This window comes from bacterium (assembly GCA_041649255.1).
GTDB lineage: Bacteria > Hydrothermota > UBA3073 > JACQXS01 > JAQTXJ01 > JAQTXJ01.
Genome location: JBAZNK010000012.1, coordinates 1 through 57,671, shown reverse-complemented (window position 1 = coordinate 57,671; position 57,671 = coordinate 1). Strand labels below are relative to the sequence as shown.

Here is a 57,671-nt window from a genome sequence, read left to right as displayed (position 1 = left end):
AATTATCCGGCAAGCCGGAATTTAAAGTGTTGAACGGAGTCCAGGTAGTCCCGTCAAACTTTGCAAGCCCGTTAGCGGTGCCAACCCATTTTACGCCAGTCGTCCCGTCTATCCCAATAGAATAAACCTCATCGTCAGGCAAACCCGAATTGCCCATATGATAAAGGGTCCAATTCGTACCGTCAAACTTCACAAGACCATTTTCATAAGTACCTATCCAGATAGTACTTCCCTCTATCCCAAGAGTATAAATACGGTTATCAGGCAAGTCGGAATTTGATTCGTTATACACCGTCCAGTTCGTCCCGTTAAACTTTGCAAGACCTCCTCCATAAGTGCCAATCCATTTATCGCTTCCATCTATCTTGATAGAAAAAACAATGTTATGAGGCAAACCGGAATTTGAGGTGTTGAAGGTAGTCCAGGTGGTGCCGTCAAACTTCAAAAGTCCACCATCGGTACCAATCCAAATATTACTTCCTTCTATCGCAAGAGTCCTGGCTTCGTAACCGGAAAACACTGTCCAGCTTGTCCCGTCAAACTTCAAAAGATCATCCTCAGTTCCAACCCATATATTACTTCCTTGTATCCCAAGGGCATAAACGCTATCGCAAAGCAAAACTGAATTTGAGGTGTTATAAAGAGTCCAGTTAGTTCCGTCAAACTTTGCAAGACCTCCATAATAAGTACCTATCCAGACATTGCTTCCTTCTATCGCAAGTGCGCGAATAGTGTTATCCGGCAGCCCCGAATTTGCGTGATTATAAAATATCATATCCCCGGTAGTTTCGTTCATTTTTATGAGTCCACCACCACAGGTGCCAATCCATAATTCATTCCCGTTATCGGCAACAGCCGTGATATATTGTCCGCCGTAAGTGTAATTAGCCCATCCTGCATGCTGTCCATAAATATTACACGTAATCACACTAAAACCAAAAATCGCAAAAAAAATATTCTTTCTCATCTTTCCTCCTCCGGTTTTTCCCCTTTCTTGCTGTATACTTTCTACTGCCTACTTCTTTCAACTTCTCTCCCTTTATGTATGTTAACTCACAACATATTTATCGCGAAAATGACAAAAGTCAAGGACAAAATAACCTTCAAACTATTTATCAGGACGGTTGAAAATTTTTCCATTCTCTGTTTGTTTTTAATTCTGTAGCTTTCTATTTTCTGCGAAAATCCTTATCTGTCTTTCGTGTCTTTCTATATTTCTTTTCTATTTTCGTGGTTATTTGTTTTCTGTTACAATAAATTACTATCAACCTCTACTAATTACAATTCTTACTGTCTGTTTTTCGTGTTTTAGTGTTTAGTTGGACTTTAGTTATGACGAAAGCAGAGCTTTAGTCCAACTTATCCAGCTCAGCTGGACTTTAGTAGCAGATTAGTTATTTTTTTAAAAAACTATTGACAAAAATATAATATGGATACATAAACATTATACTATGTGGTGGATACTAAGCGCTCTTATCTGTGCAGAAGCTCCTAACTTCAGCATACCCTCTATTGAGGGCAAAACTGTCGTATTGGACTCCCTTGTGCAAAACGGATACGTCGTTATGGATTTCTGGGGCACATGGTGCAAACCGTGTATAAAAAGTCTTGATACTTTTAATAAGCTACAAGATGAGTTCAAAAACGTAACTTTTCTCAGTATAAATCAAAATCCTGCTTATAGCCGGAACGAAGTGAAAACAGTAGTAAAACTCCATAAATGGAAGTTTTTAACTCTTTGTGATGAAAATAAAAAAGTCGCGGAAGCTTTGCAGATCAAAGCAATCCCACACGCTTTCATAATCGGCCCCGGCAGGAAAATAGTTTATGACCACGTAGGATATAAAAAAGGAGACGAACAATTAATCCGCAAGAAATTAATAGAATTGTTAAAGTCCTGTCCTATGGATAGTACCGTTACTCCAGTATCTTCGGAAACAAAATAACACCGTGAACTTTCTTTTAATTCTCAGTCTTTTTACCCAAACCCCTGAAGTAAGCAGTAAATTTTCAAACGACCTGAGTGTTTGGGGTTGGAAAAAAGAAACCGTAGATACCACAACCAAAATTGACACTGCTTCAATAGAAAATACTCTCTCTCTCAGCGCGCAGTGGAATTATTTTAATGGATTCTTTGAAACATTGTATCTGGACAGAAAAATCTACGTAAAAAAACGTATCTCTTTTGAAGCTCCAAGTGTCTCTTTCCTGCTTGGTGATTTTTATCAAACTTACGGCAATGGACTTATGCTTGGTATGACAGCCATTGAATCCAAAGGTTTTGAACGAAGAATTAACGGTGCAATGGCATCTACAAAACTTGGATGCGTTACCGTTTCGGAAATATATGGAACCCCATGGATAATAGATAGAGCTAACCAGAAATATGGCATAACGAACGATACATTAGATAAATTAGGTGGAGTAAATCTATCCGTTCCAATCTCAAAAATTCAAACTATTTTTAATATTCGGGGAATAGGACTAATAAAATCATTATGGGCAGGTGGTCCTCAAAGTTATATGACTTTAATCGGAGGAGAAGTAAAATTAAATACCAGCTGGTGTGAATTCAATGCAGAAGGGTTGAGAAAAACAAATTCGGATACACTTGATACTTTAGGCTACGGGGGACACTTAAATACAAAAATCTATTTAGGCTCTTGTATTGTGGGAATGCAAGGTTTGTACTATGAACAACTTAACACTTATAAATATGCTTCTTTGCCCACTCTAAATAAAAACGAGTATTCAATAAACGAAGGCAAAGACGAATGGGGATATAAATTCAGCTTACAAAAAGCTTTTGATGAACTTATTGCTAATGCTTACTTTTCAAATACCCTTACCCGATTGGAAAAAGCCCCTATAACCGACAAAAGGAGAGGTCTGCTTGAAGGCTCTGCAGATGTAGAATTTAAAGATATAAACGCTTCTTTCAGGATGGCTGACTTTGATTCGGCAATTGATATTCACTATAAAAATAAACAAGAAATAGAAGGCGAGCTTATCGGGGAAATTAAAATGTTTAAAGCAGAGGTCTCCTTATTAAAGGTAACCGGAACTTCATTGGAAAACTCAACGGTAGATTTTTATGACACAGGATTCGGATTAGATTTCTTTATAAACGAACAATTTGCTCTTTACTCAACTTATACTGTACGTTCTAAAGAAGCACCCGAGGAATTAAAATCCCCGGGAAAACTATGGTACGGTATAGGATTAAAAATCAACGTCGTGGATAAAGTCCTCGGCGAAATATGGTATGGCAACGAAAAAGGCGGGCTTGTCTGCTCCGGGGGAAGTTGTAGATGGGTAGAACCTTATGAAGGCTTGAAAGCAAAAATAAGCATCAACTTCTAATCTCTCTCTGTTCTTTTTTACCCTCTAACTTTTTTATAATCCTGTTAATCCTGTCTAAATTTTTTGTTCTCTGTGCCCTCTGTTCTCTATTTCTCCTCCCCGCGGAAATCCTCATCTGTTGATCCTATTTTTTCTTTCCTTTTATTTTCCTGTTTACTTGGAGTTTGTCCCATCAGGGACATTACTCCAAGTTACCCAACTTTGCTGGGAAATCTGCGATGATCTGCGTCCAAAATTCTTTCTGCTTTTTATCTCTTCAAGTCTCTTTCAATCCCTGTTAAATTCTTTTTGCTATTCGTTTTTCGTGCTCTTTCATACTTTCATACTTTCGTGGTTCTCTGTTTTTCTGTTGCTGTTTTACCCCGTTAACACTTTCCCCATTTAAAATCCGGATGTCGTTTCTCGAACTCAGCCGCAGATTTTTTCGTTACTTTATGCCAGGGCACTCCAAGTTTTGCGCCGACAATCCCCGCCAGGGCACACCTGCACAAAGTAGGGTCGACTTTTTTCAGTAACTCGTCAAACACTTCGTACGGGTCTCTTGATAGAAACTCATCCGTCGTATTAATGCCTATCTTATGTAACTTCTCCATTGTCGTTTTCCCGATATTGGGTAAAGATGTTAATGATTTTAATTCCTTTTTCATAACTTATCTCCTTGTTTTCTGCGATAATCTTTCTTTTTATAATCTAAATATGGCATACCTGCGTACCCAAAATTCTGTTGTCTGTTTTTCGTGTTTTTTCTTTGTGTTTTAGTGTTTTCGTGGCTAATCTTTCCGTTCTCTGTTTATCACTAACTCAACTAACTATACTGACTCAACTAACTTAACTCCATTTTCTCTGCCCCGCAGGTTATTTAGGAAAAAGGCCTCAACCGTTTTTGGATTTTCTTAATGCCTTCATTAAACTAACTGCGCCTATTATTCCTATTATCGCACCGATAACCGACAACATCCCCGAAATGTCATACTTCCAGTTCCAGTGTGAAGAAGGTTGTATCGCACCCGTCGTCCTAAGAAAATTAAACTGAAACGCCAACGCGCACCCGACAATAATTAAAACTGCACTTCTCTTTTTCATTTCCCCTCCATTTTAAATTGCCCGTCTTTACCACAAGTCGTTATTAGGATATTAGTATATTCGTTATTCGGAGATTTTCCTATTCACTATTTTTCGAATAACTAATAACGATTTTTCCGTCTTAAACTTTCTTGTTCTTCACCAGTTCCGCAAACTTCTCAAACGAACGGTTATACGTTCGTTCTTCGGCTTCAGGGAAAAAACACGCAGGCAGTTCCCTCATCCCGAGATGATACTGTAAACAATCACAGCAAGTTCCTTTTCTGGAACATCCACCGTATGAACAATTACAGCTTTTTACATTTCTACTTTGTTTACATTCCATAATCACTCCTTTACGACTTTGATAGATAAAATTCTATCCATCCTGAAAGTTCTTCTCTGTTCTCTCAAGAAACAATGGGCAACAAGATACGTATAATCCTTGTGCGGGGCAATTTCTATTGGTTTTATCGTCCGAACGGTATGTTTTCCCTCTTCCGACATATACCTGATTCTTAGCTTTCTGTCCCATTTTATCGCTTCTTCAACTTCCGGCGGCAATATTAATTCCCCATAAGTCGGAAACGTTACCGTTCCTCCGTTAAATTCCAGAAGCTGGTACAACGTATCCAGATTATATTTTCTTTTAAACTCTTTTAAAAATATATAAAAAATCTTCCGTGTCAATATTGCGTCTTCCATTGCCCTGTGGGAATGCACGGCATTTATGCCAAAATGCGAAGCAATATTACTCAAACTATTTGAAGGAAATTGAAAATACGTTCTTGCCAACGTTAACGTATCAATAACTATGTTTTTGGGGAACTTCATTCTTAACCCGTTCAATTGCGACCCGATAAAATTCAAATCAAAAGGTGCATTATGCGCTACAATTACGGAATTTTCTATGAACTTAAAAAACTTATCCGTGACTTCACTGAAAGCAGGCGCGTATTTAACCATATCGGAAGTGATATGGTTAACCATAAAAGCTCCGATAGAAATTGGAACATACGGATTTATAAGCGTATGGTAGGAATCGGAAGTTCTATTGCTGACGACTTTGAGTAATCCGATTTCGCATATCCTGTCGCCGTAATGTGGATGAAGCCCTGTAGTCTCAACATCGAGGAAAACGAACGGAACTTTATTTAACGGTAAGTCTTCGCTTAATCGCATCCCACAATATATCCGTTACGGGACGATATGTTACGGTATCCCGTAACTGCAACAATCCGGTCTATTTTTTTCTTTTCTTTTTCTTTTTTTCGTTACCACCGGAAAAAGAGCGCCATTTCTGTATGAAATCTTCCAGCCGTTCACTTACCAGCCAGTTTATAGTTCCCTTTTCATAACTGCCGGTTTTTTCCAGGTCACCTGCTTTAATCCCGGTTAATACTTCAACCCCTTCGTCAATACTCTTTATTGCATATATATGGAATTTACCCTGTTTTACTGCTTTAACAACCTCATCCAGCAACATAAGGTCTTTAACGTTCTGGTGCGGAATCATAACTCCCTGTTTCCCCGTGAAACCTCTGATTTTACATATCCCGTAAAAACCTTCTACCTTTTCAGTTACCCCGCCGATTGCCTGTATTTCGCCTTTTTGATTTACGGAACCCGTGACCGCGATATCCTGTCTTAGCGGTAATCCCGAGAGAGCCGAAATAAGCGCATATAATTCCGTAGAAGAAGCGGAATCTCCCTCTACCCCGCCGTATGACTGTTCAAAACAAAGACTGGCGCTTAAAATCAACGGTTTATCCTGGGCGTATTTTCCTCTCAGATAACCGGAAAGTATTAATACTCCTTTGTTATGAATTTTCCCGCTTAATTCTGCTTCCCGTTCTATGTTGATTATTCCCGCATCCCCGACTCCCACTTTTGCGGTAATTCTGGCGGGTTTTCCGAACGCATAATCTCCCGCATCGTATACCGACAAGCCATTAACCTGTCCGATTACGCTGCCGGAGATATCAATCATAATCGTACCGTCGGCCAACATTTCTTCTATTTTTTCTTCAATTAGTCGGCTGCGTTCAAACTTTTGATATACCGCTTTCTTAACATAATCTTCTGTAATTAAAGTTTTATTATCCCTTTTTGTCCAGTAATTGGCTTCGCAAAGTAAATCCGCTATATGATGAAACTGGGTAGAAAGTTTATCCTGTTTCCTCGCAAGACGCATACCGTATTCTATTATTTGCAGACAGGCAGCCCTGTCAAAATTAAGCAATTGTTCTTTCTCTACTATTTTCTTTATAAAATTGGCATATTCTTTTATTGTATCCTTTCTTACTTCCATACTCGAGTCAAAATCCGCACGTATTTTGAATATCTTTTTGAAATCTTCGTCGTATTCGTATAACAAATTATATAAATGGAAAGGTCCTACCATAACTACTTTTACGTCAATATCCACTGCTTCAGGTTTTAATCCGGAAACAGAAAACATATAAGAAGGATTATAATTCTGGACATCCAATTTACGATTTCTAAGTATTCGTTTTAAGTTTGTCCATACACCAGGCTCTATAAGAGTATCCATAGCATCTATTATCAGAAACCCGCCTTCTGCTTTCAAAATAGATCCCGCTTTCACGTCCATAAAATCCGCGCCCCATTCCCCGTAAGCATTTAATCTTGATTCTATGCCTCCAAATAAGTTACGGTAAGTCGGCGAAGTCTCAAAAATAACGGGTGCGCATTTTTTCCCGTAATTGTCGACAACCAAGTTAACATAGTATCTGCGGAACGTATCTTCTTCTTCTGATTTTTTCTGTTCTAAAAACTTTCCGATGTTATCTATGATATCTACTTTTATATCATCAAGATATTTGTTTAATTTTTCGTTCTTATGCTGGGCTTTTATTTCTTCTATCCTATGCTCTATAATAGGCAAAACATGTTCCAGTTCTAATTGTCTCATTCTGTCTTCAAGTGAAATTTCAATTTTTCTTATGGATTTTAGAGTCGCTTCCAATCTCCCGTTCAATCGTGTATAATCTTCTTCTATCTTTTTTATTTTATCCTTTTTACCTTCAAGCTTAAGTTTCTGGACGTCTGCCGGTTTTCCATCTATTAAAGGGACAAGACTTGGCCTTACATATTGGCCTGTCTGGACCTGCATTATCGTAAATCCTGCGCTTTCAGCTTCTTTTTCAAAAATTTCGCCGACTTCTTTTTCTTTCTTTTTGTATTCTTCTATTATTTCTTTTTTCTTTTTATCATATTCTTTACTCTCAAATACTGCAGGTATAGACTTTACGAGATACTGTATCAACCCATGCATCTCTTTTTTAAAAACTCTTCCTTCTCCTGCAGAAAAACTAATAAGGATGGGCTCGTCAGGATTCTTAAAATTATTTACGTAGCATTTATCTTTAGATATATTTTTTGTTCTCGGAGATTCTTTTATAAGTCTTTTAACCGTAGTTTTTCTTCCTGTTCCTATTTCACCGGTCACGAATATATTATAGCCGGAACTGTCTATATCCAAACCAACTCTCAACGCGTTTATTGCTCGAGTTTGTCCGATTATTTCAGGTCTCAATTTGATTTCAGCAGTGGTTTTGAAATCAAGAAACGATTCGTCACATATATATTTCAATTTACTTATAGGTAATTCTTCTTTTCGAATTGCTTTCTTTAACTTATACGCCATGTTCTTCCTCCTAATTAATATTCAATTAAACAATAATTAAAAAAGACATTACTCTATTACTAATTAAATGTCAATCCTTTTTACTTTTATCAAGGTTCAAAATATAAAAATATTATGGGGTCAACCTACCTGACGCAGACAGGAAAGATATTTAATTGCTCAACCGCAAACAACTACAAATTAGAATACTCTTGCCGTTTCAATAGGCTTACCGGGTTCAAACTTCAACACCATCAAGCTTCTTCTCGGGTCTTTATTTTCGGTAAAACTTATAATTCCGGTAGCGCCCGTAAGACCTATTTTGCCGATGTTTTCCTTAAATGCCTTTCTGGAACATTCTTTTGCCGTGACAAAAGTTTTTTCAACTATTCTCGTGGCATCAAATCCTAATGCCGAGAATGTCTGCGGTTCGTTTCCGTACTTATCCCAGAAACTATGCAAGAAATCCTGGACTTCTGCTAAACCATAATTGTAGAAGAAATGAGTTGAATAATAAATTGCGCCCTTTTTGTTCCCGACTAACTTCTGTAATTCCGGGGAATCCAGTCCATCTCCGCCCATAAAGGGCTGTTCTAATCCCATATTTCTTGCTTTCTTTATAAGAATTCCTGCATTGTTGTAGAACAACGGCACTACTATAAAATCCGGTTTCTGTTCTTTTACGACTTTAAGTGGGGCTTCAAAAGCCGTATCTCCCGGGGTAATCGTTGTTTTAAGGAGTATTTTCCCGCCCAATTTCGTAAATTCAGCTTCAAAACTTTCAGTCAATCCGATTGAATAAGGATCCCCTGCATCAAATATTATGCATGCGGTAGCAAATCTTAAATCCTCTTTTGCAAAAGTTGCAAGCGCTATTCCCTGCGCCATATCGGTGCAGGATATTCTCCACACCCATTGTCTATCTCTTGTAGCTTCAACGCCGGTAGCTGAAGGTGTTAAAACCGGTAACCCGACTTTATCCGCATACTCCGCAATGTTTATTACGTTTGTTGTCGTCAAAGGCCCTATTACTGCAACTACTCCGGCTTTATCTAACTTCTCAATCGCCACTTCTGCTGCATCGGGATCACCTTTATCGTCTTCCACTAACAATTCAACCTGACTGGAATTTATACCGCCTTTTTTGTTAATACCTTCTATTGCAAGCTGTATTCCCTTGAGACACATATCTCCGTATGAAGATATTGAACCTGAAAGCGGAACGATAACTCCTATTTTTATTGGTTTTTTAGCACACCCAAAAACAAATACTCCTAATACTGCTACTGCCACGAGACATACTCTTTTCATCTTCTCTCCTCCCTACTTTTTTATACTTTTTATAATTTCTATTACTTTCAAAAATGGATATCTTCGGATGATAGATACTACAAGCCTACCACATAAAGTTTTACAAACTCCATTAGTTAACACAGTTTTATTTATTCTAATACTCTTCTATAATAAACAACTATTCCCTTTAGTCAACTAATTTTTATATATACCGCTATTTTTACCCTACAACTTTTTGTATAATCATGCCTCGGGCAGATTAATCCTATCTGAATTTTCTATATTCTGTTCTCTGTTTTTCGTTTCTCTTATACTCTTATCAAGCCTTTGCTTGTCCGAAAGACAATTAGGGATTTCTTAGAAGCTCTCATCTTTTTATATTTAGAGCTTCTTGTCCAGCTTGCAGGGTATCCCGCAAAGCGGGGCTTTCAATCACTGTTGATAACTTGTTTTTCGTGTTTTAGTGGCAAGATCTGTTCACGCTTTTTTAAAAAATATTGACAAACTATTACTTCAAAAGTATTTTCTCCACATTATCTATTTATAACAGGAAGAGAATAAGAACTATTGAAGGAGGAAATGTAATTAAAATTGTTTATAGTATATATAAAACTTTTTAACAAGGGGGAAAGATGGCAAATTTAAGTATTCTGTTGATGTTGATAGGGCAAACATGGGCAAAAGCTTATGACGTATTTCATCTTGGGACATCTCACAACGATAGCGCTTACTCAATTGTTTACGATAATGTAGACGCTGCTTATATAACTGTCGGGCACACAACTCCGGGTATAATAGCAGCAAACGAAGTATTAGTCACAAAAGTAAAAGTCAGTGACGGCACTGTAATATGGACAAAAAACTATGCATTTTCTGGAGAATTCAGGAATATGGGACGCTCGATTATAGTTGACCACAGCGGAGACGGGTATTATGTTATCGCAGGCTACTGTAAACCCTCGCAAACAGGGAAAGTAAATCCTCTCATATTAAAAATAAAAGCAAACAACGGAGACCTGGTATGGGGAAATACTTATCCCACAACCTATGGCGTACAACATACGCTTCTTGATGCGTATGCATTTTCGATAGTAAAAGACGGCGGGGATTATTTAGTTGCCGGACATGTTGAGCCGGGACCTTGCGGAGGACTTTCCGACGCAATGGTATTGAGCGTAAATTCCATGACCGGTGTTATAAACTGGGCATGGGCTTACGGTAAAATTTTTATGGGAATGTTTCCATCAAGCGAATATGCATATTCCATTATTGAAGATTCTACCTCAACTCCCTGCAGTCTTTTTGTAGTTGCGGGAAAAAGATATCAACCAGAAGGACCAATATCCTCTATGCTTATATTCAAAGGCAAAAAATCGGACGGTTCCATTGACCCGGCAACAAAATTCATTTACGATTATATGGCAGCTCCCGTAGGACAGGGACGATACGACTGCGCATACAATGTAAAAAACAGCACTCCACCGGGATATATATTAACGGGAACCACGGATACAAACATCATCGTTTTAAAACTTGCTCCAAATTTACATCCGCTCTGGAACGGAAAATGCAGGACTTACCACATCGCCAACTCTTCCGAATCACGTTGTATTGAACCAACATCCGACGGGAATTACGTTTTCACGGGCGCAACGACTCCCGGAGTTACAGGAACGTATGACTTGCTTATTACTAAAATAACCCAGAACGGAGGAGTAATATGGGCCAATGCATTGGCCGGGTGCGGAACACATAATATGAATATGCCTGACTACGGCAAATATATCGTAGAAGGTCCCGCGGATATATATGCTGCCACAGGTTATACACAATGGCCAACAAACTGGACACCTACAAATACACTGATTACCAAAATTGATAAAAATGGCTTCATTACCTGCTCACAAGCAACGGATACTTGTTTCAAACCCGTTAACGTTGTTGTAGATTCTCCAACAGTTTCCATAGATAGTTCGTTTTTGGATTATGCGCTTGATTTGACTCCGTTACCTCTTATAGATACCAATATGACCGTTCGCGACACCGTGATTTGCTGGCATTCCATAGGAATTGAAGATAACGATTGCGCCTGCAGCAGGGCAATATACGAAATTTATAATATGCCAAATCCCTGCATATTCAAGACGACTATTCATTACAGTTTAAAATCGGACGGCAATGTAAAAGTGTCCGTATACGATTTAAGCGGAAGAACGGTAAAAGTTCTTTCCGACAATTGGGTTAAAAAGGGCAAACATAATATAATATGGGATGGCTTGAATGAAACAGGACAGAACGTTTCACCCGGAGTTTATTTGTATAAAATACAAACCGGGAAATACACCGAAACTCATAAACTGTTAAAAATAAAATAGACTTTCAGGGGCGAATCCGCTAAACGGATTCGCCCTGTTTGTTTTCTAAATAGATTCTTCTCCGCCTTAGGCGGATTCAGAATGACAAAATGCCGGGCAGATGAAAGTCCGCCTGAGGCAGATCGGGCAGAGAAGAGCATTTGCTTTCATTAATCGAAGTTTTAAGTAAAAATGAAAAACTTATTACATATTCACTGCGGAGGTTCATCTGCAGGAATGCTTAGAAAAAGCTCTCTAAAAGGTGACGTTATAGTTTGGTGTGATATTCTTTCAGACGGACCTACGCCATCCGGATTGTCCGATAAAGACTGGCTCGACATTCGCGCGAAACACATTTCTAAAACAACAGAACAAAAACTGCCGCTTAAAAAGGTTAGAGGATGGCTCTCAAAACAGGATAAATCTTTGGAAAGTTTTCGCAACTACAAAGAAGTCGTTTTATGGTTTGATGCCTGTTTGTTTGACCAGACAATCCTTATCCGTCAACTTGATTGGTTCTCAAAACAGAATAAAGGTAAAACAAAAATCAGTCTTATTTGTGTGGGCAAGTTTCCCGGGTTTAAAAAATTTGGAGGATTGGGACAGTTAGATTCTAAACAAATGGCTTCACTTTTTAAGACAAGACATCCCGTAACAAAAGAAGAATACGCTCTCGCTCAAAAAGCATGGTCTGCTTTTTGTTGGCCGACTCCGATAGCAATCCGGCAACTTATTGAAAAAGATACTTCTGCGCTGCCATTTCTTCGCGACGCTTTAATCCGTCATTTTGAGCAATTTCCGTCATTAAGAAATGGATTAAATAGACTTGAGAACAATGCGCTTGAAGCCGTCGCCAAAGGAAAGAATAAACTTTTCGACATTTTTATTTACGCATCACTAAAAGAAGAAAGGCCTTTCTGGGGGGATACTACTTTATGGGAATGTCTTCATAAATTGTCAAAAGCAAAACATCCTTTACTAAAAGTAACGGGCGGGGACTTGCCTTTATGGGATCCACCGAAAGATTTAAGGAAATGGAGAGTTTACATCACGGATACGGGAAAAGAAGTTTTAAGCGGGAAAAAAGACTTCGTAAAAATCAACGGCATTGACAAATGGCTCGGCGGTACCCACATCAATAAAAATAATATCTATAGATGGGACGAGAAAAATAAAAAACTAATTACTCCTACCACAAAGTCACACTAACCCCAGTCGTCCGCCTGAGGCGGAGATAAGTTGGAGTCCCGTTAGCAGGATAAACTCCGTAAAAAAGATGTGGTTCGACAAAAAATGAGGCAGAATAATTTTACTTATAAATATCTTTTCTATGACCAATTCTCAAGATTACAATATTTTCACCAACAACATCAAAAATTACTCTATAATCTCCTATCCTAAACCTATAACTTCCTATTTTCGTAGAAATTAACTTGCGCGCATATTTTAATGGCTCTTTTGAAAACCATTTTATCTTGTTGAGTAATTGAATTTGCAGTTGCTTATCTATAAGCTTTAAATCCCTAATAGCTCTGTGAGTAAAAACTACTTTATACATTTAAGTTCGGGGCTTACTTCTTTTTGATATTTCTTCAATAGATTTTATTCGTCCTGTCTTATAGTCTTCTCTTGCTTCTTCTATAGAGTTTATGTATTCTTTACTGTAAAGCGCGAGCATATCTTCCATTACGTCTTCCATAGCCTCTTTTACCGTCTTTTTAACCGTAGTAGACACCAGAGAGTTAAACTCATCAAGAGTTAAATCTTTTAAGGTCAACGTTTTTGCCATACTCCTCCTCCCTTTATCTAACGGGCACACATTATTGTCAATTCCCGATGATGTCAATAATTTTTTTTACATATCTGAAGTATTATATGGTAATTTCTATATTAACTATCCGTTACTATTTTCCGCTTTCGTAGTTTAGTACGACCTTCCCTGTATACCTTTAAGTTTAAGTTCGAAGTCCGCCGGGTTGGTAGCTGCCCGCATTGCAGTTTCCAGGGAAATCGATCCCTGTTTATAAAGCGCCATAACTGAAGCATCAAAAGATAACATACTATAATACATTTTCCCGTCTTCTATTGCGCCTTGTATAAATTTTGTTTTCGTCTGGTCAATAATGTACTCTTTTATCAAATCGGTAGCTACCATAACTTCACACGCCGGGACTCTTCCCTGTCCGTCCGCTTTTGGCAATAATCTTAAAGACATAACTCCGACAAGACTTGCGGCAAGGAGTATCCTTATGTGTTGGTGCTGGTGTGGAGGGAAAAAAGATATTATTCTGTTTATGGTTTCCATAGCATTCATAGTGTGCAGTGTTGAAACTACAAGATGACCGGTATCCGCGGCTTTTAAGGATATATCCACGGTTTCCACGTCTCTCATTTCTCCCACGAATATGACATCCGGGTCCTGCCTGAATATTTGCTTTAAGGCAGTCGCAAAGGATAAAGTGTCAATGCCGACTTCCCTCTGGGATATTATGGATTTCTTTTCTTCAAATATAAATTCTATGGGATCTTCCACCGTTATTATGTTTCTTGCTGCGTTCTGGTTGATATATTCAAGCATTGCCGCTATAGTTGTAGACTTTCCGCTTCCTACCGTTCCGGTGCATAGTATTAAGCCTCTTGGTTTCAAGCTCCATTCCTTTAATATCGTAGGGACATTTAATTCTTCCAGACCTTTTATTATCTGGGGAACGAACCTCATTGCGAGTGCGGGCGTTCCTTTTTCCCTGTAAAGATTAACCCTGAATCTTCCCATTTTTTCCGATGCAATGGCAAAATCCAATTCTTTTGTACTTTCAAAAGTTTTTGATTGGGCATCACTTAAAATCTGAGACAGGATATTATTCATCTCTTCTAACGTAACCGGGGGCAACTCAAGAGGAGTCAGTTTGCCGTCTTTCTTGAATATAGGGGGAGTTCCGACTTTCAAATGTATATCCGATATTTTTTCATTATAAGCATTTTCAAGTAATATCTTAAAATTCATTTTCGTTCCTCCTGCTTTTCTTACAAAAATATTATATATTATGAATGGTACTTAATTTAATGTTTGTCAATGAAAAAGAGACTCTAATCAAATAAAAAAGCGGAAAACGGAAAAAATTTCAGCCACAGAATGTCACAGAAGTACACGGATAACAGAGAACAAAAAAAGCTATCACAAAAACGCGAAAAACTAAGAAAAGAAAACGAAAAACAGAGAACGGGTTGAACCCGCAGATAAAGAAAGAGGGGTGAGAGTAAAGAGTTTAGAGTTAAAAATAGGGAGACCGAGTTAGAGTTTTAAGAATTTTTCGGTAACTACTTCCACGATTGTAGTCACGTCAAAAGGTTTTGAAATGTAATCGCTTGCGCCCGCTTTAAAGGCGTCTTCCATAACGCCCATCTGGGATAGTCCCGTAATCATAAATATAGGGATATGCCTGGTTTTACGAGTTCTTTTTAAGATTTTACATACCTGTATGCCGTCCGCATCAGGCATTTTTACGTCAAGCAGGATAAGGTCGGGAAGATTCGTTTTTGCCGCTTCTACACCGTCTGCCGCATTATGAGCAGTAAACACTTTAAATCCTTCCATCTGCAAATGAAACCGCAGAAGCGTGCATAGGTTGTATTCATCGTCTATTACGAGTATTTTTTGTAACGTATCTATGTCTCTCATTTTTCCCCTTTGGTAAAAACCGGTATAGTAAAGTAAAAGGTGCTACCTTCCCCGGGTTTACTTTCTACCCATATTTTTCCGTTATGTTTTTCCACCAAATCTTTAACAATAGATAAGCCAAGACCTGTCCCCGGAATTTTGTGCGACGAAGTTTCGATTCTGTAGAATTTTTCGAATATTTTTCCCCAGTATTTTTCTTCTATTCCATAACCCGTATCCCGGACAGAAAATTTGACACGCTCTTTTTTATTGCACAGTTCCGCTTTCACATCAATCTTTCCTCCTTTTTCCGTAAACTTAATTGCATTACTAATAAGATTGACAAGAATTTGGAACAAAGCATTTTTATCGGCTTTTACCGGTGGCAAAGAACCCGGAACTTTTATCTCAAAGAAAAGGTTTTTCCGTGAGATTTTACCGTAAATTTCCGATTTTACGGCTTCTAATTTTTTTAAAACGTCAACGGGTTCAAATTTAAGTTCCACCCTCCTAGATTCAATGCGGGAAAGGTCAAGCAAATCACTAATAAGCTGGTTTAACCTATTTGATTCCTGTTTGATTATGTTTAAAAACTTTTTACGTTCGGCTTCGGAAACTTTAACCATAAGAAGGGTATCAACAAAACCTTTTATAGAAGACAGGGGGGTTCTGATTTCATGGGATACGTTTGATACAAATTCATTTTTCATTCTTTCAGCTTCTTTTTCTTTTGTGATATCTCTCAGGACTATTACCGTTCCCAATCTTTTTCCTGCCCGGGTAAAGACGGAAGATATTCGTCCGTTCAAGATTTTTTCTGTGTTGGTTATCCTATCCGTAATTATAAGTTCTTCCGTATAATATTCATTTCCTGCTTCTAACTTTCGGGTTGCCAGGTCTAAAATTTTCACATCCTCTAAACAATCAAGTATATGTCGTCCTATTACCTGTTCTTTTTTGATACCCAATAACCCTTCGGATGCCGAATTCACTGTTAGAATATTGCCCTTGGAATCTATTACGAGTATACCATCAAATATACTTTCAGCTGTGGCGTAAAATTTATTCCGCTCTTCTTCAAGTTCTATAGTTCTTCTTTTTTCTTGTTTATCAATGTTAATTTTTTCTTTCTTAATTCTTTCAACGTTTTTTTTAATATCGTCAATCATCATATTTACACCTATTCCAAGCGCATCAATCTCGTCGTTTTTATCCGAGAGTTGAACTTGTTCAGAGTAAATCCCTTTTGCCACGTTCATAACAATCTCAATCATCTTATTAATACGAATTATTGTTTCGTCGGAGTCACAAACTCCGTTGTTACAGGTAATTTTCTTAAATGTGTCTGACGTTATTATTTTTTTAGCCATTCAAGCGCTTCCTCCCTTGTGTTGAAAAATTTCATACCTTTCTTTCTTGAATTTCCCATAAAGAAAGCCGCAATTACTTTTGCAACGGGATTCATTCCGATTATGGCAAATTTTCCGATGTCTTTACTTTCGCTCAGCGCATAAGTCAATTTTCTTGCTTCCATAGAAGGTTTCCCTGAATTCGTAAGGTCTACAAAAAATCTTACTTTCCCGTCAACCATATTTTCATTTTTATTTTGTTCAAAGAATTTATACAACGTATTTACTATTTCCGCAGAAAGGTCTCCGACAAGAGTCGCGTAAAGGATTTTATCTTCTCCGAAACATAATCTATTTTGCCCTGCCAATATTTCTTTTTCTTGTTTTTTCATTTTAGACGAATCATTCTTCTTTCAGCCATTCAATTGCATCTTCTTGTGTATTGAAAAAATTTATATTTTTCTTTTTGGAATTTCCCATAAAAAAAGATGCGATTACTTTTGCAACGGGATTAAATCCTACCAAAGCAATCTTACCGATATCGTTACTTAACCGGTGCATAAATTCTTTTGCTTCCGCAGAAGCTTTTCTTGCATTCGTAAGGTCTATAAACAGTCTTACCTTTCCGTCAACCATCATTTCGGTTTTATGGAGTTCGAAAAATTCGTACGTTAGTTTTGCCATTTCCGTAGTATACTCTCCAACAATAGTTGCGCAAAATATTTTATCTTCTCCAAAATGAATTCTGCTTTTTCCTAACCGCACTTCCATTTCCTGTTTTTTCATTTTTTGTATTACTCTTTTAACCATTCAATCGCGCTTTCTTTCGTGCTGAAAAACTTTACGTCTTTTTTTTGGGAGTTTCCCATAAAAAAAGCTGCAATTACTCTTGCGACCGGATTAAGTCCAATTATGGCAAACTTCCCAATATCTTTATTTAAGCTCAACATATAAGTCAATTTTCTTGCTTCCATAGAAGGTTTTCCCAAACTCGTGATATCTAAAAGTATTTTTACTTTTCCTTCAACCATCATTTTGCTTTTATTAAGATTAAAAAAGTCGTATAACAAGTTTAGTGTTTCTACCGTAAGTTCTCCAACAAAATCTGCATAGAGTATTTTATCTTCTCCGAAATATACTCTATTCTTCCCTGCCAAAATTTCTATTCCCTGTTTTTTCATTTTTTGTATTACTCTTTTAACCAAGCAATTGCTAATTCCTTTGTATCACAAAATCTCATATCTCCATTTTTAGCAGTCCCTTTAGCAAAAGAAGCTATTACTTTTGCGACCGGCGTTAGTCCAAAAATGGCAGTCTTCCCGACTTTTTTATTATTCTGGAATTCCGGGACAAGGTTCCTTGTTTTAACGGAAGGTTTTCCTGCTTTGTTTATATCTACCAGTACATTTACCTTTTTTTTAACCATACCCAGGAGTTTAGTAACTGTTTCAACCGTCATATCTACCTGTTTATTGGTAATTTCTCCGACAATAGTTATATATAATATATTGTCTTCGCCGAGAAAGAAAGTATGATTCCCTATTAATATTTTTCTTCTTTTTTTGTTCATTTCTTATTTGAATATAGTTTCAGGTTCTTTTTTACCGAAGCAAGCAATTCCTTTATTTGAAAGGGTTTAGCAATGTAGTCGTCAACCCCTGCCTCTTTCCCTTTTTCCTTATCCGAAAGTTGAACTCTTGCAGTGAGCATTATTACGGGACAAGATTTCCACAAAGGCTCGTTTTTTACCCGTCTGCATAATTCCAGTCCGTCCATTCCCGGCATCATCATATCGGTAATTATTAAGTCGATTTTATCTTTTTTCATTATATTTAACGCTTGTTTGCCATCTTTTGCGGACTTAACGAGGTACCCTTCGTCTTCCAGATTGAACTGCAACAGGGTAATCAGATGGGAATCATCATCCACGATTAATATTTTCTCTTTCATATTTATTTATCTATCGTTTCGGTGAATTTATTATCCGCAACAAATTTTGCTTTGTCAATGTTTATTAATTATTATTGGGTAAACAAAGAAAATCGTAAACAAAAAGACTACGATGAAAAGATGAAACACTAAGAAAAGAAAATGAAAAGCAGAGAACATATAATATTTAGCCACGGATAACAGAAAACGGAAAAACCAAAAGCCCATCACAAAAGCAGAAAAAACATAAAAACAATATCTCACGCAAAGGCGCAAAGAAAAGGAAATAAAAAATCAACCACAGGGGACACAAAGGGGAGAAGTAAAAAAAAGACAACAAGACAGATAAAAATAGAGAACACAGAAAATGAAGAGTGCACTACAGAGAACAGACTACCACCCCGCCTAATAAGCGGGGTAAACTCCAATCCGAAAAACAGAAAAATTTAACAGGGATTAAAAGAGAATTGCACGAGATTAACACGGAACAGAATACATAAGGATATTCGTAGGGAACAGGCATGCCTGTTTCCTACGTTATTGCTTTATAATTGTAATTTTTCTTTATTTCTGTAATTATATTAGATTCTTCTCCGCCTGAGGCGGATATCAAGCCCTCTGGGCTCAGCTGGGTTCTATTTTAACAAAATCATTTTCTCCGTTACACTATAATTCCCCGCTGTTAGTTTAACAAAATATATTCCTGTTTTCAGGTCTTTTGCATTCAGATTAATACTATAATTCCCTGCTTTTTTCTCTCCCTTAACTAGTGTTTTTAAACAACGGCCTGATAAATCGTAAATCGCAAGAGAAACATATCGAGGTTGGGAAACCTCTCCCACAAAATAAGTTATGACCGTTGATTTAGAGAATGGGTTCTTTAGGATTTGGAGCATAGCGACATCCCGCCCTGGCGGTGATTTGATATTTGATTTTTCTTCTGCTCCTATACCTCCTTCAAACCAAAGACAAGGAATCCCGTTTACTATTGACCATAATCTATAATATCCCATAAAATCCGATACTTGCGGATGCACAGTTGTACGGGAGGTATCCCAGTAAGAGCTTAAAGGCATAGTAATAATGTCTCCGCCGCCGTTACTCTGGAAGTTCCCGCCGCCAATGCGCACAAGAGAAATAATCGGATGATCCTGGTTTGATACGTGACAATGATTTCCGCCATCCGCTTCCGTTATGTCTCTGAAAAGCGAACCTTCTATATCCATAGTAGAAGATATACACGTTACAGGAGAGTAATTATATATTCTTGATTGCCATGGTGATTCGTATCCCAATCCAAAATCAAATCTTTCTATAGAGCCAAGAACGTTACCGCCGCTACTTCCTCCGATTGCATAAACAAAAGGCTTAATGCCCGGGACAAGGATAGTTGAAAAATAGCTTCTTCCCGAAGTAAGCGTGCCGGTATTTTTCCATTCGTGAGTTGCGGGGTCATACAATTCGCAGGATGTTAAGTCTCCGTTTCCACCGGAAACCATTACGAGTCCCGCATAAGTCATTGTAGCGCTGTGTAAATAACGCGCCTGATTTAGATTTGTTTCCGCTGTCCATTGTCCTGTAGTTGGATCATAAATTTCACAACTTGAGAGAGCAGTTCCGCTTCCATTTTTTCCGCCTATCACAAGCACTTTTCCGTTCTGTAATAAAACAGCGCTGTGCCAGCAGCGGGCAGTAGTCATATTCCCGACAGATGTCCATGTTCCTGCTGCGGGGTTCCACATTTCGCAAGTATTGGTTGGAGTTCCTGCGGAGGTTTCTCCACCGGTTACCATTACATTTCCGTTTAGCAACAAAACCGCCGAATGTCTTGCTCTTGCAGTTGTCATTGCTCCTGTAGTTATCCATATGCTACCATTAAATATTTCACAAGTGTTTGTATAAGCGGTGTTTTCTCCCCCGGTTACAAATATAGTTCCATCTTTTAATAAAGTAGAAGCATGGTCAAATCTTGGAGTGCTCATTGAGACATTATTTGTCCAGGTTTCCCGGGTTGCTCCGGATAAACTATAGATTTCGCAAGAACTCAATGCCGTTCCACCCGTGCCTTTTCCACCCGTAACAAAAACTTTACCGTCCGGATCAGCCGTCAAATTTGTAGTATGGTGTGTTCTTGGGGTATTTAATGAACCCGTATATACGGTAGTATCAAATCGATAGCTAAGCAATTCGCAGGAAGCCAATGCCGTTCCGGCGCTATCTTCTCCGCCAACGATAAGAACATTTGACGAACAATTAGCAGCATATTTTCTTGGCAGTAATGTTGCGGTAGCCGCGCAGCGAGGTTCATTCAATTGTGCTTTAGTCGTCCATCCTGCATTTTCCGCAGGGTCATAAATTTCGGTTCTTACGTCGCCACCTTGATTATATTCGCCACAAGCTAAAACTTTACCCGTAGGTAGAATTGTAGCAGAAAAATGCCATCTATCTACTGTCATAGGGTCTGTATTTGTCCACATCCCGGTCAACGGGTCATAAAGTTCACAACTATTTAACCCGCTTCCTCCCATTAACAATGCTTTGCCATTTGGGAGTAAAGCCAATGCCGGTATTAATCTCGGGGAAATATTTTGTGCTCCCGAATACGACCATTTTTGGGTTGAGGCATCATACAACTGGGATGTCGTTGTCGGCCCACCGGCGGTTAATACTTTTTGAGGATTTGTCCTTAATAAAACGGCCACGTGTCGAGTCAATCCAGTTAACAGGGAATCCGTGTAACTAAATGTTTCCGTGCCCGGGTCAAAAATTTCGCAAGATTTATAAATCCCCATATCAAGTCTCTGCCCGCCCACCACCATTGCCGTGCCATTTGGCAGTCTCACTTCTGCTGCATCACTGCGGTCATACAAAGAATTTGGACCATCAATGTTATCGGCAATCCTGCGCAAAGTATCTAAGTCCCATTCGTAAAGATAACAAGGTATTCCACCCGGGTGGTCAACAAAGAGCACTCTGCCATCATTCAATAGATTCCAACATTCTCGCAGTGACCCAGAAGCAGATGTTTGCCAGCTTAACCAAGTATTTTGCCATGTATTTATTGTAGGGGCATAAAGCCAGAGCTTCCCATGATTATTTTCAAGCAAAACATTTCCACTCGGTAGTAAAACTGCAGTAGTGTGGTCATTTCCTTCTAAAGCACTATCGTAGCAAGCCATTTCCCATATTCCTGTAGCGGGGTCAAGCACTTCGTAAGTCGTGCAAGCTTGACTTGACAGCCCCCCAAACACCATAATTTTGGAGTCCGTGAGCATTACAGACTGAGCGCCGGATCTTGCCGTATTCAAACTTCCGGTTAACGACCACCTGCCTGTCCCATATACTACGCTTCCACAGAAGAGAAGCGCGAAAACAAACTTCATACATTTATTCATATTGCCCCCTTTTAACAAATAAAATATTAAATATCAAATATACAGATTAAAGATTATTTTATCAGTATTAGTTTCTTTGTCTCCTTACAATTACCTGTAGTTAGTCTCACAAAATATATTCCGCTCTTGCGTATATTGGGAGTGAAAGTATAATTGCCTTTAGTTAATGTGCCTTGATAGACAGTGTTTTGAAGTCTACCTGTTAAATCGTAAATAGTTAATAGGATATTAGTGCCACCGCCAAGACGGTTGACACCTGAGCGGGATGTTCCAGATGTTCCATAATAGTTATTAGGAACGGATAAATAAATCTTATTTTTTAATATCTTTAATTCCGCATTTCGCAATTCGCGATCCAAAATCGAGGGTTCTTCCACCCCGGGTTCGAAATCCTGGATATCCCAATAATTACTGCTTATAAAATGTTGTGGACTCGTAATCGCCCCGAGTTGTGTTGTATCAATAAAACTTGCCGCCCAAACAGGCACGTCCGGAGGATTAGTTTGCAAGATGCTTTGCCACTCTCCATCGGTAAGTCTATTGGAGCTTGGCCGTGTAAATTCATAATACGAAAAACCTGCTCCCCATGTTACCGTCAAAACACCATTCAGAGGAACTATCACATACAGGTTAAACGGGTATCCGACACCTTCTTCAAGGCAACTTGCGTCGGCAGTATGAACGTCAGCAATAACCGGCATCTGGTCGTCGCCGTAGTTAAACTCCGTAGTATAAGTATGGCTGCCATAATACTGAAAACATCCTTCAAACAACACAAGTTTCGCCATTTCAGCACCTACTCCCGTAATTGCGTTATCTTCCTTGTCGGTTATGGACTGGTTTGTAAGTTCTTCTTCCGATATTGTCTTAAACACAAGCAGTAGTTTTTCAAGCCCTGTAAGTCTTGCTTCAAAATCGTTTGAAATCAGGTCAAGGCTTTTCAATCCCGTTTTCATATAGTTTGCAAGTGAAGCCAGTCTTGCAAAAAACCAGGGGTTTGGCTCTACGTATCCATGAACCGTAGGCGAAGAGGATGGCATTCCCAAAGAAGCGCTTTGTTTTGCATACAATATTGTATCGTGTCGCAATTGCGCCCAGCTTCCGAGGGCGGCATAAAGTTCTTTGTGTGTCCATGCTTTACTTTGCATAAATATCGGGAAACCCGTTCCTTTTTCAAACGTGAACGGCATAAGACAATACAGCCAGTTCCAGTAAAGATTTTGCGCCCAGGTAGCATCCGGCAGGGCATCAAAATACCCTTTAAGATATGTCATCTGTGACGCATATCCCGAATAACTAGTTTCACCGTATACCGAATCAAGCAGTGTATACGCTTCGTCCGACCCCAGAACCGCCATCACGTCTAATCCCTTTGGCATCATTCTCGCACCGGGGATTCTATCAAAAGTCAATTGGCTGAACATCCAGGAATCCGGGATAAATCGTTGTGACATAAACGCAAATCCTTTAGGCGCAGCAGTTGGAATTGCAGGGTCAGGGAGTGAATCGGCTTTTGAAATGAATTCGTTAAGTAATGCATCATTGGCAAAAGTATCCGGAGGTAGTGAGGCAAAATTGCTTCCATAAACTTCTTCCATAATTTGAGAATACTGGTAGATATTAATGTCGTCGGTTTTACCGACAAAGAATACGGTCGGCAAATACACTCTTTCCCATACTTTAATACCGGTCTCGCTTCCTACATTAACGTTATGTATCCCGTGAATCAGAAGCGCTGCCATTCTTGTATTTGTATTCACGCCAAAAATCATTCTTCCGTACCACATCATTGTTCTAAAATACTTCATCAGGGTATCGCTTTTTGTATAATGCCCTCTTGGCACGTACTGGCTGTAATCTTCAGAGTAAGCAAATAAAGGCGAAGTTGCATATCCCTGGTGGGCATAAATAAGAGCAAGTTCAGTATCTACAAGTGCCGCCACTTCGGGGATTTGAGTAAACGTACTATCAAGCAGTTTTTTTGCGATGCTTAGATAAGCAATATCCAGTCGGAGCGCTTCTTTTACTGACGCAGTGTTTGTCGAATCCCATTCCTGTTTGATTTTAGAATAAAGCGTATCGGTAAGGTTTTTTATATCACCTACAAGTTTCTCAACTTCAATAGTCTGGAGTAACTTATCGTACAGTATATGATAAGTATTTAAAAACGCATCACAGGAGACGAATATTGGCACTCCATTTACCCGCGCGTTATTATAAATATCGTACATTTCCATATAGTCAGAAGGTGTTGCAACGAATGCGTTATTACGCAGTAAATTTCTTTCCCCGGCGCTAAAGGAGAAGTAATTGAAGCCAGGCACGTTCGAGAATCCGGAATCTACGGTATAAGTGGTGCAGGCAGGAGTAACATTTACCGCATAAGGATGATATGTACCGAAATCCGTTTTAACGGAATCCGTTATATTGGCAATCATCTGCTGTGAATATGCGGATGCGCTTGAAAACATAAAAACAACTAAAAATAAGAATCTTTTCATAATCCCCCCTTTACAAAATCAAATATAAAATAAAATATCAAATATACAGATTAAAGATTATTTTATCAGTATCAGTTTCTTTGTCTCCTTAAAATTACCTGTAGTTAGTCTCACAAAATAGATTCCTGTTTTCAGGTCTTTTGCGTTATTGTCGGTGCCATCCCAGGCGATACTGGTTATTGGGGAATTAGGTAATTGAGTTATTGGAAAAAATTTTACTAATTTGCCGGCGATGTCGTAAATCGCAAGAGAAAGATATCGGGATTGGGAAATCCCTCCTACAGAATAAGTTATGGTTGTCGATTTAGAGAAGGGGTTTTGGTTTACCCTGAGCGAAGTCGAAGGGGGATTGGGTTGAGGAGAGGAGGGTTCTTCGATTTCTATACTATCCGCGGACATAAAACTGCCGTAAATATTGAAGTCTCCCGTTCTGTGATCCGACCAGACAAGTAGGGTTTTACCGGCTCCCGTTACAAGCGAGGGAGTAATTTTAGAGACAGAGACGGAAGAACAATTTATATACCCCGTATCAATTATTGTTCCAAACGTATCAATTATAGCTCCGTATAAGTTAGTACTCTGCCATACTGCTATGAATTTACCATCCGAATATGTGCAGGTAGGCCAACTCTGAAAAGAGCCCCCATTATTTATTATTGTAGGTAAAGAGTCAATTGGTTTTCCCGAATCGGAAAGAATGGTATACCAGATTCCATTACTCCCTTCTGAAATAAGCAAATAACGGCTACCCGAAAACGCTAATTCTCTTGGTTTATCAGAATATCCATAACACGCCATATCGTTAATCTTAAATGTATCTAATCCCGTGGTGTCATAATATAGACTATCTTCAAAAAAACGTCCTACTACAGAAGAATATCCACAATCCCACACTCCCAACATTTTTTCTCCGTTCCAGATACCGGTTAAAGCACCTCCTATATTCATGGAGTTAATTCCAAAAAAAGCTTTATCGGCAAATTGAGTAGTAAAAGCGCTATCGGTTAACGCAAGTATACTTCCGTCATAGCCACCTTCAAAGATATACTGCCATTCGCTGTTAATAAATAAAAAGAAATGAGTTTTTCCATATATAACGGTTGGAACGCCTATATGATTAAAATAGTCGAAGTTGCCAAGTTTATAGCCATATATAAATTTAGGAATACTATCCATTATATTTCCATTCTTGTAAAATCTCAACGCGCCAACATTCTTAAATAAATTGCCTGATGGCTTTATTGTATCTATATCAACATTAAAAGCAATACACCCGGCACTATCTCCGAAAGCCACGGAAGGCATTGTATAATCAGTATCCGGCAGGCTTGCAAGTAATATCCCGTTTGTATCCAACAGCAATCCGTTTGGGGTTATTCTTGCGCCATATATTTGGAAAGTCCCGCTTCTTTTATCCGCCCATACAGTCCAGAAGTTAGTTCCGTCAAAAGCAACGTCAGGATAGAGTTGGTCTTGATTAGCCGTAGAAATCGCAAAGTCCTGCGCGTTGAGATTTTGAAAGGAAAAAGAAAGTATTACAAAAAGCCAGAGAAAACATTTTTTAATCATAGAGCTCCCATTATTTCATAAAACAGTAGGGAACGCATATATGCGTTCCCTACGTTATTACTTTATAATTGTTAGCTTCTTCGTTTCTGTAAATATATTAGATTCTTCCCCGCCTGCGGCGGATTCAGAATGACAAATCGTAGAAAGTCTCACAAAATAAATTCCGTTAGTTTTTATATTGGGCGTAAAGGTATAATCGCCTTTACTCAATGTGCCGGTATAGACAACTTCTTTAATTCTTCCGCATAAGTCGTAGATAGTTAATTCCGCGTTTATTGAATTAGAGGCGAACAAACAAATCTTATTTTTTCTTATTTCCATATTTGATATTTGATCACCGCCGAGGCGGGATGTCGCTTCGCTCCATTTTTCTTCTAGTCCCATACACCCGCAATTAGATGAGTTTAAGGAATCATCGAGCGCATATAGAACTTTTTCTGCCGTTCCGACTAACAGTTCTACGCAGCCGTCTCCGTCAATATCGGCAATGGATACATCGTGTATATCCATAGTACCTGAAATTAAAGCTTTTGACCATAAAACGGAACCATCTTCCCCGTTGAGCGCGGATACGGCATTAACCGCATAAGTGCTCGGGATAACTTCAAGTTTTTTGTCTCCATCTATATCTGCGACCGAAATACTTCTATGAACGTCAACCCCCATTGAATGCCCCCATTTCAGTCCACCCGTTGTTCCGTTCAAACAATAAAGAGTAGATCCGCCGCTGCGACTTCCCGTTAGTACTTCGGTTATTCCGTCTCCCTCAAGGTCTGCGACTGCAGTAGAAGCCCATACCAAATTTACCGCATTATAACTCCATTTTAGCGCACCCGTTCTTGCGTTAAGGGAATAAATTCTGCCGCTATAGTTTCCGATGACAACTTCTAAAGTATCATTATTATCTATATCTGCAACTGAAGGCGAAGCAGAGATTGCGCCGGTTGTTTTGTATTCCCATTTTTGGGCGCCGGTCATCCCATTCAAACAGTAAACATATGAATCTTTACTCCCTATAAATACTTCCATAATGCTATCTCCATCAACGTCCGCGAGTGCCGGCGAGGAAATCCATACGTCCGCACTCGGGTAACTTCTTGTTTTGTAAACCCATTTTTGCAATCCCGTTAACCCGTTAATACAATAGACATTTGCAGTATCCGTGCCAAGGGGAGCGCAGTTACTTTCTACGATTATTTCCATTATTCCGTTTGTATCAATGTCTGCAATTGCCGGCGAAGAGATGTACGAATTTCTCGTTGAAAATTGCCATTTCAGGGTTCCCGTTGAACCGTTAATACAATTAATTTTTTGGTTCTCGCTTCCGATAATGACTTCTATTATACCATCACCGTCTACGTCAATTGCAGCAGGAGAAGAGCACCATATAGAGCCTCCCGTCGGGTAACTCCACTGAACTAAGCCCGTTATTCCGTTAAAAGAGTAGACTTTAGTATCCGTGCTCCCGACAATAACATCCATAGTGTCGTCTTTATTGACGTCAAAAACTGCCGGGGAACTCTCTACTAATCCTCCGGTTTGATAAGACCATTTAATGACGGGAGTATTATCCATTTTGCCTCTCATAACCTGGTATCGTGTGTTTTCAAGTGTAGCGCCATATTTTGGCCAACTGGAATCCGCGAAAGATTGATTAAAAATAAATAACGCTAATATAAATTCCATAGTTCCTCCTTATTAAACGATTCTACATATTTATTAACTTATTAGTTATTAGCTTTGAATAGATTAAATACAGGGATGGGAAAAGTCAAGGGGAAAAAAGAAAAACAGAAAATAAATAATATTTAGCCACGCCTGCCTGCCGGTAGGCAGGGATTTTCACGGATGAACACGGATAAAAGAAAACAGAGAGATTCTTCGTTGCACTCAGAATGACAAACTGCAGAGGGCAAACCTACCGAGGTTTATAAACTTCCCAGTTTATGCAGTGATTTTTTTTATCCAAATGAATATCGAAATAACCGTTGTGGTCATCGGTTTTTACAGGAATATAATTAATCGGAACTTTTACTTCTTTCATACTTTTTGTTGCTTCTGCGCTTCTGATTATGCTTTCAAACAAGTCTTTTCTTATTTCTTTTAAAAGATTATCGCTTGTTTTATAATCGTCTTTAACTATATTAATTCCTAAATCATTTTCAAGATTACGACAATAATTCAACTTAAATTCCGGTTTTTGCAGGAATAAATTTTTCACAAATCTTTTTCTTATTTCTTCGGTATCAAACTTCATCGTCAAGTACGGAGATTTTATACAGTGATTCTCTTCATAATGTCCGGCGCAGGAAAGAGTTGTATGGATTCCCCCGCCGGAATTTAATTTTTTGATGTATCTTCTTATGCCGATATCTATTTCCTGAATTGTAATGTTGTTTATTTCGTAAACCGTGCCGCCGGTATTTCTTTTGTATTTTTTTCTTTGTTCAGGCATATTATTCTAAATGCTACAGGTTTTGAATTTGTCCAGAAAAAAGATTCGCCACAAAAGCACAAAGCCACTAAGTTACACTAAACAGAAAATGAAAACAAATAACCACGAAAATAAAAAAGAAATATAGAAGGGCACGAAAAACGGAAAAATCTAACAGGGATTGAAAGAGAGAAGAGAAAAACATAAAATAAGGATTGGGAGATTACGAAAAGCAATTATAAGGATAAAAGTCTTGACAAAATATTCTTCCACATTATTTTTTCCACCAAAGGTGGATATGCTTCCGATATAGAAATGATGAATAAAAAGATTCTGCAGAGAACTTGGAGCGGAACGGTTATAACCGTTCCCTACAAAACTAAAATATAATTACCAAATACAAAGGGAAAGAGGAGGGGAAATGAGGACAAAAAGTTTGATTGGAGCAGTTGTAGGTTGTATCTTTTTAAACGTATCTTCTTTGTTTTCGGCTATTGGCTGGATACAGGCAACGGATTCCGCAGACTGGTCAAAAAGAAGGAATCCTACCGTAATCACTTTTGATACTGCGCTGTGGGTTATCGGTGGTGGCGGTTCAGGGGCAACGAATTATAACGATGTATGGTATTCTAAGGATGGCGCAACGTGGGCTTGCGCGACGGATTCTGCGGATTGGATAAACAGAAGAAGCCACAGTTCGGTTGTATTCGATGAAAAGATATGGGTACTCGGGGGAGCAGCAGGAGCAACGTTCTATAACGATGTATGGTATTCCCCGGACGGCGCGATATGGGCTTGCGCAACGGATTCTGCGGATTGGCCGGAAAGGTCGGGGCATACGTCACTTGTATTTAACGATACGATATGGGTAATCGGGGGAAGCGGTATAGGCACGGGAGTAATTTATCGTGATGCGTGGTACTCGCTGGACGGCGTAACGTGGACTTGTGCAACGGATTCCGCCGAATGGTCGGCAAGGTCCGGACATACGACACTCGTATTTAACAATAAAATGTGGGTAATCGGAGGAAAAGGCGCCGGCATAGGAAACAATTTCAACGATGTATGGTATTCTACTGATGGGATAACGTGGACTTGCGCAACGGATTCCGCAGAATGGGCGGCAAGGTCGGGACATACGTCAGTCGTATATGACGGTGGAATGTGGGTAATCGGGGGAAGCGGCGCATCGGGTAAGGTTTATAATGATGCATGGTATTCTACGAATGGCATAACATGGATTTGCGCGACGGATTCCGCAGAAGTACTGGCAAGAGCAACACACGCATCGGACACGTTAAATGATAAGATATGGGCAATAGGGGGAAGAGATTCTTCTTATACTCTTTATAATGATGTATGGTATTCGGGGGAAATAGCGGCGGAAGAACATTTGCCGGTGGTCCGTGGACAGTTATCCGTAAACGCATATCCTAATCCGTTTTATACTTGCACGAAAATCTGCGGTTCAAACGAAGAACTAAAAGTCTATGACCTTGGATGCAGAGTCGTCGGAATCACGAAAGACGGTATATGGAATGGCAAAGACTTAATGGGGAAAAACGCAAAACAAGGTATATACTTCGTAAGGAACAACTCTAAACAATCTCTAAAACTTATCAAACTTAGATAATTTTTTGTTAGTCGTTATTTATTATTTTTGAACGGGCAAAGAGAATTTCTAGTATATTTCTACAACCAGAGAAAAAAGTCAAAAAGGGCTTGACAAAAACAACATATTGTATCAGTAAGTAAATATAATTATATATAGGGGTATTTACTACAATTTTATGAAATATTTTTCAAAAAGGGGGGAAGGTATGATTAAGAAAAGTTTCAGAAGTATGGCAAGAGGCGCAATAGGAGGTTTTGTTTTACTCTTTGCGGCTAATCTTTTTGCGGTTGATACGATTAAGGATGCAACCGGGAAAGTAAACGTTGTTAATTTGAATACGTTTCTTAAACAGAAAGGCGCAAAATGGACAGCAGGAGAGAACCAATTTTCAAAGATGACGCTGGAAGAAAAGAAAGCTTATCTTGGAACTATACCTTCTACGGAACAAATACCGGAGAAACAAGTGAAAGTATTAAAGGCGGATATTCCTGCCGCTTTCGACTGGAGAAATAAAGACGGAATTAACTGGATGCCTCCAATAAGGGACCAAAAGAGTTGTGGAAGTTGTTGGGCATTTTCCGCAGTAGGTGTAGTAGAAGCATTAATAAACATAGCGGAAAACAATCCCGATTTAGATTACAATTTATCCGAGCAGACATTAGTTACGTGTTCGGGCGCCGGAAGTTGCGGCGGGGGACAACCAATCAAGGCATTTAGTTTTATCCAGAGCACCGGTATTCCTACGGAAGCCTGCGACCCTTATACTGCTTCCGACGACGGATGCAGCAGATGTACGGATTGGGCAACCCAGGTAAAGAAAATCAGCAGTTACAGTAGTGTTTCAGGAGCAAATCTAAAGACCGTATTATTAGAAAATCCCCTTTCGGTTACTATGGAAGTTTATGAAGATTTCTACAATTATGAAAATGGTATATACACATATGATTACGGCGGTTTTATGGGGTATCATGCAATCGTGCTTATCGGATGGGACGATGCGAATTCATGCTGGATAGCAAGAAACTCATGGGGCACAAGCTGGGGACAAGGCGGTTATTTCAAGATATCGTATGCTAACGGCGCAGCTTTCCCGGGAGCACCTATTGATGCGAACTACCAGCCATCTTCTGCGGTTGTAGTTACTACACCAAACGGCGGGGAAAAATTAATCAAGGACAATGTTTATACGATAAGATGGTCCTGCGGAGCGACCGACAATTTAAATATAGACTTATATAAAGGTGGAGTTTTCAACAGCACTATAGTAAGTGGCACAGCCAATACCGGGTCATATGATTGGACAGTTCCAACGGGACAGGCAACGGGAACGGATTATAAAGTAAGAGTAATAAGGGGATCTGCTCCAACCATATATGACGAAAGCGATAACAATTTTACCATTACGGTGCCGAACATCACAGTTACAGCACCAAATGGCGGAGAAAACTGGGTTGGCAGCAATTACTACAGCATAAAATGGACAAGCGCCGGAGTAGTCGGGAACGTAAATATAGACTTATATAAAGGCGGCGTACTCAACAGCACAATAGCAAGCAACGTAAGCAATAACGGGACTTATAACTGGAATATTCCCGGGGGACAAGCAATAGGTTCGGATTATAAGGTGCGTGTAACAAGCATAAATACACCTTCTCTCTGGGATGAAAGTGACAACAATTTTAATATTACCGTACAGAACCTGGTTTTGACTTCACCAAACGGCGGGGAGAGCTGGACAACGGGAAGCACTAATCCTATAACATGGACAAGCGCCGGAATAACGGGTTACATCAAGATAGAATTGTACAAAGGCGGAGTGCTTAATAAGACTATAATAAGCAGCACTTCCAACACCGGGACGTACAACTGGGCAGTAGGAACCCAGGCAGTAGGAACGGATTATAAAGTAAAGATTTCAAGCGTATCCGCGCCAACCATCTGGGATGAGAGCAACGCCAATTTCACGGTTGCAGCGCCGACAATAACCGTCAGCACACCAAATGGCGGAGAGAGTTGGTTTGGCGGAACGACAAATCCCATAACATGGACAAGTTCAGGGTTGAGCGGTTACGTAAGGATACATCTATATAAAGGTGGAGTTTACAAGAGCATAATAACGAATTGCGTTTCCAATACCGGGACATATAATTGGGCAATACCGACAACCCAGGCGATGGGAACGGATTATAAAGTAAGAGTAATAAGTTATACGAATGCGGCCGTTTATGACGAGAGCAACGCTAATTTCACGGTTGCAGGAGCAGGCATAACGGTTACTTCACCAAACGGCGGGGAAAGCTGGGGCAGAGGTAACGTTTATCCAATAACATGGACAAGCGCCGGAGTAACGGGAAATATTAAAATCGAACTATACAAAGCAGGCGCATTCAAGATGACCATAATAAGCAGCACTGCCAATACGGGAACATACAACTGGACTATACCTGCAGCACAATTAGTAGGAACGGATTATAAAATAAAGATAACAAGCGCATCAAACATCGCTATAACCGACCAGAGCAATGCCAATTTCAGTATTATCGTGCCGACAACGAGTATAACAGTTAGCGCCCCGAATGGCGGGGAGAGCTGGCTTGTAGGCAGCGCGCACAACTTAACGTGGACAAGTTCCGGAATAACGGGGAACGTAAACATAGCCCTATACAAAGGCGGCGTGTTAAACAGCACAATAGCAAGTGACGTAGCAAACAGCGGGTCATACAATTGGAACGTTCCGACAGGTCAAACGGCAGGAACGGATTATAAAGTAAGAGTAACAAGCGTATCCGCACCGACCGTTTATGACGAGAGCAATGCCAATTTCAGCATTACGGTACCGAGTGTCGGCATAACGGTTACTGCGCCGAACGGTGGAGAAAGCTGGGCAGTCAGCACTACCAATTCAGTAACGTGGGTAAGTTCTGGAGTGACAGGAAACGTAAACATAGATTTATATAAAGGCGGAGTATTAAACGGCGCAATAGCAAGCAACATAAGCAACAGCGGAACTTACAGTTGGGCGATATCCGGAAGCCAGGCAACAGGAACGGATTATAAGGTACGTGTAACAAGCGTATCCGACACGTCCGTCAAAGATGAGAGCAACAGCAACTTCAGCATAACAAAACCGAACGTCGTTGTTACTTCACCGAATGGCGGGGAAAGCTGGCTTGCGGGAAGTTCACACAACGTAACGTGGACAAGTTCCGGTGTAAGTGGAAACGTAAACATAGATTTATACAAGAGCGGTGTATTCAGCAGCACTCTGGCAAGTGGAGTAAGTAACAGTGGAACTTACAGCTGGGCAATATCCGCGAGTCAGACAATAGGAACGGATTATAAGGTAAGAGTAGTAGGCGTATCGGATACGTCTGTATGGGATGAAAGCAATGCCAACTTTGGCATTACGGTATCGGGGACAGGCATAACGGTTACCGCGCAAAACGGTGGAGAAGTAATGGTTGCGAACACTCCGGACACTGTAACATGGACAAGTTCGGGAATAACAGGAACGGTAAAAATAGAACTCTATAAAGCCGGAGCATTCAACAAGACTATCGCATCCAGCGCAACCAACAGCGGGTCATACGTATGGACAATTGCCTCGGCTCAGGCACCCGGGACAGATTATAAGATAAAGATAACGAGCACGACCAACATATCCATCTCCGATATGAGCGACAACAATTTCAGTATTGTAGCGCCGAGCATAACGGTTACTTCACCGAACGGCGGCGAAAGCTGGGGCAAGGGAACCGTTCATAACATAACATGGGTAAGCGCAGGAGTAAGCGGGAACGTGATTATAGACCTATATAAAAACGGGTCTTACAACCTGAGAATAGCAAGCAATACTGCCAATGCCGGGACATACAGCTGGACGGTACCGACGGGACAGACAATAGCAACGGATTATAAGGTTAAGATAACGAGCTACAGCAGTTCTACCATCAATGATATGAGCAATGCAAATTTCAGCATTGTATCGGTGAAATCACTTAAGGATTATGTCGTGAAAGAGTATAAACTTTTCCCGGCATATCCGAATCCTGCAACAAGCCGTATAACTTTATGCTACCAATTACCGGCAAAGTCTAACGTCAGCTTAAAGATTTACGATAAAGGCGGGAGATTGGTGAAAACGCTAATTAGCGGAGAAAAAGCTTCGGGCTATTACGAAATGGACTGGGACAAGAAAGACAACACGGGCAAGGTATTACCGAGCGGAGTCTATCTATACAGGATTAAAACGGAAACTTACAGCGAATCAAAGAAAATTATATTGTGAAGTAGTGCTAAGCACTAAGTGAGGTCGGGGGAATTCCGCCAGGGGTTCCCCTGGCCTTTTTTTAAGGCCAACTAATCTGTCCACTGGATAGAAATCCCTCCGGCAAAAGATTCCGGACAATCCCGCCGAGACGGTCACCGCCTGAGCGGGATGTTCCAGATGTCGCTAATGTTCCACAATCTTTCCCTAACTAACGTAAGAGCTTGTAAGTAATCGCTAAAGCTCTAAGGGCTTTGTATAAAAACTGTAAGAAAAGTAATAGATAGTAACTTATTGTAACTAGTTGCAACGAAAAACGGAAAGTTTTTGGACGCAGATAAACAAAAAGATTAACCACAGAGAACACAGAGAAAAAAGAAGACGGAAAAAAAATAAGATTTAGAGTTAACAGATAACCCAGCGGAGCTGGATAAGTTAGAGTAACGTTCCTTCGTCACGAACTCTAACTAACAAAAAAGACAGAGTGCACACCTGCCTTCGGCAGGCCATGCCTACGGCAGGTAAACAGGGAGGAAGAACAGAGGACACGGAGAAAAGAAAGGGAGAGGGTATTTTATTTCCAATCCCTGAAAACATCTTCAATTATAAAACAAGTATAAAACAATAACAACAAGAGGAAAGAATATCCGGGAAATTTCCGTAAAAATAACGGAGCGCATAATATTGTTATCCCTAATATTCCGATTGCTATCCTGCTTATTTTATTTTTTGGTTTTTTATGAAAGGGGTTCCAATTAAAAACAGCCAATAGTATGGTAAATAATCCCAGTATTAAATACATTACGTTAAGCACAGGGTTCATATTTTTTTATATTAGTTTTATTATAATGAATGGATATATGAAAGTCAAATTTAAAATAAAAACGAATATATACAAAAAATGAATTTTTAGCCACGCCTGTCTGCGGGAGAGCTTTTTATCGTAATAGTTTCTCTTGATAAAAGGATACGGAGTATCTCAATTTATAGTTTTCTTAATTGACAGTTAAAGTAAAAGTATTATAAAGTTAAAACGATGAAGAAAAAAAGCATAACATTAATAATAGGAATAACTATTATCCTCCTAAGTTTTTTAACATACATATTTGTTTTTGGGAAATTATTTCCATATTCTCCGATAATAATCGGTTTTACAAAACATACATTATCTAACACCATTATATATATACAAAAAGATAACAATTCAACCAATTACGATTGGGTTGATTCATTAATACCTTCAGTAGAAAAGTTTCATGAATTAAAATTCAAGAGCAAGCCAAAGATATTTTTCTTCCGTGATAAAAGAACATATTCACACCGTTCACTATCTAAAGCTCGTTTTTGCGCATTTACGAACGGGAATATCGTTGTTTCCCCGTGGGCTCAAAAAGAAGCAGAAGAGGGAAAAATATCTATGGAGATTTACTTAAAACATGAGTTGTCACATTCTATAATATTGCAAAACAAAGGAATCTTAGCCGGACTTAAATATCCAAAATGGTTATTGGAAGGGATTGCGACGTACAGCGTAAACCAGATGGGAACGTCTTTCTACCCGAGTAAAGAAGAAACATATACTTTAATAAAACAAGGTAATTTTATGCCACCTCATTATTTTCATACTAAGAAAGAATCTCAAATTAAACTTAACGTAAAATATATACCTCCATTTATGTATTCCGAGTTTGCCTGTATCGTTGATTATTTAATTGAAACCCGGGGGAGAGAAAAATTCTTAGTCTATATGAAGAGTTTATTAAAAGACAATAATCATAATAAAGTTTTCAAAGATATTTACGGAATTGATTTTGATGAATTCATATTAAACTTCCGAAAATTTATTGAGAATAATAACGGGTAGGTTTTGTAGATAGAAATTATGTGTTTTGTATGGCGGTGGAAAATTTTCCGTGCATAAAAAAGATTTATTGAATAATTTTTAGATCCGCTACGACTTATAAGTAGAAAGTTTTGAATAGTCAAATAAAACAATGGAAGACTCAGACAACATTTTAATACAAAAGTTAGCCTTGAAGGGAGACCCTGAGGCATTTACCGAGATTATAAACCGTTACGCAGGGCTTGTTTATTCCGTATGTTATCGTATTTTAAGAGACCGGGAGAGAGCCAGAGATGCAGCCCAGGACACATTTTACCGTTTACTGCAAAGTCCCGACAATATTACCCGTTCATTATCGGGATGGCTGCACAAAGCGGCAACCCGAACGGCAATAGACATTATCCGCAAAGACTCTTCAAGGCAAAAAAGAGAAATTGATTATACAATGACACCGACAAAAGCTTCTCAATGGAAAGATATTTCTCATTATATTGATGAGGTATTAATAAGTATGGGCGAGGAATCAAGAATGTTTCTCATACAGCATTTTTTGCAGGGGAAAAGGCAGGAAATTATTGCCACCGAGTTGGAGATATCCCAGGCTACCGTATCACGAAAAATAAAGGCAGGGATAGAGGATCTCAGGAAAGGGCTTAAAAAGAAGGGTATTATTATCGGAAACGCATTATTGGGGACATTGTTAATTTCCGGCATTTCAGAGGCAGCTCCTTTAGAACTTTTGAAAGAGTTAGGAAAAATGGATATGTTTAATAATGCAAGCAATTTAACTACGCACCCCGTTTATCCTGAAAAAGTTAAACAGGTATTTAATTTTAGAAGAGTGTTTTTAACGGGTATTGCAATAGTTATTATTGCCATTTTGCCGTTTTCGTATTTAAAGTATACGGAAACGGAATTTACCGGGACATTGAAAACAAACGTAAATACAAAATGCGCGGAAGCACCAAAAATTAACGAAGACGGAGAATCGTTGACTTGTGGAAATACAAAAAAGGTTTCTGAAAATAAAGAAGCCGACTATGGTATTCCCTGCACTACTTACACCTGCAACATCACTCGAACCATCGACCCAATAACCGGTGACATTGCCACCAGGAGCTGTACTACTTTTACCATAACATCTACCGCCGGTCGGCCTAAGGGAGAAACGCCAACGGCTGTTCCGGAATTAAGTTCCTATAACGGTTTTGTTAAAGCGTCTACTCTTAAAACAATTCGTGATTCTTCCAGAATAGATACTTTGCGCGATTCCAACGGAGGCGTTTATTTGGATAGTTCGCGGCATAGGGAGACATACAGAAAGGAAATATATAAATTAAAGTAAAAAAGGAGGGAACGATGTTTAAATATCTTTTATGTTTATTGGGGGTTAGTATCTTAACAATTCAAAGTGGAGGTCAGGAGCAGTCAATGGTTAAGATAACGCCCAAAGATTATGGTGACGTTTCCGGAACGGTATTTGACAAAGTCACAAACAAACCGGCAGCAAGTGTTAGCGTATGGATATACGATAAATATGGGGACATCATTACTCTAAGTAAGACCGATATAGACGGCAGGTACAGTATGGAATATCAACCTCTTCAGGTGGGGACTTATTATTTTTGCATTCCTTCAAATGAATGGGGAACGAACGGGAACTATCTTAAACAGTTCTATAAAAGCGCCGGGGGCTGGAGAAATGCTTCTCTTGTTAACGTTGAAAAAGACAAGAAACTGTCAACTGTTGACTTTTATCTTGAGACGGGGAGTACGCTATCGGGGAATATAAAGTGCGGTGGCAAGCCGGTTTACGATTCCATAGTTATTTCCGTTTATGATGCATACAAAATATATTCTTACAGCAGTCATTCAACGCATACCGATTCTTCAGGAAATTACAAAATAAGCGGTATTAAATCGGGCAATTCCAAAGTGTATATTTCATTACGAAATTATATCGGTACATATTACGGGCAGGTACAGGACTGGGAAGACGCAACTATGATAAATATAGCTCCGAATGACACGACAAAAAACATTGATATTTCGGTAAAGAAAGGCGGGAAAATATCAGGCAACGTTTATTCGGAGAAGACTAAGTTGCCTGTTTCAAACGTTACAATTTATTGCGAGTCGGAAAGTTTCAATACGGATTCATCGGGATATTTTGAATTCTGCGGTTTGGACAGCGGAGAATATACGCTTAGGACCCGCGCAGGTTATAATACCGGAAGTCCTTATGCCGACCAATTTTATAAATGCGCTGCCGGTTATACGGATGCGGATTTAATAAGCGTAGCGACGGGGCAGAATATAAAGGGCATTAAGATGTATCTGAAAGAGGGAGGAAGAATCCCGATATCCGTTGTTGATGAAAACGGAACACCTGTTACCGAAGGAGCAACTATTTGTATTATCAATGAAGGTGAAACAGGAAATAACAGGAGTTGCTGGGGTGTAGGCGGAAGCAATTTTGAATATCCAAATATTTTCCCCGGTAAATATACCGTTTATATAAGTTATTTCGGGGAAAGGAGTTCCGGTATTTCTTACGGCGCAACATATTATAAAAACGCAAACCGTCTTGAAAATGCAACTTTCATAGAAGTTAAAGGCGGATATAAGACAAGTCCCGTGACCGTTAAAATGCAACAGGGAGGATGGATACAGGGGTTCGTAAAATACAACGAGGTCGCTATAGACGGGGACAGTTCTTTATGCACAATCATTGCTTACGATTCAAAGAGCGGGAGCGTAGCCGGTTATGGAACGAGTACTTTTTGCGGGGGATATGAAGTAAAAAGTCTACCTGTCGGGGAATATAAACTTGAAGTCCTGTGTAACGACTATCCGTCTCAATATTATGGCGGAGGGGAAACTTTTGATGATACCAGGACAAAAACCATAGAGGTAAAAAAAGGAAAGCCTGAGTTTGATGTAAATTTTGATATGGTTAATGCAAATTGTTCCATTTCCGGGAATGTTTCCGTAGGGAAGAAGGAAACTCCTCTATTACCTGTGACAGTATCGGTTTATGATAAGACGGGACATATTGTAAAAAGCGCGTATGTTAAAAAAGGCAAGTATGAATTGAAAAATCTGAGACCCGGAGAGTATACGATACGGACAGTTTCAACAAAGGGGTATACTGATAAATGGCACAACAACGTTGAATTAGCGAAGTCCGATAATTTTGACAATAAACACTATTTTGTGGAAACCCCAAAGAATGTTGAATGGTTGAGTCTGAAAGAAGGGCAAAAAGTGAAGGATATAAATTTTTCTCTTAAAAGGAAAAGAATATAACAAATAGGGAGCGATGAAGTAAGAGTGACAACAACGAAAAAGGGGCGATCCGACGGATCGCCCCTACGAAGAGACATCAAACGGAAAGAAATTTTTTGGACGCAGATTTCGCAGATAAAGAAGATGAAAAGAAAACTGAGAAGAAATAAACTACAAAAAGAATACAGAAGATTCAGACAGGATTAACAGGATAAAAAAACAGATGCGGGGACCCTCCTGCGGCGGGCAAGCACGGAGATGGGGAGATGGGGGGGGTATATCAGAGAACCAGGTTATCAGAAAATCAGAGGAGAGAGAAACAAACAAAAAGAAGTAAGAATGGAAACAGTGAGTTTGCCAAGGGGGGTAAAATGAGGAAAACATTTATTTTGTTTTACCTTATCCTGTTTTCTTTTTCGGCTTCAGCGCAGGTAGATTCTTCGGATAAAAACATATCTTTTTCAAAAGACAAAGAAATACTAAAACTCGGAAGGCAGTGGATTTACAGGATATTTTTTATTAATCCTGAAGGGGACACTACGGATTCTCCAACAATAAGTTTGGATATAGTAAAAGGCGCTCCTTCCCTATTTCAGGATAATAAAGAGCATTTACTGGCAAAATGGACATACCTTCAGAAGAATATTCTTCCCGACAACGCCCATAAGCTTGAAAGTATTTGTGAAATCGATGAAGATTCAAACCGTATGGTTTTTTCCACGCCGTGTTATGTTGAATTGAATTTTATGATGATTTTTGGTCAGGCCCCGGTTGAATTGGGGACTTTTTTAGAAAAAGGGCAGAAGACAGAATTTGTCTATGTAAATATCTATGCAGACCGATACGGAGGGGAAGCAACGTGTCGTATAAAAACATATTCCCGGATTACCGCGCGAAAAGATGTCCGGACGCCAATGAAAGTTTTCCCGGGATGTTTAGAGATTGATGCGAAAGCTACAAGCGAAAAGGGAACGTATAAAGCAACTTATTATTTTCAACATCAATATGGAATTGTTCGTTTTGAATACACAAAATTAGACAGTTCCAGAGTAATTTTTGACCTTGAGAAGGTTTCGGGGTTTTAAGTAATCTATACAAAGGAAAAACGGAGAACAGAAATATTTATCCACGAATGAACGCCCTTCGGCAAGCTCAGGGTAAACTCAATGGGCACGAATAAAAGAAGACAGAGAGATTCTTCTCTACGCTCAGTCACCGCCCAAGCGGGATGACACTTTTGTGCCAAATGACAAACAACAAAAAGGGCGAATGACCATTCGCCCCTACGAAACTTAATTGCCCCATCTTTAACCAATTTTTCTGCAGAGGACGCCATATAGAGCACCAAAGGCGGTTTCTCCTTCGTTGATAATCTCGAGATTACTTTGTAAGCACAACACCCACATTTCGATTTTTGTAAAAGGCAGTTCTTTGATTCCTATCCAGCGGTTGAACATTCCGATACAGTTAAAAGTCGGGGAAAAAATCGGCACCCAAATCATAACCAGTCCTCCCGGACGGGCGCATTGGCTGTGTTTTTTTATCGCGTAGAGACGTTCTTTGCCGGAGAAATGTTCTATTAATCCAGTGCTGTGAACAAAGTCATATCTTTTTGTGGGAGAAAATTTCAAAAGGTCTTTTGAGATTTTTTTCACGTTACAGGGATATGTTTCCGTTTTTACGTTTGTCATAGCTTCCGGACTAAAATCAAGTAGGGTAACGGAATTCACCTGTCGCGTAGAAGCAAGGTATAAACTATTGCTACCCGTTCCGCATCCCAATTCAAGAATATTTTTCCCGACGCAAGAGCCTTTCAAAAGTTTGTTTATCGCCTTAAAATAAAGTTGATGTCGGACGAAATTTTCAACGGGTTGAGAGACCGTGAACCGGCGATGAAAATTAGTAAATTTATTCGTCCATAAAGAGTCCCAGAGAATTGACGAATTTTCCAATGTGTCAGTTGAAATGTTTTTCATTTTTCCTCCTATTTATTATACCCTGTTGCTACTATGTCAAGATGTTTCCTGTTTTGCCAGTGTCCGAGAAGAATCCCGAGATGAGCAAACCGATTAAAAGTAACGTTATTTTATTTTTCATTTTATTCTCCCCCTAATATATTAATTGCTCCTAAAGACAGACCGCAGGAAACGTAAAATGCGGATTTATGTTCCTGAAAAATATCCGTGTAAGCTACACGTAATTTTAATAAAGTGCCGGGGGACCATTCAATACCAAAACTTCCGGAACGAGGGGGATAAAGAAACCAAAACTCTGCAAAACAATCAACCGTATTGGCAAATTGAAGTTTGCCGAGATGCCATTTATTGTAATAAAGAAGATAATAAAGATTAATTGGAGCAACAGTAAAATTATCGAAGGGGGCTAAATCATCCATTTCGTGATGACTTTCATGATACGGTAATTCTATGATTTCTGCAAGAGCAGAACCTATCCCGAAATTATACTTCGGGAAAAAGAAATCTATTCCCAGTAATTCCATTTGCCCCCCGCATTCCGAGTAAGGACCTTTATTGCATTCACAACTAAGCAAATTCCAACGTAATAATGTTTCCGTTTTGCCCGTTGCGGGCAAGAATGCGGAGACGAGCAAACCGATTGAAAGTAAAGTTATTTTATTTTTCATTGTATCTCCTAAAAATTGTAACCTTTTACGCTACCAAGGACACTTCCTAATTCCCAACCAATAATGGAGCCGAAAAAAGAAACGTTAGTATCTTTTTGTATTACCCCGGGAATACTCCCTACAATTGCTCCCAGGGCTCCTCCGGCTATACTTCCAAGGAATGCTTTTGGAAAAGAGCCTTTTTGATTTCTTTTGTCCCCTGCTACTGATACGCCTATTGAAGCGCATATGGGGGTTAGAATCAGACTTGACATTGAGAAATAATATAATTGAGCAAGGATTGCAAAATCATCGGTTCTTCCGGCACAAAGCGTACTGGTGATTGGGATACTAAGGGCTAGTGCGCTTAATCCGCCAATAAAAGCTCCGCATCCTTCATCCCCCAAAGCATTTTGTTTATTGATGGCTTCGCGCTCCTCGTTATCGGTGATGCTCTTCGCAGACGAGCTGAACGAAGTAAAGAAAGAGTCGTTCGATGTGCCCGAATATAAAACATTTGAGGGCAGTGTTATCTTGCTGTTAACGTTAGGAGAGCCGAAATTTTTCAGTTCAGGTGTTTTGAGGGAGTCTTGTTCGTTTGATGCGAGGCAAATGTTTTGACCGACAGAAATCCACATTGTTATTATTATCAGCGGTAAAGTTATTTTGTTTTTTATTTTATTTTTCATTTTGCTCCTTTTGTTATAGGATTGACTGCTCCTAAAAATAAGTTCAAGGATGCATACAAAGATGATTCGTCCGGTGTAGGCGAGCCATCCGGATAGTGAAAATGGGAACCTAAGATTCTACGGTATCCGGCTTTGAGATTCAGAAGTAAGCCCGGTGTCCATTCAACGCCGCAACCTAAGGTTATCGGAGCATCCGGCCATATAATCTTCGTAGGGATACTTAAAACTTCCCCAAAACAATTAATTGTATTAACGAATTTACATCTTCCAAGACCCCATTCATTATGATAAAGCGTTCCGTAAATAGTGAGAGGGAAGGCGGCGGCTACGCATCTATCCGGTGTATCCATATTGTCTGAGGGCAACATTGCTACTTCAGCCAATGCAGTACCTATCCCGATTTTATATTTCGGGAAAAAGATGTCTGCGCTTAATACTTTCATACCGAGTCCGCAACCTTTACCTATTGTATTAGACTCAAAATATTCTATAGTGCCCATGCTTATACCAAACTCAAGTACATTCCATCGCAGGAATTTTTCTGTTTCGGACAGGGATGTTTTTAATCCAATGTTCTTTGTTTTGCCTGCGATCGGTAAAGATGCGGAGACGAGCAATCCGATTAAAAGGAAAGTTATTTTGTTTTTCATTTTATCTCCTATTTATTATATCCGTTTACGCTGCCGATAATGCAACCAAATGCCATTATTGGAAGAGTAAATGTAATACCCATTGTCGGAGCAGTACTCCGGGACTCCGGGTCACATAAGGCGATGAGAGTTAGTGCTGTTGCGGATATTCCCCATGCGATTAAGCCTCCTTTTAATGCTCCTCTATATGCTTTTTTGAACGAACTTTCCTGGTGCATTATGCTTCCTGCGAGGCTTGTTCCCGCGGCTGAACCCAGTGGAATAATGAAAGACGTAGCTATACAAAGTCCCGTACCGATTACTATATCCTTATACTGATATGAACCATCGTAAAGTATATAAAGCGTCTGAAATGCACAAAATAAACTCGGAAGCGAGCCAATTGCGCCGCCCATCAGACTACCAAACGATTCAAGCGCACAAGCTCCGATTCCACCGGAAGGCGGTTCATCAATGGTTTCTCCTTGCCACTCGCCGTTTTTGATGGAGAATGTATTGCCCGAAGATTTATAATTTGAGAATGATTCCGAGAAGCAAAACATTTGCGGGATTTTGAGGCCGATGTTTTCCGTTTTGCCCGTGGCAGGGAAAAGCGCGGAGATGAGCAAACCGATTAAAAGTAAAGTTATTTTGTTTTTCATTTTTCCTCCTATTTATTATAACCTATGACGCTGCCGATGATGCAACCCGGTATAATTGCCGGGAAAGTACATGAAATTCCAACTAATGGAGCATAACGGCCTGCATAAGGAATATATAAGGCAGTTAGTATTACTGCAGATGCGCCCCATGCGATTAATCCTCCCGTAAGCGCTCCTCTGTATGCTTTTCTGAATGAGCTTTCCTGATGCATTATGTTTCCTGCGAGATTTGTTCCTGCGGCTGAACCTAATGGTATACCAATTAGGGATGTGGCGACACAAAGTCCCATACTAGGAAGGATATCCCCGTAATTTTCCATGCCGGATGCGCCTATTGCATAAGATAAGAAAAATAGCCCCGGAACTGAGCCAATTACGCCACCTATTAGACTACCAAATGATTCAAGCGTATGAGCCGCGAAACCACCGGAAGGTGTGTCTTCAAAACTTTCTCCTTGCCACTCGCCGTTTTTGATGGAGAATGTATTGCCCGAAGATTTATAATTTGAGAATGATTCCGAGAAGCAAAACATTTGCGGGATTTTGAGGCCGATGTTTTCCGTTTTGCCCGTGGCAGGAAAAAGCGCGGAGATGAGCAAACCGATTAAAAGTAAAGTTATTTTGTTTTTCATTTTTCCTCCTATTTATTATAACCTATGACGCTACCGATAATGCAACCCAATCCCATTATTGGGAGAGTGTATGCAATACCTACTGCCGGAGCATCAATTCCGGGATTAGGGCAATAACATAAGGCAATGGCAGTTAGAGCTGTTGCAGATATTCCCCATGCGATTAATCCTCCCGCGAGCGCTCCCCTGTATGCCCTTTTGAATGAACTTTCCTGATGCATTATGCTTCCTGCGAGGCTTGTTCCTGCGGCTGAACCCAAGGGAATAATAAAAGCCGTAGCAATACAAAGTCCCGTAACAAGTACCACATCCTTATTCTGATGTCCACCATTATAGATAGTGTAAAGCGTTCCACATGCAAAAAATAAACTCGGGGCTGAGCTAATTACGCCACCTAGCAGACTCCCAAACGATTCAAGCGCACAAGCTCCGATTCCACCGGAAGGCGGTTCATCAATGGTTTCTCCTTGCCACTCGCCGTTTTTAATGGAGAATGTATTGCCCGAAGATTTATAATTTGAGAACGATTCCGAGAAGCAAAACATTTGCGGGATTTTGAGGCCCAGTCCTTCGGCTTTGCAATCAAAAGATAAAAGCGATACAAATAACACAGCGGCAGCGAACACTTTACCGTTATTTACAAATATGTGTTTCAGCAAGTTCCCGTAAACTTTTGTCATTGGGTTTTTGCATACGCCGACGACAAATATAAAAGCGCGCATTCCTCCTGCCAAAATTTGTACCGGTGAGAAAGAGAAGAACATTCTCGCCAGTTCCAAAGTTAAAAAGTTTTTCATTGTTGCCTCCATTTGCCTTTTTATATGAGCAAGGTTCGTGTCAAAGTCGTGACAAAACGGGAAATTCATTTACGGGAGTGGGTTTGCGGGGTGTCAGGGGGAGAGGGGGAAATAACAAAGTGTGAAAGGAAGTTTACAGATTGGGGGGAGGGGTGTGAAAATATTTGCGCAGTTGGGTGCCAAAAGCTTGCCACGAAAACAGAAAAAACAGATAACAAATAAAATCTTTTAGCCACAGAATGACACAGAAAAACACAGAAAAAGAGAGAAAAACTAACAGAAAGAAAGCACACATCTACCAAACAGAATGGCAGACAGGGATTAAAACGGATTAACACAGAAAAAAGAAAATTAGAGAGTTAAAAACGAATAACAAACTTGCCACAAAAACACGAAAGAAAAGCACGAAAAACAGCAACAGAAAAATTAGCCCAGCGGAGCTGGATAGGAATCTCTAATCCACCAAAGGCGGAAAGAGCTTCCTACCACGGATAACAGACACGGATTAACACGGATAAAAAAACGAACAACAAATTTACCACGAAAGTACGAAAAACATAAAAAATCACGAAGAACAGCAACAGATAAAAGAAAGCACACAGATTGGCACAGATTAAAACGGATTGGCGCAGATAACAGAAAGTTTTAGAGTTAAAACAGAAAAAAAAAGGGATTAGAGATGGTTGAGGGAGTATTCTTTTATTTTCAACTGCAAGGTTCGGCGGCTGATGCCGAGCGCTTGTGCGGCTTTTGTCCTGTTGCCGTTCGACGCCTGAAGCGCTTCTATGATTAAACTTTTTTCGGTTTCGGTTTTGCCTTTCTTGCTCTCTTCCTTTAATGTCAGTTTTTGTGAACCCGTTTCAACATTAGTTTTGAGGTGCGGGAAATGTTCCGTCTGCAATATTTCCACGTCTTCCAGCACTACGGTTCTTTCAATCACATTTTCCAGTTCCCTTATGTTGCCTTGCCAAGGGTAATTCATAAGCGTTTTCAACGCGTCGTCGCTTATGCCGCGAATATTCTTCCCTTCACGTTTATTGAACCTCGAAATAAAAAACTCCACCAACGCTTTGATGTCTTCTTTTCTTTCCCTTAGAGGAGGCAAAGAAATAGGCACTACGTTTAACCTGTAATAAAGTTCTTCGCGGAATTTGCCTTCGGCGACATATTCCTGAAGGTTTTTACTCGTAGCGACGATAAGTCTGATATCAACTTTAATAGTTCGTACTCCGCCTATTCTTTCGAATTCCCTTTCCTGTAAAACCCTGAACAGTTTCGACTGGTTATTTATGCTCATCTCGGCGATTTCGTCAAGGAACAGGGTTCCGCCGTCCGCAAGTTCAAATCTGCCGGGTTTGGCGACATTCGCTCCCGTGAACGCGCCTTTTTCGTAACCGAATAGTTCGCTTTCGAGGAGGTTTTCGGGAATTGCGGCGCAGTTGACTTTTATGAAAGGTTTATCTTTCCTGTCGCTCCTGTAGTGAATGGCTCTTGCGGCGAGTTCTTTCCCGGTGCCGCTTTCGCCGCGGATGTAAACGGTTGCGACGCTTTTGGAAACTTTTTCAATCATTTGATAAACTTCCTGCATTCTAGGCGATTTGCCGACGATTTCATCTTCATCCTCGGGACTGATTAAAAAGTTTTGTGTATTCTTTTCCTGCACGTTTAGTGCTTTTTCTACTACCTGTTTAATTTCGTTTATGTCAAAAGGTTTGATTATGAAATCGTAAGCGCCCTGTTTCATAGCGGAGACTGCGGTTTCGACGGTACCGTGAGCGGTAATCATAATCACGGGAACGCCCGGAGAAACTTTCATAATTTCCGAAAGTAAGGAGAGGCCGTCCATTTCGGGCATTTTCAAATCGGTAATAACGAGGTTGGGAGGATTTTTTGTAAAGTGTTCAAGGGCTTCTTTGCCGTTATTTGCGGTGATTACTTTATATCCTTCTTTCTGGAGCATAGCGGAAAGAACTTTTTGCATACTTAATTCATCATCTACGACGAGTATATTTTTAAGCATTTTTATCTCCCGGCAACATTATAGTAATAGTTGTGCCTTGTTTTTCTTTACTTTCGATATCAATCATCCCGTTATGGGCATCTATAATCTGGCGAACAATGGAGAGTCCCAGTCCCGAACCTTTCTTTTTGGTAGTAAAAAACGGTTCCCATATTTTGTCTTTAACTTCCGTGGAAATCCCGGCGCCGTTGTCCTGTATTTTTATTTCGACGAAGCGGGTATCTTTTTGTTTTTGTACGTTTATTATAATTTCTCCTTTTTCGGGCATTGCCTGAACGGCGTTCAGAAAGAGGTTAAGAAAAACCTGTTTCATCAAGTCGGGGTCTATAGAGAGAAGCGGGACTTCGGAATAGTTTGTTTTGAAGACGATATTATCTTTTTTAACGAGAGGTATTGTTTTATCGATGAGTTGGGAAATGTTATAGGGTTCGGTTTTTATGGTTGGGGGGCGCGAGAATTCAAGGAATTCGGAGACCAGTTCGTTCAACCTGTTTGTTTCCGTGAGTATAATATCAATGAATTCATTTTTTCCGAATTCGGTTTCGAGGTATTGCGCGGCGCCTTTCACGGAACCGAGCGGGTTTTTTATTTCGTGAGCAACTGAAGAGACCATTGTTCCGAGAGCGGAGAGGTGTTTGCTTTTTTCTTTTTCGGCGTGTGTTTTATAAGTTTCTATTGACAGGATTGCGATACGGCAAAGTTCGGCAAGGAATTCGAGTTCTTTTTTAGTAAACATATTTCCGGTAGTTTTTTCGTCTGCGAGCAGAAATCCGGATATTTCCATTTTGAATTTCATAGGGACGGCGACTTCGGATTCGAGTTTTTGCATAGTTTGGATAACGTTTTCGATGTTGGTTTTTTGGATGGGAGCATCGTTGCCGAATTTTATTCTTGCGATTAATTCTTCTTTTACAACGACGTTATTTTTATTTAATTCTTTTATGAGGGAATCTTCGGCAGGGATGATTTCTTTTTGGGGAGATTTCAGTATTTGGAAGTTGTTTTTATTTTTGAGAGCGAGAGAGAAACGAGAAGCGTTTATGGTTTTGGAAGCGGTATTGAGGAGGAGATCGAAAACTTCTTCGGGAGCGGTAGTATTGGATATACCGGTATTAAATTCGGCGAGTAGTTTGCGGTAATTTTTTTCTTTTCCTATCGCGGACACGAATTTATTTATCCCGCTGCGAACGGGTTGGTAGGCGAGAATTATTAATGATGCGGAGAGGAAGGCGAACAAATAGAGCAGGGGACCGGACGGGATAAATCTGAACAGGAGTAGGATAGCCGAGAGTACAGCGGCCATAAGGATAAAGGAGAGGGTATTTTTTGCGATTCCCCCGACGCCGAAAAGTCTGTATTGGATGATAGTATAGGCGATAATTAAGGCATATACGGCGTTTGCGAGGCTTCCGAGCGCAGGGAAATTAATTCCGAAAGCGGGGAAGGTATCGGTAAGGCCGCCTGCGATGCCGATAATTGCGCCGATGATTAAGTATTGGAGTCTGTTTTTTTCTACAGAAGAGGTGCTTTTTTTATGTTTATAAAGGAGTAAATATATTGAGTACAGGTATACGGGAATCTGGAAAAAGCAGAAAAGGGAAGTCCAGCCGGTGGAGATAGCGTAGGGCGTTAAAAGGGTTAAGAGGAAGAATATTGATAAGGAGTAGGAGACGAGGAGGAGATATTTTTGGAATTTTTCTTTTATGCCCGTGAACGAGATAACGAAGTGGAGGACTGCCGTGGGGAGGAAGACGAGTCCGATGCTGTTGAGTTTGAAGAAGAGGGCGACTTGCGGGGCGAACGGGGAGAGATGAATTTTGAAATACAGGGCAAAAGCCCTAAAGAGATTCCATATAAAGAGGCAAATGCTGATAAAGCCGAAGGTTTTGCGGACGATGTTATTTCTGTGGCCGGATAGGATAATGGCTGCGAGTGAGAGGTTGATAAGGGTAGCGATAACAGCGCCGACAAAAGCAAAGTTCATTAAGGAGTTAATACAACGTGAGTAAGGAAATGTCAAATTTTTTGTAGAAAAAGACTGCCGCGAAAGTACGAAATCACAAAAGAAAAACAAAAAACAGATAAAATCTTTGGCCACACCTGCCTGCCGGCAGGCAGGGAATGACACAGAAATACACGGAAAAGAAAAAAAGATAATAGAAAAAATCTGCCACGAAAACAGAAAGAAAGCACACATCTACCAAACAGAATGGCAGACAGGGATTAAAACGGATTAACACAGAAAACCCAGCTGAGCTGGATAAGTTAGACTAATCCTCCTGCGTCGGAAAGTCTAACTAACAGAAAATTATAGAGTTAAAAAATGAACTACAAACAGAGAAGAATTTACCACGAAAAACCCGCCAAGAAGACCGGCGGGCAAGTGCCCCAGGAATCAGCATCGGGAGATGCTTCCCACATTTCACGGAACAAATTAGACAGAAAAAAAAGAAGAGATTGGAGCGGATGCTCCAATCTACCCAATAAAAAAGGGGCGAACGGATGTTCGCCCCTTTTCTTGAAACAATATTTATTATTTCAGTTTGATGAGTTTGAGAGATTGTTTAGCGTTGTTTCTTACGAAGTAGATACCTTGCTTTACGTTTTTGCCATTATTGTCTTTACCGTCCCATGTGACATTAGTGGTTCCGCCTGAGGCGGACGGGCGGTCAGTGGTCAGAGGGAAAGTCTTTACTAATTTACCGGCAATGTCATAGATAGTTAATAGGGTATTAGTATAATAGTTATTAGGAGAAACAGAATAAGTGATGGTTGTAGAGTTAGAGAATGGGTTTTTAGAGATTGATAACACCGTGTTGCAGGATGTTTTTTCACTCCATTTTTCCTGTATACCAGCCGAGGGGGTACTTATATTTACGAATTCCGGGTATAAACCATTTGTGGCAGAAGTATCCCCGGTAAGCCAGTTTCTTCTTTCTGTCCATACGGGATTAGTTATAGTTCCGGTATTTTCGTAGGCAGAATCCCCGGAGGAAGCACCGTGACAAATTAAATCCAAAGTTTTATTTCCATCCAAATCGCCTAAAGCGCATTGCGACTGAAAAGGCGGACGACCCCACGCCGTTTTTTTCTGCCATACGGGATTGTTTTTTGTCCCGATATTTTCAAAAGCTTCAATTTCACAAGCCCACCAGCGTCTTACCAAAATGTCAAGGTCTCCGTCATTATCCAAATCTCCATAAGTATGCGCAAGGTTTTCATCCGGCACAGGCAAATCCCATAGAGGACGCCTTTCCCATTTTATAGTATCCGCGGTTCCTATATTTTTAAAAAACTTAATAGTATCTATTTTAGCTATGCTTAACTCGTATTCACCATCTCCATCTATATCAACGAACTCAGCCCAAAACACCATAGTAAATCCGGGCGGTGAAAAATCCCATCCGGCTTTTTTTTGCCAGACGGGTACAGTGTCGGAGCCTATGTTTTCAAAAGCTATTATAGTATTTATATCACCGGTAACATAGGCATCAAAATCACTGTCGTTGTCCAAATTACAAAAACTTGCGTGAATGTATTTAGAGCTTGAAGTATAGGGAATATCCCATACTTGTTTTCTTGACCACAGGTTACTGGTATCGCCTGTGTTTATCCAACAATGACAGCCTACAAACAAGTCCAATCCGGAGATTAAGATTTGCAGTAAAAAAGTTGACAGCATATGATTACCTCTTCACCATTTATAATTATTATTGCAAAGAAAATAAAAAGCAACAAAAAAATAAAAGAAGAGAACGGAATACCACGAAAATCAGAAAAACATAAAAAATCACAAAAAACAGATAAAATTTTTAACCGCAGATAAACAGAAAGATAAAAAAACAAATAAAGAACAGAATACAGAAGATTCAGACAGGATTAACAGGATAAAAAAGAACAGATTAATTTTTCAACAGGGACTTGACGAGATTGTAAGAGACAACAGAAAGAATATTTGCCACGGATTGACACGGATAACAAACACGGATACACACGGATAACGGAAAATTATAGAGTTGAGAAATGAACTACAAACAGAAAACAAAATCGAAACCACAAGATTTCCAGTCCGCCTCAGGCGGAGACAAGTTGGACCCCCGCTATGCGGGATAGCAATCTCTACGGTAAAAGATTCCGGACAACAATCTCTACAAAACAGACTAAGAGCTTGTAAGTAAGGAGTAAAACTCCTAAGAGCTTGACTATCCAACGCTTCGCTACAGGATACGAATCCCTAAGGGCTAAAGCTCCAAGGGCTTCGTATAATCTCCCTGACGTCGGAAAGTCTAACTAACGGAAAATTATAGAGTAGAGAAACGAACAACAAACTTGTCACGAAAACATAAAAGAAGAAAACGCTATGCCCCTACGGAGAAAAAAATAAATATTTTTAGAATCTTTTTATGTTTTTCTGCATCGAACAGTATTGAGGGAATAAAAATTCTGCCACAAAAACACGAAAAACGGATAGGGAAAAGAAATTTTGGGACGCAGATTTTCGCAGATTTACAGGATAAGGGAAAACAGAGAACGGAAAAACAAAAAAAGACGGAGATATAATTTGGATAAACAGATAAGGATTTCCGCAGAAAAAAGAAAATGGAAAATTATAGAGTTAAAAAATAACAGGCAACAGAAGAGATTTTTAGCCACGGATAAAAAAATACAGAAATTCTGCCACAAAAGCCATGCCTTCGGCAGGTAAACAAGCGGGAAATCAGATTAAAAGATTAACAAACTTGTTTCATTTTGTGCACAAAGGAGGGGAATGAAAGTAAAAAATTGGCCGATGAATTTCAGGGGGACGCTTAAAGGGATTACCCCTGAAGATGCGAAAAAGATGTTTAATTACGATATGCCGGCGGACGCAAAAGGAATTACTTTTAAAGTCAGAAATAAAAGAAATACAATAACTCCATATTACCCGGAAAAATACGTCAACGACAACTTCACAAAAAATCCTCAATTCATATCAAGTAAAAATATTATGACCACGCTTATAAAAATCGCCCCGCAAATAAAAGATATCCTTTACCCGGTATGGCACGCAGAAGCGGTAAAAAAAGGATTCTACTCGGGACATCATTTCTTTATGAGCACGAATTATAAACGAATAAACTCGGGGTTGGAAAATATTTTATTCACTATCGGAAATTTAGATGCGACAACAATAGTTAATAGGAAATCAAATTCCGGTTATAAAACAGGCGTAATCATACTGGATTCAGAAACGCTGGAGGTCAAGCATATCCCGCCGAGACACTATCCCGACGAAATCTCAGTCCCGGAAAAATCTGAAAACCAAATGGTATTTGCATATTATAAGAGTCAAAAAAATTATTCACCGTCAATCCGAATTTTATAAACCTAATAACTTTTTGTAGACGGCCCTTAGAGCTTTAGCTCTTAGTCCGTCTCAGACGTATATCCAGCTCAGCTGGAAATAGGAGGGAAAGAATGCCAACAGCCACAGGTGGCAGTTTCGGTACTATAAGCGGAACAATTGGAAACATAACTTTCGTAAACCGAAAAGGGAAACAAGTTCTATACCAGAGACGCGACCCTGACGAGATAAGAAGCCATCCGAATACTCCTTTCAAAAATACGAATACTATAATGGGATTGCTGATGCGAATGTATCACCTGCTGGGACCGACATTCCGAAAATACTGGGGCAAAGGGTATAAACGGGACTCCGAACATAATTATTTCATACACCAGAGTATGGGATATTTGTACTCCTCTATCCCGGACAAGAAACAACTTATCAGTAATTCCAACCGGATAGACCTTTCGAAAATGTTTCCTGTATATGGCGGAAAAATGTATGAACCCAGATTAAAAATAGAAGATTTGAGTTACGAATCCGGCAGACTGCACTTAAAATGGTATACAGGTACTTTCAGAGAAGGCAAACCCGACGACACCGCAAATATTCTTGCGCTTTATTTTGCGCCGCGCGCCAAAGGAACACATACCCTTGATTACCTTTTCGAGACAGGGCAAACCAAAAACCTGACCGATGACGGACAATTCAAAGCGATTAACTCGATTATGGTAAATAATATGTGTTCGGATAAGTATGAATTGAAAATGTTTTACGGGAAAGCCGTAAGGAAACAAGGCGAGGCAACGATTTTTATAGACGAGAATTTAGACAAGAGGTTTCTGGCGACGTTTTTGTTTTTTTCGAACGGGAATTTGTATTCGGATGTGTATGTTTGAGGGAAAAGGGAATGGTATAAGCGTTTGGGAATATCGGAAAAATAGTCGTTGTCCCAAATTACCAACCAATTACCAATTACACCAATTTTCCAATCATTGATTTTTTATATCGTATACCAATATTACATTCAAAATTTCAATTTGACAAATTCATATATTAGATGAAGATGGGAATATATTTGAGCAGTAACTTATGGTAACTAGTAGTAACTAGAAATAATTATTAAAAGGGAGGAAGGTATGAAATACGGAGCGAGGAATCAATTGATTGGAAAGGTAACAAAAGTTGTAAAAGACGGCATAATGTGCCAGATTGATTTTGATATTTCTGATAATGCAAAAATGAGTTCCGTTATGACAAAGGAATCACTTGAATCTATTGGTGTCAAAAAGGGAGATAAGGTTAGAGTTATTGTTAAAGCAGTAAACGTTCTGATTGTGAAGGAGTAAATATGACAAATAAAATAGATGCTTCTGGATTAGCTTGCCCTCAGCCGGTAATTTTAACTAAAAAGGCGTTAGAAGGAATAACCGATGGAGCGATAGAGGTTATTGTGGATAACAAACCTGCATCTGAAAACGTATCACGGTTCGCAAAAAACTCGGGTTGTAAGGTTGAATTGAAGGAAGCACAAGGAGTATATAGCATTAAGATAACAAAAGGTGTGGACTCAAAAGTTTCTGAGGAAAAGATAGCTTGTAATGGAAAAGAGGACGGTAGAATAGTAGTGTTTATTTCTTCGGATGCAGTAGGACGTGGAGACGACGAGCTTGGAAAAATTCTTATGAAAGCTTTCTTTCCTACGTTGAAGGAATTATCTCCGAAACCGTATAGAATTATATTTATGAATAATGGTGTGAAGCTCGTTACCGAAGGATCTTCTCATTTAGAGAATTTATCCGAACTTGAAAAAATGGGGATAGAGATACTTGTGTGCGGCACCTGTCTTGATTTCTTTCATCTTAAAGACAAGTTGGAAGTCGGCAGGGTATCAAACTTTTTTGAGATATCTGAAACTTTTTTAAAAGCGGATAAAGTGATTAGTTTGTAAGAAGGCAAAAAAACAGAAAAGAAAAAGTAAAGATTTTATCTAGCGTTGCTGGATAAGTTAGACTAATGTTTCTGACGAAACAAACTCTAACTAAGGGGGAGAAATGGCAGATTATAAAGAGATGTGGAAGGGGCTTGGGTTGAATCTGGAGAAACACGATGTTCTCCTGAATGCTCTTGGTGATATGTATGGCAGTATGTATATGAATCAGAAAGACAGACCCAAAGGTATGGAGTATTTTGATTTTGTCGTTTCGGAAGCGCATGGATTGCGGATAAAGGAATTATTAGACCACAAAGAAAAAGGCGGTAAAGTTATCGGGACTTTTTGCGTGTATGTTCCGGATGAAATAATTACTGCTGCAAATGCCATTGGAGTTGGACTTTGCGGTGGAGCGCAGATTTCCATTCCTGATGCGGAGACTGTTTTACCTGCCAATTTATGTCCACTGATAAAGTCGGTATTCGGGTTTAAACTTGGGCGTATATGCCCATATCTTGAAGCTTCTGACCTTCTTATCGGCGAGACAACTTGTGACGGTAAAAAGAAAGTATGGGAGATATTCAATGATTATGCTCCGGTTTATGTTATGGAAGTTCCGCAAAAGAAAGGCAAAAAGGCAAAAGAACTCTATCTTGAAGAATTGAAATTATTTAAGGATAAAATGGAAAAGGTAAGTGGAGTGAAAATTACGGCCGATATGCTCGGGGAAAAGATAAAGCTTATAAACTCAAAGAGAAAAGCTATCGAGCGTTTATACGAACTTCGCAAGAGTTCGCCTTCACCGATATCCGGGAAAGATGCACTTTTAATTTCACAGATAGCGTTTTATGATGACCCTGTAAGATTTACTGCGCAACTAAACGTGTTATGCAACGAACTGGAAGAACGTGTTAAAAAAGGTGTTGGGGCAATGGATAAAAAAGCCAAAAGACTTATGATTTCGGGATGTCCTATGGCGCTTCCTAACTGGAAAACGCATCATATAATTGAAACAAGCGGAGCAAATGTGGTTTGTGAAGAAACCTGCACCGGGACAAGGTATTTTACTTCTCCCGTTATAGATGAAAATATAAAAGATATTGATGGACAGATGAAAGCAATAGCTGACAGGTATATGAGCATAAACTGCAGTTGCTTTACGCCAAATGATGAAAGAATAGATGATATCGTAAGGCTTGCAAAGGAGTACAAAGTTGACGGTGTAGTTTATTACAGTTTACAGTTCTGTCTTACTTATAACCTTGAATATGGGAAAGTGAAAAAGGCGCTTGATAAAGCGGGTGTTCCTTTATTAAAAATTGAGACTGATTACTCTGATGAAGATTCAGGGCAGTTGAAGACAAGAATACAAGGATTTTTGGAAAGGATTTCCTGATGTTTGCAGGTGTAGATATTGGTTCGCTTGTAACGAAAGCGGTAGTTTTAGGAGATAATAAAATTGTGGGTTATGCGATAGTAAATTCGCGTATTGAGCCGGGAAAAGCAGGTGAACAAGCATTAGAGCAGGCGATTATTAAATCCGGTTGCAGCAGTAAAGACATAGAATATATTGTTGCAACCGGGTATGGAAGAAATTCATTTTCCATTGCTAATAAGTCTATTACCGAGTTAACCTGTCATGCTACAGGCGCACATTATTTAAATCCAAAAATAAGAACGGTAATAGATATAGGAGGGCAGGACAGCAAGGTCATTAAGCTGGACGAAAACGGCAAGATGGTAGATTTTGCGATGAATGACAAGTGTGCAGCAGGAACCGGGCGATTTTTAGAAGTAATGGCGAATGCTCTGGAAGTTAAACTTGAGGATATGGGCAAAGTTTCGCTCGGCGCAAATAAGCCGTGTTTATTGAGTACTACCTGTACCGTATTTGCCGAGACAGAGGTGATTTCTTTGATAGCTTCCGGTGCAGGCAAAGAGAATATAATTGCAGGGCTAAGTGAGAGTGTTGCAAGGCGAGTTGGAAGTATGGCAAAAAGTTTAGGGGTGCAGGAAAAAGTTGTTTTTGTTGGTGGAGTGGCAAAAAATACAGGCGTCAAAAAAGCGTTGGAAGAATATTTAGGTATTAAATTTGTTGTTAACAGTATTGACCCTCAAATCAACGGAGCGTTGGGAGCGGCGATTTTGGCCGCAGAAATGAAGGAAATAAAACCAACTAAACCACCCGTACTATCTCTTAACTCAACCAATGTCAAATTGCCTCTCTAATATCAAGAACAATCAGCCCTTAACATTTCCCTGACCGCGCTAATGGATTTGTGCCCATGCGGATATTTTGGGAATTGTACCATAAGCGTGATTGAAAGACAGAGGAATAAAGACACCGACGGAAAGAGATGAGAGCGGTGCACCTACGGCGGATCATCTACCCAATGGTTATTGTTTTGGGCTAAAGCCCGGGAGAGGGGTTGGGGGGTTGGTCGTTACCCCCGCCCTAAAGGGCAGGGTAAGTTTAAAAAGAAAAAAACAAAGAAAAGGGGCGATCCAATAAAGAAACAAAAATATTATCGGGGCATAAAAGCCCCCGACTACCCAATAAAAAAGGGGCGAACAGCGGGTCGATTCTACAGATAAATCAGCATCGGGAGATGCTTCCCACATTTCACGATGGGAAGGGTATCAGGTTATCAGAGGATCAGCAGGCAGATTATCAGGTTATCAGAATATCAGGGACGGAAAATCGTTATTAGGATAGAAAGAAAAATCAGCATCGGGAGATGCTTCCCACATTTCACGATGGGAAGGGTATCAGGTTATCAGAGGATCAGCA

The 57,671-nt window shown here is 39.7% G+C and carries 50 protein-coding genes (1 of these 50 running past the window's edge); 18 read left to right on the top strand and 32 right to left on the bottom strand.

Annotated elements, in window-relative coordinates:
- Positions 1 to 967, bottom strand: the 5' end (the start) of a protein-coding gene (locus tag WC614_09115; GenBank protein ID MFA5033167.1) for a T9SS type A sorting domain-containing protein. It extends 1,178 nt beyond the left edge of the window; 967 of the gene's 2,145 nt are visible here — the first part of the coding sequence; it begins with the start codon at positions 965 to 967; the stop codon falls past the left edge of the window.
- 484 nt (positions 968 to 1,451) lie between these two features.
- Here WC614_09115 and WC614_09110 point away from each other — a divergent pair, with 484 nt between their 5' ends.
- Positions 1,452 to 1,946 carry a TlpA disulfide reductase family protein gene (locus tag WC614_09110; protein MFA5033166.1) on the top strand — a complete coding sequence of 165 codons (495 nt, stop codon included), beginning with the start codon at positions 1,452 to 1,454 and terminating at the stop codon, positions 1,944 to 1,946.
- Between the two features lie 4 nt (positions 1,947 to 1,950).
- Positions 1,951 to 3,363 (top strand): DUF6029 family protein, encoded by a 1,413-nt coding sequence (locus WC614_09105; protein ID MFA5033165.1) that lies wholly within the window; start codon positions 1,951 to 1,953, stop codon positions 3,361 to 3,363.
- A gap of 365 nt (positions 3,364 to 3,728) precedes the next feature.
- Here WC614_09105 and WC614_09100 read toward each other — a convergent pair whose 3' ends face one another.
- The 6 genes from WC614_09100 to WC614_09075 all read right to left on the bottom strand — a co-directional run bounded on the left by WC614_09100 (position 3,729) and on the right by WC614_09075 (position 9,385).
- The gene (locus WC614_09100) at positions 3,729 to 4,010 is read right to left on the bottom strand and encodes a helix-hairpin-helix domain-containing protein (GenBank protein MFA5033164.1); all 282 of its coding nucleotides are present in this window, start codon (positions 4,008 to 4,010) and stop codon (positions 3,729 to 3,731) included.
- A gap of 226 nt (positions 4,011 to 4,236) precedes the next feature.
- A complete protein-coding gene (locus tag WC614_09095) occupies positions 4,237 to 4,446 on the bottom strand; it encodes a hypothetical protein (protein ID MFA5033163.1) in 210 nt (69 codons plus the stop codon).
- A gap of 121 nt (positions 4,447 to 4,567) precedes the next feature.
- A complete protein-coding gene (locus WC614_09090; protein MFA5033162.1) occupies positions 4,568 to 4,771 on the bottom strand; it encodes a DUF6485 family protein in 204 nt (67 codons plus the stop codon).
- A 2-nt stretch (positions 4,772 to 4,773) separates the two neighbouring features.
- A complete protein-coding gene (locus WC614_09085) occupies positions 4,774 to 5,607 on the bottom strand; it encodes an exonuclease domain-containing protein (protein ID MFA5033161.1) in 834 nt (277 codons plus the stop codon).
- 61 nt (positions 5,608 to 5,668) lie between these two features.
- A complete protein-coding gene (locus tag WC614_09080) occupies positions 5,669 to 8,095 on the bottom strand; it encodes an ATP-binding protein (GenBank protein ID MFA5033160.1) in 2,427 nt (808 codons plus the stop codon).
- A gap of 180 nt (positions 8,096 to 8,275) precedes the next feature.
- Complete coding sequence (locus tag WC614_09075; protein ID MFA5033159.1) at positions 8,276 to 9,385, bottom strand: ABC transporter substrate-binding protein; 1,110 nt, start codon at positions 9,383 to 9,385, stop codon at positions 8,276 to 8,278.
- A 614-nt stretch (positions 9,386 to 9,999) separates the two neighbouring features.
- Here WC614_09075 and WC614_09070 point away from each other — a divergent pair.
- Both WC614_09070 and WC614_09065 read left to right on the top strand, forming a co-directional pair.
- A complete protein-coding gene (locus WC614_09070) occupies positions 10,000 to 11,742 on the top strand; it encodes a T9SS type A sorting domain-containing protein (GenBank protein ID MFA5033158.1) in 1,743 nt (580 codons plus the stop codon).
- Positions 11,743 to 11,913: 171 nt separating this feature from the next.
- Positions 11,914 to 12,930, top strand: a complete 1,017-nt coding sequence (locus tag WC614_09065; GenBank protein MFA5033157.1) for a DUF1835 domain-containing protein — start codon at positions 11,914 to 11,916, stop codon at positions 12,928 to 12,930.
- 100 nt (positions 12,931 to 13,030) lie between these two features.
- Here WC614_09065 and WC614_09060 read toward each other — a convergent pair whose 3' ends face one another.
- From WC614_09060 to WC614_08990, 15 genes are all read right to left on the bottom strand, one after another.
- Complete coding sequence (locus WC614_09060) at positions 13,031 to 13,279, bottom strand: type II toxin-antitoxin system RelE/ParE family toxin (GenBank protein MFA5033156.1); 249 nt, start codon at positions 13,277 to 13,279, stop codon at positions 13,031 to 13,033.
- Positions 13,280 to 13,510 (bottom strand): hypothetical protein, encoded by a 231-nt coding sequence (locus tag WC614_09055; GenBank protein ID MFA5033155.1) that lies wholly within the window; start codon positions 13,508 to 13,510, stop codon positions 13,280 to 13,282.
- Positions 13,511 to 13,645: 135 nt separating this feature from the next.
- Positions 13,646 to 14,725, bottom strand: a complete 1,080-nt coding sequence (locus tag WC614_09050; GenBank protein MFA5033154.1) for a PilT/PilU family type 4a pilus ATPase — start codon at positions 14,723 to 14,725, stop codon at positions 13,646 to 13,648.
- Between the two features lie 288 nt (positions 14,726 to 15,013).
- Entirely contained in the window at positions 15,014 to 15,400 is a 387-nt protein-coding gene (locus tag WC614_09045; protein ID MFA5033153.1) for a response regulator, read from the bottom strand.
- A complete protein-coding gene (locus WC614_09040) occupies positions 15,397 to 16,749 on the bottom strand; it encodes an ATP-binding protein (GenBank protein MFA5033152.1) in 1,353 nt (450 codons plus the stop codon). Before WC614_09040 ends, WC614_09045 begins: the two co-directional genes overlap by 4 nt.
- Complete coding sequence (locus WC614_09035) at positions 16,734 to 17,120, bottom strand: STAS/SEC14 domain-containing protein (GenBank protein ID MFA5033151.1); 387 nt, start codon at positions 17,118 to 17,120, stop codon at positions 16,734 to 16,736. The genes WC614_09040 and WC614_09035 overlap by 16 nt, the downstream gene beginning before the upstream one ends.
- A gap of 10 nt (positions 17,121 to 17,130) precedes the next feature.
- The gene (locus WC614_09030) at positions 17,131 to 17,514 is read right to left on the bottom strand and encodes an STAS/SEC14 domain-containing protein (GenBank protein MFA5033150.1); all 384 of its coding nucleotides are present in this window, start codon (positions 17,512 to 17,514) and stop codon (positions 17,131 to 17,133) included.
- A gap of 8 nt (positions 17,515 to 17,522) precedes the next feature.
- Positions 17,523 to 17,909 carry an STAS/SEC14 domain-containing protein gene (locus WC614_09025; protein MFA5033149.1) on the bottom strand — a complete coding sequence of 129 codons (387 nt, stop codon included), beginning with the start codon at positions 17,907 to 17,909 and terminating at the stop codon, positions 17,523 to 17,525.
- Positions 17,910 to 17,917: 8 nt separating this feature from the next.
- On the bottom strand, positions 17,918 to 18,298 hold the full coding sequence (locus WC614_09020) for an STAS/SEC14 domain-containing protein (GenBank protein MFA5033148.1): 381 nt from the start codon (positions 18,296 to 18,298) through the stop codon (positions 17,918 to 17,920).
- Positions 18,295 to 18,678: a response regulator gene (locus WC614_09015; protein ID MFA5033147.1), complete on the bottom strand. Its 384-nt coding sequence runs from the start codon at positions 18,676 to 18,678 to the stop codon at positions 18,295 to 18,297. Before WC614_09015 ends, WC614_09020 begins: the two co-directional genes overlap by 4 nt.
- A gap of 614 nt (positions 18,679 to 19,292) precedes the next feature.
- Positions 19,293 to 22,052 (bottom strand): kelch repeat-containing protein, encoded by a 2,760-nt coding sequence (locus tag WC614_09010; protein MFA5033146.1) that lies wholly within the window; start codon positions 22,050 to 22,052, stop codon positions 19,293 to 19,295.
- A 53-nt stretch (positions 22,053 to 22,105) separates the two neighbouring features.
- Complete coding sequence (locus WC614_09005; GenBank protein MFA5033145.1) at positions 22,106 to 24,553, bottom strand: DUF3160 domain-containing protein; 2,448 nt, start codon at positions 24,551 to 24,553, stop codon at positions 22,106 to 22,108.
- 57 nt (positions 24,554 to 24,610) lie between these two features.
- Positions 24,611 to 26,122, bottom strand: coding sequence for a T9SS type A sorting domain-containing protein (locus WC614_09000; protein MFA5033144.1), 1,512 nt, complete (start codon positions 26,120 to 26,122; stop codon positions 24,611 to 24,613).
- 57 nt (positions 26,123 to 26,179) lie between these two features.
- The gene (locus tag WC614_08995; GenBank protein ID MFA5033143.1) at positions 26,180 to 27,808 is read right to left on the bottom strand and encodes an FG-GAP-like repeat-containing protein; all 1,629 of its coding nucleotides are present in this window, start codon (positions 27,806 to 27,808) and stop codon (positions 26,180 to 26,182) included.
- A gap of 232 nt (positions 27,809 to 28,040) precedes the next feature.
- Complete coding sequence (locus WC614_08990) at positions 28,041 to 28,577, bottom strand: hypothetical protein (GenBank protein MFA5033142.1); 537 nt, start codon at positions 28,575 to 28,577, stop codon at positions 28,041 to 28,043.
- Positions 28,578 to 28,977: 400 nt separating this feature from the next.
- Between WC614_08990 and WC614_08985 the strand changes: the two genes are divergently transcribed.
- From WC614_08985 to WC614_08960, 6 genes are all read left to right on the top strand, one after another.
- Positions 28,978 to 30,189: a kelch repeat-containing protein gene (locus WC614_08985; GenBank protein MFA5033141.1), complete on the top strand. Its 1,212-nt coding sequence runs from the start codon at positions 28,978 to 28,980 to the stop codon at positions 30,187 to 30,189.
- A gap of 187 nt (positions 30,190 to 30,376) precedes the next feature.
- Positions 30,377 to 34,459 (top strand): Ser-Thr-rich GPI-anchored membrane family protein, encoded by a 4,083-nt coding sequence (locus WC614_08980; protein MFA5033140.1) that lies wholly within the window; start codon positions 30,377 to 30,379, stop codon positions 34,457 to 34,459.
- A 1,015-nt stretch (positions 34,460 to 35,474) separates the two neighbouring features.
- Entirely contained in the window at positions 35,475 to 36,302 is an 828-nt protein-coding gene (locus WC614_08975) for a hypothetical protein (protein MFA5033139.1), read from the top strand.
- Positions 36,303 to 36,432: 130 nt separating this feature from the next.
- Positions 36,433 to 37,626, top strand: a complete 1,194-nt coding sequence (locus tag WC614_08970) for a sigma-70 family RNA polymerase sigma factor (GenBank protein MFA5033138.1) — start codon at positions 36,433 to 36,435, stop codon at positions 37,624 to 37,626.
- Positions 37,627 to 37,640: 14 nt separating this feature from the next.
- Entirely contained in the window at positions 37,641 to 39,590 is a 1,950-nt protein-coding gene (locus WC614_08965; protein ID MFA5033137.1) for a hypothetical protein, read from the top strand.
- A 350-nt stretch (positions 39,591 to 39,940) separates the two neighbouring features.
- Entirely contained in the window at positions 39,941 to 40,654 is a 714-nt protein-coding gene (locus WC614_08960) for a hypothetical protein (protein MFA5033136.1), read from the top strand.
- A gap of 222 nt (positions 40,655 to 40,876) precedes the next feature.
- On the opposite strand, the gene WC614_08955 is transcribed toward WC614_08960, so the two are convergent.
- The 9 genes from WC614_08955 to WC614_08915 all read right to left on the bottom strand — a co-directional run bounded on the left by WC614_08955 (position 40,877) and on the right by WC614_08915 (position 48,924).
- Complete coding sequence (locus WC614_08955) at positions 40,877 to 41,545, bottom strand: class I SAM-dependent methyltransferase (GenBank protein ID MFA5033135.1); 669 nt, start codon at positions 41,543 to 41,545, stop codon at positions 40,877 to 40,879.
- A gap of 122 nt (positions 41,546 to 41,667) precedes the next feature.
- Positions 41,668 to 42,213, bottom strand: a complete 546-nt coding sequence (locus WC614_08950; protein ID MFA5033134.1) for a hypothetical protein — start codon at positions 42,211 to 42,213, stop codon at positions 41,668 to 41,670.
- 8 nt (positions 42,214 to 42,221) lie between these two features.
- Complete coding sequence (locus WC614_08945) at positions 42,222 to 42,881, bottom strand: hypothetical protein (GenBank protein MFA5033133.1); 660 nt, start codon at positions 42,879 to 42,881, stop codon at positions 42,222 to 42,224.
- Positions 42,878 to 43,531 carry a hypothetical protein gene (locus WC614_08940; GenBank protein ID MFA5033132.1) on the bottom strand — a complete coding sequence of 218 codons (654 nt, stop codon included), beginning with the start codon at positions 43,529 to 43,531 and terminating at the stop codon, positions 42,878 to 42,880. The genes WC614_08945 and WC614_08940 overlap by 4 nt, the downstream gene beginning before the upstream one ends.
- Before the next feature lie 8 nt (positions 43,532 to 43,539).
- Positions 43,540 to 44,172: a hypothetical protein gene (locus WC614_08935; GenBank protein ID MFA5033131.1), complete on the bottom strand. Its 633-nt coding sequence runs from the start codon at positions 44,170 to 44,172 to the stop codon at positions 43,540 to 43,542.
- 8 nt (positions 44,173 to 44,180) lie between these two features.
- Positions 44,181 to 44,804 carry a hypothetical protein gene (locus WC614_08930; GenBank protein MFA5033130.1) on the bottom strand — a complete coding sequence of 208 codons (624 nt, stop codon included), beginning with the start codon at positions 44,802 to 44,804 and terminating at the stop codon, positions 44,181 to 44,183.
- 8 nt (positions 44,805 to 44,812) lie between these two features.
- On the bottom strand, positions 44,813 to 45,601 hold the full coding sequence (locus WC614_08925; GenBank protein MFA5033129.1) for a hypothetical protein: 789 nt from the start codon (positions 45,599 to 45,601) through the stop codon (positions 44,813 to 44,815).
- Positions 45,602 to 46,274: 673 nt separating this feature from the next.
- A complete protein-coding gene (locus tag WC614_08920) occupies positions 46,275 to 47,621 on the bottom strand; it encodes a sigma-54 dependent transcriptional regulator (protein ID MFA5033128.1) in 1,347 nt (448 codons plus the stop codon).
- Complete coding sequence (locus WC614_08915; protein ID MFA5033127.1) at positions 47,614 to 48,924, bottom strand: ATP-binding protein; 1,311 nt, start codon at positions 48,922 to 48,924, stop codon at positions 47,614 to 47,616. The genes WC614_08920 and WC614_08915 overlap by 8 nt, the downstream gene beginning before the upstream one ends.
- Positions 48,925 to 49,308: 384 nt before the next feature.
- On the opposite strand from WC614_08915, the gene WC614_08910 reads away from it, so the two are divergent.
- On the top strand, positions 49,309 to 49,539 hold the full coding sequence (locus tag WC614_08910; GenBank protein MFA5033126.1) for a hypothetical protein: 231 nt from the start codon (positions 49,309 to 49,311) through the stop codon (positions 49,537 to 49,539).
- Between the two features lie 615 nt (positions 49,540 to 50,154).
- On the opposite strand, the gene WC614_08905 is transcribed toward WC614_08910, so the two are convergent.
- Positions 50,155 to 51,303 carry a FlgD immunoglobulin-like domain containing protein gene (locus WC614_08905; protein MFA5033125.1) on the bottom strand — a complete coding sequence of 383 codons (1,149 nt, stop codon included), beginning with the start codon at positions 51,301 to 51,303 and terminating at the stop codon, positions 50,155 to 50,157.
- Between the two features lie 879 nt (positions 51,304 to 52,182).
- Here WC614_08905 and WC614_08900 point away from each other — a divergent pair.
- The 7 genes from WC614_08900 (at position 52,183) to WC614_08870 (ending at position 57,109) form a co-directional block, all read left to right on the top strand.
- Entirely contained in the window at positions 52,183 to 52,326 is a 144-nt protein-coding gene (locus tag WC614_08900) for a hypothetical protein (protein ID MFA5033124.1), read from the top strand.
- Between the two features lie 63 nt (positions 52,327 to 52,389).
- Entirely contained in the window at positions 52,390 to 52,986 is a 597-nt protein-coding gene (locus tag WC614_08895) for a hypothetical protein (protein MFA5033123.1), read from the top strand.
- Positions 52,987 to 53,078: 92 nt separating this feature from the next.
- The gene (locus WC614_08890; GenBank protein ID MFA5033122.1) at positions 53,079 to 53,846 is read left to right on the top strand and encodes a hypothetical protein; all 768 of its coding nucleotides are present in this window, start codon (positions 53,079 to 53,081) and stop codon (positions 53,844 to 53,846) included.
- A 240-nt stretch (positions 53,847 to 54,086) separates the two neighbouring features.
- Positions 54,087 to 54,296, top strand: a complete 210-nt coding sequence (locus WC614_08885) for a TOBE domain-containing protein (protein ID MFA5033121.1) — start codon at positions 54,087 to 54,089, stop codon at positions 54,294 to 54,296.
- Between the two features lie 2 nt (positions 54,297 to 54,298).
- The gene (gene yedF, locus WC614_08880) at positions 54,299 to 54,898 is read left to right on the top strand and encodes a sulfurtransferase-like selenium metabolism protein YedF (GenBank protein MFA5033120.1); all 600 of its coding nucleotides are present in this window, start codon (positions 54,299 to 54,301) and stop codon (positions 54,896 to 54,898) included.
- A gap of 103 nt (positions 54,899 to 55,001) precedes the next feature.
- Positions 55,002 to 56,276, top strand: a complete 1,275-nt coding sequence (locus WC614_08875) for a double-cubane-cluster-containing anaerobic reductase (GenBank protein MFA5033119.1) — start codon at positions 55,002 to 55,004, stop codon at positions 56,274 to 56,276.
- The gene (locus tag WC614_08870) at positions 56,276 to 57,109 is read left to right on the top strand and encodes an acyl-CoA dehydratase activase (GenBank protein MFA5033118.1); all 834 of its coding nucleotides are present in this window, start codon (positions 56,276 to 56,278) and stop codon (positions 57,107 to 57,109) included. Before WC614_08875 ends, WC614_08870 begins: the two co-directional genes overlap by 1 nt.
- Positions 57,110 to 57,671: the final 562 nt, after the last annotated feature.

What these genes read in the sequence shown, in the direction of transcription:
- WC614_09110 (MFA5033166.1), top strand. Translation starts at nt 1,452, where the DNA reads ATGTGGTGGATACTAAGCGCTCTTATCTGTGCAGAAGCTCCTAACTTC.
- WC614_09100 (MFA5033164.1), bottom strand. Translation starts at nt 4,010, where the DNA reads ATGAAAAAGGAATTAAAATCATTAACATCTTTACCCAATATCGGGAAA.
- WC614_09095 (MFA5033163.1), bottom strand. Translation starts at nt 4,446, where the DNA reads ATGAAAAAGAGAAGTGCAGTTTTAATTATTGTCGGGTGCGCGTTGGCG.
- WC614_09090 (MFA5033162.1), bottom strand. Translation starts at nt 4,771, where the DNA reads ATGGAATGTAAACAAAGTAGAAATGTAAAAAGCTGTAATTGTTCATAC.
- WC614_09085 (MFA5033161.1), bottom strand. Translation starts at nt 5,607, where the DNA reads ATGCGATTAAGCGAAGACTTACCGTTAAATAAAGTTCCGTTCGTTTTC.
- WC614_09080 (MFA5033160.1), bottom strand. Translation starts at nt 8,095, where the DNA reads ATGGCGTATAAGTTAAAGAAAGCAATTCGAAAAGAAGAATTACCTATA.
- WC614_09075 (MFA5033159.1), bottom strand. Translation starts at nt 9,385, where the DNA reads ATGAAAAGAGTATGTCTCGTGGCAGTAGCAGTATTAGGAGTATTTGTT.
- WC614_09070 (MFA5033158.1), top strand. Translation starts at nt 10,000, where the DNA reads ATGGCAAATTTAAGTATTCTGTTGATGTTGATAGGGCAAACATGGGCA.
- WC614_09065 (MFA5033157.1), top strand. Translation starts at nt 11,914, where the DNA reads ATGAAAAACTTATTACATATTCACTGCGGAGGTTCATCTGCAGGAATG.
- WC614_09060 (MFA5033156.1), bottom strand. Translation starts at nt 13,279, where the DNA reads ATGTATAAAGTAGTTTTTACTCACAGAGCTATTAGGGATTTAAAGCTT.
- WC614_09055 (MFA5033155.1), bottom strand. Translation starts at nt 13,510, where the DNA reads ATGGCAAAAACGTTGACCTTAAAAGATTTAACTCTTGATGAGTTTAAC.
- WC614_09050 (MFA5033154.1), bottom strand. Translation starts at nt 14,725, where the DNA reads ATGAATTTTAAGATATTACTTGAAAATGCTTATAATGAAAAAATATCG.
- WC614_09045 (MFA5033153.1), bottom strand. Translation starts at nt 15,400, where the DNA reads ATGAGAGACATAGATACGTTACAAAAAATACTCGTAATAGACGATGAA.
- WC614_09040 (MFA5033152.1), bottom strand. Translation starts at nt 16,749, where the DNA reads ATGGCTAAAAAAATAATAACGTCAGACACATTTAAGAAAATTACCTGT.
- WC614_09035 (MFA5033151.1), bottom strand. Translation starts at nt 17,120, where the DNA reads ATGAAAAAACAAGAAAAAGAAATATTGGCAGGGCAAAATAGATTATGT.
- WC614_09030 (MFA5033150.1), bottom strand. Translation starts at nt 17,514, where the DNA reads ATGAAAAAACAGGAAATGGAAGTGCGGTTAGGAAAAAGCAGAATTCAT.
- WC614_09025 (MFA5033149.1), bottom strand. Translation starts at nt 17,909, where the DNA reads ATGAAAAAACAGGGAATAGAAATTTTGGCAGGGAAGAATAGAGTATAT.
- WC614_09020 (MFA5033148.1), bottom strand. Translation starts at nt 18,298, where the DNA reads ATGAACAAAAAAAGAAGAAAAATATTAATAGGGAATCATACTTTCTTT.
- WC614_09015 (MFA5033147.1), bottom strand. Translation starts at nt 18,678, where the DNA reads ATGAAAGAGAAAATATTAATCGTGGATGATGATTCCCATCTGATTACC.
- WC614_09010 (MFA5033146.1), bottom strand. Translation starts at nt 22,052, where the DNA reads ATGAATAAATGTATGAAGTTTGTTTTCGCGCTTCTCTTCTGTGGAAGC.
- WC614_09005 (MFA5033145.1), bottom strand. Translation starts at nt 24,553, where the DNA reads ATGAAAAGATTCTTATTTTTAGTTGTTTTTATGTTTTCAAGCGCATCC.
- WC614_09000 (MFA5033144.1), bottom strand. Translation starts at nt 26,122, where the DNA reads ATGATTAAAAAATGTTTTCTCTGGCTTTTTGTAATACTTTCTTTTTCC.
- WC614_08995 (MFA5033143.1), bottom strand. Translation starts at nt 27,808, where the DNA reads ATGGAATTTATATTAGCGTTATTTATTTTTAATCAATCTTTCGCGGAT.
- WC614_08990 (MFA5033142.1), bottom strand. Translation starts at nt 28,577, where the DNA reads ATGCCTGAACAAAGAAAAAAATACAAAAGAAATACCGGCGGCACGGTT.
- WC614_08985 (MFA5033141.1), top strand. Translation starts at nt 28,978, where the DNA reads ATGAGGACAAAAAGTTTGATTGGAGCAGTTGTAGGTTGTATCTTTTTA.
- WC614_08980 (MFA5033140.1), top strand. Translation starts at nt 30,377, where the DNA reads ATGATTAAGAAAAGTTTCAGAAGTATGGCAAGAGGCGCAATAGGAGGT.
- WC614_08975 (MFA5033139.1), top strand. Translation starts at nt 35,475, where the DNA reads ATGAAGAAAAAAAGCATAACATTAATAATAGGAATAACTATTATCCTC.
- WC614_08970 (MFA5033138.1), top strand. Translation starts at nt 36,433, where the DNA reads ATGGAAGACTCAGACAACATTTTAATACAAAAGTTAGCCTTGAAGGGA.
- WC614_08965 (MFA5033137.1), top strand. Translation starts at nt 37,641, where the DNA reads ATGTTTAAATATCTTTTATGTTTATTGGGGGTTAGTATCTTAACAATT.
- WC614_08960 (MFA5033136.1), top strand. Translation starts at nt 39,941, where the DNA reads ATGAGGAAAACATTTATTTTGTTTTACCTTATCCTGTTTTCTTTTTCG.
- WC614_08955 (MFA5033135.1), bottom strand. Translation starts at nt 41,545, where the DNA reads ATGAAAAACATTTCAACTGACACATTGGAAAATTCGTCAATTCTCTGG.
- WC614_08950 (MFA5033134.1), bottom strand. Translation starts at nt 42,213, where the DNA reads ATGAAAAATAAAATAACTTTACTTTCAATCGGTTTGCTCGTCTCCGCA.
- WC614_08945 (MFA5033133.1), bottom strand. Translation starts at nt 42,881, where the DNA reads ATGAAAAATAAAATAAAAAACAAAATAACTTTACCGCTGATAATAATA.
- WC614_08940 (MFA5033132.1), bottom strand. Translation starts at nt 43,531, where the DNA reads ATGAAAAACAAAATAACTTTCCTTTTAATCGGATTGCTCGTCTCCGCA.
- WC614_08935 (MFA5033131.1), bottom strand. Translation starts at nt 44,172, where the DNA reads ATGAAAAACAAAATAACTTTACTTTTAATCGGTTTGCTCATCTCCGCG.
- WC614_08930 (MFA5033130.1), bottom strand. Translation starts at nt 44,804, where the DNA reads ATGAAAAACAAAATAACTTTACTTTTAATCGGTTTGCTCATCTCCGCG.
- WC614_08925 (MFA5033129.1), bottom strand. Translation starts at nt 45,601, where the DNA reads ATGAAAAACTTTTTAACTTTGGAACTGGCGAGAATGTTCTTCTCTTTC.
- WC614_08920 (MFA5033128.1), bottom strand. Translation starts at nt 47,621, where the DNA reads ATGCTTAAAAATATACTCGTCGTAGATGATGAATTAAGTATGCAAAAA.
- WC614_08915 (MFA5033127.1), bottom strand. Translation starts at nt 48,924, where the DNA reads ATGGCCGCTGTACTCTCGGCTATCCTACTCCTGTTCAGATTTATCCCG.
- WC614_08905 (MFA5033125.1), bottom strand. Translation starts at nt 51,303, where the DNA reads ATGCTGTCAACTTTTTTACTGCAAATCTTAATCTCCGGATTGGACTTG.
- WC614_08895 (MFA5033123.1), top strand. Translation starts at nt 52,390, where the DNA reads ATGAAAGTAAAAAATTGGCCGATGAATTTCAGGGGGACGCTTAAAGGG.
- WC614_08890 (MFA5033122.1), top strand. Translation starts at nt 53,079, where the DNA reads ATGCCAACAGCCACAGGTGGCAGTTTCGGTACTATAAGCGGAACAATT.
- WC614_08885 (MFA5033121.1), top strand. Translation starts at nt 54,087, where the DNA reads ATGAAATACGGAGCGAGGAATCAATTGATTGGAAAGGTAACAAAAGTT.
- yedF (MFA5033120.1), top strand. Translation starts at nt 54,299, where the DNA reads ATGACAAATAAAATAGATGCTTCTGGATTAGCTTGCCCTCAGCCGGTA.
- WC614_08875 (MFA5033119.1), top strand. Translation starts at nt 55,002, where the DNA reads ATGGCAGATTATAAAGAGATGTGGAAGGGGCTTGGGTTGAATCTGGAG.
- WC614_08870 (MFA5033118.1), top strand. Translation starts at nt 56,276, where the DNA reads ATGTTTGCAGGTGTAGATATTGGTTCGCTTGTAACGAAAGCGGTAGTT.